Source organism: Paenibacillus rhizosphaerae, from assembly GCF_014192015.1.
GTDB lineage: Bacteria > Bacillota > Bacilli > Paenibacillales > Paenibacillaceae > Paenibacillus_AQ > Paenibacillus_AQ rhizosphaerae.
On the sequence record NZ_JACHXJ010000006.1, the window covers coordinates 448513 to 506183 of the forward strand.

Here is a 57671-nt window from a genome sequence, read left to right on the forward strand (position 1 = left end):
AATAAGAAAAACGTCTATCGACGTACCTTCAAAGAAGACAGACCGCGTTTAAAGGAAGTTTTTCTTGCAATATCAGGAAGCAATGGCTCTGGAGTTTTATACTTTCTGATATTATAAGAAAAACGTCTATCGACGTACCTTCAAAGAAGACAGACCGCGTTTAAAGGAAGTTTTTCTTGCAATATCAGGAAGCAATGGCTCTGGAGTTTATACTTTCTGATATTATAAAAAAGGAACAGCTGCCGGCCCTCGGCATTCTGCTCCCTTATTTTGAACGGGTATTTAAGATCATTGATTCATATAATGGGCATATAATTGCTCGAAGGTTGTAAAACGTTCGACTTCTCTGCCGACCTTACCATATTCGACTACATATTCATCCATCATTTCAAGGAACTTCTCTTTCATTACTGGTAAATCACTTGCATCAAAGTACTGCATGAGATCAAATTTCTTGGTTCCTTTCTCCGCAGCCATTTCATCAAGATATCGTTGTGCTCCAAAGGCCGAAAGAAAGGCATAGGAGGCATCGTTCGTTTTAACACTGTTCAAGATTTTATTGCGGCAGTTGCACCACAATTCTTCGTAAGTTCCCTTCAAATTATCAAAAGTCGGAGCAGGTTTAACAATGAAGTTATTACACATCTTGCTATGTAACTTCGTTACACTATTCAACATATTAAAAGATGCAATTCGGATATCTTCAATGGTATGAGCTTCGATGACTGACATGTATAAGGATTCGAGATCATCCGGAACATAGCGATACGAGCGTATTTCTTCCAAATACCGCTTTGCTCCTCGTTTGATGCACGTGTTATTCATGCTGACCAAGGCATTGACCAGATTGTACAGAACGCCGGCAGATGCATGTCGCACTGAACCGATATCTTCACCCAGCATCGTATCGCTGTATGCTTGCTTAGCCAGATCGATCCATTTTATTGCTCGATTAAGGCATGCTTCTCCTATCGGCTCCGCAAGCGCATCAAGAGCTTTTTGCCTGAAGTCGTTCAATTTCTCCAAATCCTCAGGCTTTGCATAATAAAGAATTTTGAGCTCAGTTAGGCTCGATACGTTGGGACTCTCCAAGGTGGATTGCTCTTGTATTCTTGTATCCCATGGCGTGCAATAGATGTCATATCCGACGTCATCTAAGATGAAGCAATCGGATATTTGCCATCCCCTTTCTGTATTATTAATGATAATTAAATCAAGATCGCTTTTCTCGTGAAAGTCCCCGGTGCTAAACGAACCAGTAAGCCCAATAATTGCGATATCGTCTAGAAAATCTCTTCTTGCGCGTTCGATCACCATGTTGATCAGCAGTTCATTTTTGTCCAGCAGCTTCTTCTTTATGATTTCGTTCATTCGTTACACCCCTTCGTATGAGCCGGTCGTCCTTTATCACAACAACCTCAACTAGAGTCTATCGATTTAGAGTTGCGGTTGCTATGTATAAGTTGATTTAATTCATCTTTGCACAAAATCCGCTAAACCGTCGATATGACGATTTAGCGGATTTTATTAGTTCTTTTTATAAATAATTTTCTTTATGCTTTCGCAGGACAAGAAATACCGATCCGCCAGCTCCCTTATGCTGACTCCATTGCGGAATAGGGATTTAATCTCGGCGTTTCGAGCAGAGACCATACTCTTGCTGCGTGTTTTCTCGCCCCATTTTAAGTGTGCCTCTTTGGGTTTTGGGATATAAACCAATTCGCCTTGAACGTATTCTTGAATGATACGAAGCAATTCTTCCGGAAAAATAAACTCGGCTTTTGAATATTTCACGTGCCTCACTCCTTATTTAATGAATCAATAAGGGCAAAGCCAGTTAGATGAATGTTACGATTCGTCGTTGGCAATGTGATTGTTCCTAAACTCTATGCAAAGCATTGCCATATCCTTCACTGGCTTTGCATAGAGCCATGCATGTAAGAATCCTACCCCGATTGTTTTCAATAGCCTCACCTCCATAGAAAATAGATTCCTGCTATCTGCTATTATATCAGAGCTTGTTTTCAAGTGTTTGTGAACCATGTCTTTTATGGCTGAAACGGCTGCACGCATATATTAGAAGTCCCAGCCGAAGCACTTTCAGTTGCTCCCTGTGTGAGAGGTGCTTGAACCGAGGTCTTGCTTCAAGAACCGCCGGATGAATCCCCCAGCTGTTTGCGGGGTCCGTTCCCAATTGATGTACGGTGCCTCATACGGCAAATTCGACTTGCGCATACTGTGGATCAACAGGAGTTCTGGCTCAGTGAGGATTCATGTATGCACTAGAAGACTGATACCTATGAAGACGGCTGGATCATTAAGAAATTATGATACAAAACGAATTTCTACTCTGGCTTTTCTCCGAAGAGTTAAACTATCCTGCCCGTTAGCTTAATGACCTGAAGCCAGTTTAGATTTGTAATTCTGTTTATGCGGGCATCAGCCACTCGGTTCTTCTTTTCGATCAGCCACGTATTTACAATACTAAAAACTACATCTGTATTGTGTAATCGTTATCAACCACGGTTAACCATATACGTTCTTGTCTCGGCAAACGATATTTGTTCTGGTCGCAGGGTTTTGACAAGAACTTCTATCGTTAAAACAAAAAAAGCCGTAGCTACGCGGCTTTTAAGCGTTTATGTTCTTGTCGTATTACAATGGTGGTTCGAGTTACTCAATAATTCATATTGCTCCACCAGCTACGTATCCGATTGTCACAAAGATAAGACACCATATAAAACCACCTACGCTTGAAACAATGAAATACTTTCTGAAATTAATCCCGCTGATTCCTGAGACATAGCATGTCAAATGACGTATGCCAGGAATGTAGTATCCAAAAATAATTGTCCATCCCACATACCGTTCGAATAACTTTTCCGCTTTCTCCAACTTTTTTGGAGTGAGAAGGAGATATTTCCCAAACCGAAGTAAGAGCGGTTTCCCAAATCTTCGACCAATCCAAAAACTCACCGTCATTCCAGTGATTGTCCCTAAAAAGCCAAAGAGCACTGAGAGCGGATAGCTTAATACATGTAGTGAAGAAAGATATCCTATGGTCACCATCATGATTTCGTCAGGGATCGGAATACCGACAATCCCTATTGCCAAGAGTAAAAAGATGGCCCCATAACCATACTGTCCAATGACCTCTGCAACCCAATCCATAAAGTGTTCCTTCTTTCTAAAATCTGATCATTTTAACCACTTCTTCAAACTCGGAAAAGGAACTCGACTAACCATAAGAATACTTAGTAAAATGACAACAATTATGGTAAGACTGGTTTTCAATTGCGGGGCTAATAGAGTGTAAATAGACAACAAACCCCCAGCAATTGTAATTGGAACTCCTAGGAAGTCATTCTTCTGACCTGCCTGTATATTAAATCGCGCCAAACGAATTGCACCACATATAATAAATATTGCTACAAGTAACACACCTATCATGTTCAGATAATGAAGTGTTTCAACGTAGATTAGTAATGCTGGAGCAACACCAAACGTCACAATATCACACAGCGAGTCAAGTTCTTGACCAAATAGACTTTCTGCATGTAGCTTACGAGCAGCAAATCCATCCAGAAAATCAAATATCATTCCTATCATGATTAGTAATACCGTAGCTTCTTTATCCCACCACAACATCAAGATTGCGAAGATCCCACAGCTCATGTTCCCAAGTGTAAGAAACGATGGTATCCATATGATGAAATTTCTTCTTCTTTTGTTAACGGATACCGATCTTTCATTATACATTGCTTGCCCTCCTTAAATTGCATGATTATATTGTTTGATCGTAATATCATCAAGTAGGTGTTAGAATTGAGATTTTGGATTTATCACGCGGTATAATGACAATGAATTCACTTCATTACCATCAATATGAGCCATAAGACCGGGTCCCTATATCATGGTCTCTAAGAGAATATCTAATAACTTAGAATCTTTCCAACCATCTTTACGAATATCAGTCAAATGACTGTATTACACATAATTTATGCAGATTGCTTTATTCCTTGATGAATCTTCAGCCCAACAAGACACAGGAGAAATGTAGTACCAGCAGCTATATAGGGCAGCGAAAGTGATATATCGTATAGTATTCCAGATGCCACGGAGCCAATAATTGTTCCAAGACTTGTGAATGTTGAATTCAATCCCGCTACATACCCTTGTCTATCTCCGGCAGCTTTTGACAGCAGGCTACTAGCTGCAGGTCTAATCAGATCAAAGAAAACAAAGATGAGAGTTGTAACAATAGTAATAGCCCAATAGGAGTGAACGAATAGTATGATAAATATCGACGCCCCACCAAGTGCAAGACTTAGATACATGACCTTCATCTCACCCAATCTCTTTACAAGCACATCTAACAGACCAACTTGAATGACTACACCCACAACGGCGCCGATTGTCAGAACTAGTGCGATATCATTAGGACCGAATTGATGCTTGGCATCCAAATACAGTCCAAAGACAGTTTCAAAATTCGAAAGACCAAACCCAAGTACAAGTAACACGATCAATGTTGCAAAGTATGGGGCTTTTCGACTCTGCCATATTTGACGAATGAGCCCTTCTCTCTCCATAGCCAAACGAGTTTCAATATGATGAGCCTTTTTCATAGATTCCGGTAAGACCATCATCGACAGCAGAGCCACAAATCCGACCAACGCTGCAGCAACATAAAAAGGAACTCTAACGCCATACTCCGCTAAAAAACCGCCTAATCCCGGGCCGATAATGAAACCGGTCGACATCGCAGCCGATATATAGCCAATCCCTTTGGCGCGTTCATTCTCGGTGGTTATATCTGCTGTAAATGCCATAATCCCAGGGAAAATGAGGGCAACCCCTGCCCCGCCCAGCAGTCTGGACAGGAATAGCATGTATACGGAAGAGGAAAATCCAAAAATAGCTTCTGAAATAGCCAGCAGGGCTAAACCAGCAACGATTATTTTTTTTCTGCCAATGGTGTCACCCAGTCTTCCACCCCATGGCGAAAATAATAATTGTGTGACTGCATAAGCCGCCGTTAGATACCCCACGCTTGCCCCAGTTAGTCCCAGGTTCCGCATTAGAGTCGGCATCACAGGAACAACTAACCCATAAGCAGCCATAGCAAGAAAAATATTAACCATAAGTAAGCCTAAGGCTCCATTGTTTCTAAACAAAAGATTCATTTATCATCTCTCCACTCAAATAGCTGAACTTATGACCCTAATATCACCACACAAAGATCAACCTATATATACTGAACGTTCGTTATAAATCATTACGGAACTTAGCCCCCTTAATGAAAACCAAACGACGAACTAAACCTCTTACTTCAATGTGTCCAGCAGCCGAACATACGCCCGGCTGCTAATTCTTGATGTGAGTTAACATCAAAGTTATTTGAACGTTCGTCCGATATATTGCAAAAAAATCTACATGTTACTCCTATGACTTTTGCTTAAATACACTTATACACTTTAATCCCAACTTACATTAAGTCCTTCTCCAAAGAACGCATAATCATCTGTGTTCTCTAAATTGAGATTATCTAATATTGAAGCACTATTAAAAACCTTTTCCGCTCTATCCTTACGATCGATTTCATAGTAATAAAATGCATCTTCATAATCATGATCTCTAAGCAGTTTAGATAAGTACAGTGCATCTTCTAATCCCAAGGTAGTACCCATTCCCGCATTTGGATCAGCCGTATGAAGTGCATCGCCAATTAATGCTACTCTTCCGTGTGAATATTGAGTCATTAAATCGATTCTAAACAACTGCTTCGGTATGAAATTATCCGTGTTCTCAATTAAATGTTTGATCGGAGCATCCCAATCTGAGAACCTGTTGGCCAAATCTGATCTGAACTGTTCAATTGATTTTTCTTCAAAATGTTTCTTAGGGATTTTTCTTTCCTCGTTAACAATCATAGACCATGAAATTTCATTATCTGTCGGATGATGTTTCGATACAAAGAAGTTGAAATTTTCGTGAAAATACATTAACGACGTCTCTGAAGCAAAGAATTCCTTGTGCTCGCCAAGCTTGTCAAGATCAACCATGCCGTATACTCCCCATTTACCCGCATACTTTAGAGGATAGTTTGGAAATGGGAACAAACTTGACCTTGTTCTAGAACGTACTCCATCCGCTCCAATTAGTAATTCACCTTTAGCTTCCGTTCCATCCTCAAAGAAAACCTGAATATGCTCTTTATCGTCAATGAATGATTTTAGAGTCTTACCAAAATTGATTTCTATTCCTTGTTCAACAGCTTTTTGATAAAGAATATCGATTAAATGAAAACGTGCAATGTTAATTAAATATGGCATTTCCTCTATTTCTCCATCTACTTCTATGTCCTCAAATAAAGGGTTCCCCTCTTTATCCATAACTTTAAAGTCAGTAATTTGATGACTATTTTTCTTTAATGCATCACCTAATCCTAATTCCTTCAGAACTTGAATTCCGCTTGGGTGAATTACAAAGTGCCCTCCTACTTTACCGTACACAGTCGTTTGTTCATAAATCACACTCTCAATATTTGCTCTTTTCAAGAATAGCGACATTGCTAATCCTGCTATTCCTCCTCCAACAATAATTACTTTCTTAGTCATTTTCGAAAACTCCTTTCGAAAAATTATTCGGACGTTCATCCGAATACTCCTAAAAAAAAAGGACCTGATTCATCCTATGCCATCATTATAATTTTATTCGGACGATCGGTCAAATTTCTTTTGTAACAAATTTGTTTTTATAATACTATAAGTGTGAAGACATATTAACTTATGACAAGGGTGAGACAATTGGCTAGACCTACTGGAGGGAAAAGTAACGAGACCAAGAAATTGATTCTGGATAAAGCAACAAAGATTTTTGAATATAAGGGATACACGGCTACATCCATGGAGGACATAAGATCAGAAACTAAACTTAGCAAAGGAACTGTATATTATCACTTTAAGAATAAGGAGGATCTCTATTTATATTGCATCAGTCAAGCATCAATTTCATTCGTTGAAAAATGGAACAAACTCTCCAATAATGAAGCGACTGCTATAGATAAATTGCATTTATGGGGCAAGTTATATGGGATTGAGATGCAGCAACCATTAACGAAAACCATCCCAGAATATGTTGCCTCTACAAAGGAATTTCCTCTTGCAAACTCAATATTAGAATTGTTCGAACCGGAATTTAACATCATCCGTTTATTACTAATAGAAGGTAAAGAAAGCGGAGAATTTGCAAGGCATATTAATATCGATAATGTCAGCGTTATTCTCTATAATCTCGTTTCCAATCTAAGTATCTCCCCTATTTTCGGCTATGATTCAGAGGACCTACAGGTTCTATTTAAAGATGCAATTAATGTTGCTTTACATGGTATCAAGGCCTAAGTAATTCGTTCCTGAAGCGGGTAAAATGGAATATACAGATTACTTATAAATAAACTATGGTGCTTAGAACTATTCTCCATTACCTCGAAATAACCCATTTCCTTATATTTCTAGTAACCGAACAACGTTTTCATTATTCAGGCAAGCACCTCTGTAGTTGGTATTCCTTATCAACCACGGTTAACCATGTATGTTCTTGTCTATTTCGTTATGACAAAAAAAGCCGCAGCTACGCAGCTATTAAGCATATATGATCTTGTCGTCTTACATTTTTGGGGTTGTGCCACAATCTACACATTTATAATAATGATTGTTTGTACTAAACTGCCCGTTAGCTTAATGAAAAAAAGCAGCCGATCTAAAAACCTGCTGCTTTCAATGTCTTCATTGAGTTATCGTTTCCTGTTAGTTGAATAAAGTAATCCACATACCCTTTCGACTAATGCACCTCTACACCTACCGTAATGATTACCACTACGGCTCCAGCAATGATATGTAAACCGTCGGATTAATATCAGGGCGAGAACAGTTTCCAATGCCCTTCGGAGACAACTTCGACTGCTCCGTCAATCACTTTGATGGCGGTCTGGTCATCCATCGCATATGCTGGCCCTTGCATCCCGGCGGCCCATCTCTCAGCAGCAGCCATGGTGTTTCCCGGCAGCATCTCGTGATCCAGATGCGGAAACATGGCAAAATCAACGAGTCCCAGCGTTTCATCACCACCGTTGGGTGGAATCCAGCCAACGAAGTCTTCCCCAATGTTTGGGGCCATCACCATGCTTCCCGCACTCATTCCCACATATACTGCGTGCAGCGAAAGCAAGAGGTCTGCCAGCCCGGATTGCCGCATCCAGTGGCTTAGGTAGAGGGCGTCGCCGCCCGACACCAGCAGTACATCTATCTCCCGGACCAGCGGCACCCAGCGGTCTTCGGCGATGCTTGGCAGCGCTGTGAGCTCCAGCACGCCTACGGACTTCCAGCCCAGGTCGACCATGGGATTCTCGGAATTCCCGCTGATGAACTGCCAGGTTTTGACGCCGGGGCCGACCCAGGGGTGTCCGTACATCGCGGTGGGAATGCAGAGGGCGCTAGACTCGGCAATGGGCTTGCCCAGCATGTCAACCAGCGCATCATGTATGCTGTTATTCGTGATGCCTGCAGATGTGAGCAGAAATTTCATAACCTCACTCCTTTGTGTAGCATCTCACCCCATGTTGCCAAAAGACGGTTTTCCCGCAAGCGTGTAGCGCGATAGAACCGTGCCTTTGGAGAACGCTCTGGATTCAAGCAATTGCAGAGCCGTCGGTATCGTTCCATCGCCGAAGAATCGTTTTCCCTCTCCGAGTATTACTGGAAACTGCCAGATGTTCATTCGATCAATCAGCTCGTGACGCAACAATGTCTGGACCAGATCGCTGCTGCCGACGACATGCACCTCCTCGTAACGCTCCTTCAACAAAGGCACACTTGTGGTCACATCCGCGTCGAGCAGTTGTGTATTATTCCAATCGACGCTGGTCAATGTCCGGGATGCGACATATTTCGGTTTCTCGTTCATCAGCTTGGTGAACGGGTTGGTGTCAGGCGCCTGCGGCCAGTACGACGCAAAGATTTCGTACGTTTTACGTCCGATCAACATAGCATCGAGGCTCGCATAATCAGCCGCGATCCGTTGTCCTGTCACCGGATCCCGAAACGGTTCCTGCCATCCGCCGTAGTCGAAACCGCCTTCACGATCTTCATTGGGCGACCCGGGAGATTGGACTATGCCATCCAAGGTCATGAACATGTGCACAACAAGATTTCCCATTTGGTTGTTCATTCCTTTCAAAATTAAATTTGTTCATAGGTATAGTTGTCTATTTTAACTACATTTTAGGGCATTTCAGTTCGGATTGTTTCTTACAGATTGCTAATTAATCTCTCATCCGCTTGATAAATAAAAAAGAGCAGCTGCCGCCGGCAGACTGCTCATTTATTTAGTTACATTAACGTTTCATTTTAGTCCGATAAACAAAAGAGAAGTCGCCATACGAAGTCCACTCCTCCATGATCATTATCTTTTGCTTACCCTTTCTTTATTAATCCAATAAAGCTTATAGCCATTCCAAGTAGAATTATAATGTAAAATAAGCTTGGATAATGACTTTGAAAATCTACGATTGTTGAAAAGATAAATCCAAGCAAAATAAATTCAAACCCAATGAACATGATTTTTTTATCTGTTAAGTTTTTTCTAAACAAGATCGCCGCCACCAAGCCCGCGACAATAACGATGAGTATTAATATAAAAATAACATTAAACCCGTGTTGAGACAGATAAAACAATCTTTCAAAAAAATCACGATTAGGCTGACCTTCAGCTACCAAGTGTCCCCACCTGCTTCCTGTATTTGTATGTTCCCAGTACAATGCATATTATTTGTGGTAAACTGCCCGTTAGATCAGTTCCATTGAAATACTCGTCTTTCCTGAACTTGAAGTTCCGTTTAAGAACACAATCAATCCTTGCTTCAAGCGAATCACCCTCACCTATAAGATTTTCGTACCATTCAGACAACGTTATATTCACTAATTTCATTAATTATCCAACTGATAAAATATTATTCGAGGAAACGATTAAACCATCCTGCCCGTTAGCGTAAAGATCGGTACAGAAGGTTTTGTCTTTGGCTTGGTTAAGTTTTTGTCCTCCGGTAATATGGTGTCACAAGAAACAATCTACTTCGATATATGTGTTTGGTGTTTGATTAGGAACTCGGGGTTCGTTACATACTCTATGTAATTTACTGCTCCGTTAAACTCAAGATAAGCCTGATAGCGAGTGCGAATAGCTGGATGTGCTGTGTTTTATTCCACTGCCTTCTTGCGCTTTACTCCCCGCTAGTTAGGGAAAAGCAGCCTGGCCGGTTTCTTTTTCTTTTCGATTGATCCATCGTTCCTCGTTAGCTTAAATTTCACTCTAAGAAGCTAAAACCCTTCTAACAATTTTTTTCGCAGCATCTTCCGCAGATTTCAAGGCACCCTTTTCTTTGGCTTCCTTAAAAAAATTCGCAACTGCTAGTCCCTCTTGGTTTCGTGCCACTTCCTGCATAGGGGTATCAACCATACCCGGATCTACCTTGTATATGGTTAACGATTTATGATCCTCCAATTGTATGCAGGACGTGAACATATTTAAAGCAGCCTTTGAAGCACAGTACAAGCTCATACCAGCTGTCGCATCTTTAGCGGAACCAGAGGATACGTTGACAATTATTCGATGGACATTCCTCTCATCCGTTTGGTTTATTAAAGCCTGGGTTAACAAGATCGGAGCTAGTAAGTTTGTTAGTATGCTTTTTGCTGCATCCTCAGGTTTGCAATTGTCTATATTCCCTAAAGGTGTTACTTGAGCCGCATTATTAATCAATGTGATCGACTCGATTTCGTCATGAACTCGTTCCATTATTCCTCTAATTAATTCTGATATGCCCTCTGTGTTTTGTAAATCATATTTCACAAAGTGTAATTTACAATCGTTTTGAGCTGCTAATTCGATCAGAGAGTCATTATGGTTTCTTGCAACTGAAAAGATAAGATGGTTACGCCGAATAAGCTGTTTACAGATCTCATAACCCAAACCACGAGACGTACCTGTAATAATAAAGGCTCTCATATATTCCCCCCTCTTTCCATTTGTTTGGCGATCATCTATTGCTTCGATTCGTTATTAGATATTCCTGCCCGTTAGCTTGATAAATAAAAGGAACAGCTGCCGCCGGCAAAACTGCTCTTTCATTCATTTTGTTGAACTAACGTTTCCCGTTAGCTTAATAAACAAAAGAGAAGTCGCCATACGAACCAATACAGCTTATAGCCATTCCAAGTAGAATTGTAATGCAAAATAAGCTTGGATAAAGACTTTGAAAATCTACAATCGTTGAAAAGATAAATCCAAGCAGAACAAATTCAAAGCCAATAAACATGATTTTTCTATCTGTTAAGTTTCTTCTAGCATCACGCTATGTTGCCGAAAGGCGGTTTTCCCTCAAGCTCGTAGTTGACTGATCAATCTTATCTCGACGGAAGATAAGTCAGAACAACGACACCTGAACCGAATGTCTTTGTTTCCGCCAGTTTCAGCACCTTCTTATCGATCCCTTCTCCAAAGAGACGTTTTCCGTTTCCAAGCACAACTGGGAAAACCATGAGCCGATATTCGTCGATGAGGTCAAGCTGCATCAGCGTTTGAACGAGTGCGCAGCTCCCAAATACCAAAATATCCTTACCAGGCTGCTGCTTCAGCTTGGATATTTCCTCCGTGATATTGCCCTTGATCAGCGATGAATTGTTCCATTCCACTTTTTCCAGCGTTGTTGAAATCACGTGCTTGGGGTAACTGTTCATCATCCGGCCATATTCCCCTTCCTGCTCGATCAAATTAGGCCAAGCCGCTGCAAAATTAACATACGTTTCGCGTCCAAGCAGAAGAGCGTCGCTTGCTTTCAGTTCATCGAACTTGAATTGCTTTGTTTCCTCACTACGGAATTGGATCGTCCACTGCGGATTCTCCATGACACCATCCAGCGATACAAACTCAGATACAACTACTTTTCTCATTTACATTCTCCTTTAGTTTTTTCAATACTATCCGTCTGTCTGATTGTACGTCAGCGCGAGAAATGCTGACATGTACCAGGTATTGTTGACGGACGCAATAAACAAGCCCAGCATCAGTCCTGCGAAGATAAGTCCCAAATTATTTTTCTTTACTTCCACTACTTGGTTATCCTTCCGCAGTTGTATTTCTCGTTGTTCACGAACTATATTTTAGCTTGAGACATGTGAACAGATTTCTCATGGATTGCTTTTCCCTGAAAAAAGTTTGGATACGATACTTAAACATTTTTCTCTTTTTGAATATCAAGTTAGCACCGCTACTAAAGCTTTGCGGTCTAGAAGTTGCAATATGTTACGCTATCCTGCCCGTTAGTTGAATAAAGCCAGCCGGTCAAAGTGATCGGCTGGCTTCTTGTTTTTATTGAGCTATCGTTCTCCGTTAGTGTAACGTGGCACCCAGTTGATTTTATCTTGAGATGAATACTTTACGTACTACATGGTTTCTGCATACGTTCGTACGATTTGGAATCTCTCTCACTCGTTTAGTCGACAATTTCACCACAGGTCACATTTGCCACAGCTCCAGTTATCGCGCTGGCTCGATCTGAGGCCATAAGGACGGCCGCATTCGCTACTTCGGCGAGCCTTGGAAGCCGCTTTAGTAGTGTTTTTTCAGCGATACCTGCCTCAAACTCTTCACGGGAAATGCCGGCATTGTCCGCATGACGTCGGAAGACCTCGTCCACCCCGGGTGCGTCAGGAGAGCCAGCCGAACGTAGACAAACGACACGGATGCTCTGTGGGCCAACCTCAACCGCTAGTTGCCGGCCAAACCTAGAATTATACACTATCCTGCCCGTTAGCGTAATGAAGCTACCGATCAGCGCCGGCAGCTTCGTCTTGGTCGTTTTTTCAACTATCGTTCTCCGTTCGTATTATGAGGTCACCAGAACTTTCTGGTCGACCTCATTTTAGTTAGGTCGTAATGTTACGGGTAGCGGGTAGGACGATCGTTCCCCTGGGACACAGATCCCGTGAGCTATACTGTCCACCCCTTCGTAGAGATCATGTTTAGGCTGGTTGGGACCTCGATCCCGAATTACGCGCGATGCTGTGAGTCTGCGAAGTTAGGGATTGCCGGCGAATACGGAGAAAAGGATGATGTTTGTGAATCCAGTCATTGGCCTGGATGTGTTTAAAGGAGAAAGTATGGCACAAGCTTTTTTGGATAAAGGCCGGCCTAGAGGTAAAGTGTTTCGTTTTAAGCATACGAATAAAGCTTTAGCTCGATTCCGAGATTATATGAAAGAGCTCGAGGATGAGGCTGGTATAGTGTAATCCTGAAGGCTAATCTCTTAGGAAAAGAACTGCCGTAACTCCAGCGCCACCAATTCCGGCTTGCCGCCTCTATTGGTATTGCTAATATCGCACGGTCCGCCATGATCAAGTCCGGGCAATTCCTTTCGTTTAGCTTGAGGCAGCATGTTCTCTAATGCGTCGAGCGCAGGCTTCAGGTACATCAAGCCTTTTTTACCGCCGAGTAACAGCGCTTCGGTGTTCAAAGCCCTAAATCGATCCAGCTTCCCGGTCATCTCAACGAGTAACCGCCCGTCATAATGCAGCGTCGGAGCCAGTATTCTCATGGTTACGTCGTCCAACTTCGCCTTCTTGTCTTCGCTATCCATCATCTTGTCTGTCATGAACTCGAGAAGCCGGCGAGGGATGGCATTAAGTACCGCTCCCCCCAATTGCAGACCTTTCAAGCATGTGACGAGAGCGGCGGACGTCTTGCCTTGGGCGATCTCCTGGTCATAACGAGCAAGCCATTCCGTCCGTGCCGAGTTCATCAACAGTGCGGGTTCATAGAGAGCTACCCTGCGAATAGCGGGCAAGGTGAGAGCAGCTTCGAGCGCAATGAGCCCCCCCGAGCTAATCCCAAAGACATGGTAAGTGCCTGTTCGAGTAAGGAGTGCCTCTAAATCTTCGACTTCCTTTCGGATACTATAATCTTCACCGAAAGGTCCGCTAAGACCGCGACCTCGGCGGTCAGGTACGTATACCGTGAACGCATCGGCTAGCCGCTGCGCGAGCTGCATGAAGTTTTGTGAAGATAAATTTGCGCCATGTACGATTACTATGCCTGGTCCTTGACCAAATTGGCGATAACCGATGACGGTTCCATCTCTGGAGATTACCGAGCCGACTTTATAGGACGGCTCCGTCCTGGTTGAACTGGATTGAATAGGGAGTGCATTCATGATTCATAATACCTCCTCAAAAGTTAGCTTTCATAACTTCATATTCATATCTCTACCATGCTATTCTTGATTATTCAGTCGCTCTGCTACTTCGCGTATCCAATTCTCGCTCCAGAAAAGTTCGCCCGTACGGAAATCCTCGATGACAGCACGTAGCCATTCAAGTTCAGCCCTCAATAAGGCACGGCTATGCTCAACCTCCAACATGAACAAACGGGGAACGTTCTCCTTGTAATTTAGAAGCTGATAATCAACGTGTTGAACGGCTTCCTGAAGAGCGACCTCCCTTTTCTCGAATTGCCGCAGAACGTCTTCTGGTGTCAGAAGGGTGAGAAAAGAGATTGCTGCAGGAAAATCCGGATACTCCTGAGATCGGGTCGAGAGCATCTCTCGAAGCCAATCTTTCGATACTTCCCTTCCTTCCTCGGTCAATTCGTAAACTGTCCGATCGGGACGCCCTCCTTCGCGTAAGGTTCCCCGAACCGAAATGAGTCCATCCCTCAGCAAGCGTTCAATGGTCTGATAAATACTGGTACGCTGACGGACGTTAATGACCTCATCCTTTCCTCTTTCTTTGATCAGCTGCTGCATTCTGTAGGGGTGCATAGGTTCCTCGGCAAGATGGGCAAGAACGGCTAACGCAAGAGGTGATCGTTGAGGTTTAGTGGTTTTGTTTTTCATAGTTATAATAATACTATTACGTTTATAACTATGTCAATGATTTCCATGCTCCCCATAAAAAATTAGGCTACCAGCTGAGCTGGTTCCTGGATTATCATGCGCTTAGGAAAATCATTTAACACACTTTTTAGTTGAACTAAGCTGCCCGTTAGCGTGGGGAAGGCAGCCGATCGATATCATTACGGCTGCCTTCGTGTTCTTATTGAACTATCGTATCCCGTTAGCGTAAGTAGAAGGATCAGGAAGGCATGGCACGTGTCATGCCAACTTACTTGTCCTTGATTTAAGTTTCGTCCCATGCAGAGGATTCTTCTTATTCTTGTCCGTCATGTTGAGAAAATCCGTGTTGACGTTTTACCAGCAACAGATTATAGTGACTATATGTTCAGTCATTAATTGAGCAGACTTTTAATGATGAATGGGAGTGAATGAAATGGTAAAGATTGCGATTGACGATTTGAACTCGCCAGAAACGTTACGCGATGTCATTGGGTTCTATAAGAAACTTGCGAAACAGCAAGAACCTCTTATTCGTCTTGATGATTATTATGGTATGGGACCGGCATGGATCGCTTGGAGGCATGACGATGCGGTTACCATACTGAAAGACCCCCGTTTTATCAAGGATATGCGGAAGCTCGTATCGTCACAAGATCAACAACAATCCTTGCAAAATCAACAACAATCCATAAATGATAGCCCATCCATGAAAGAACAGTTTGAATGGACGATGAATATGCCGAATATGCTTGAGGTCGACCCGCCTGATCATACCCGTTTACGCAGGTTGACAGCCAAAGCCTTTACCCCTCATATGATCGAGAATCTCCGTCCTCGTATTCAACAGATTGCCGACGAATTATTAGATGCAGTGATAGAGCAAGGAAAGATGGATCTTATAACGGATTTTGCCTTTCCGCTTCCCATTAGGGTCATTTCAGAGATGCTGGGAATACCCGCGATCGATCAAGACAAAATTCGCGACTGGACCCATAAACTCATGAGCGGTAATGCGGATCCGAGTCAGAATGCTGAACTTGCTAAAGCACTTCAAGAGTATATTCATTACATCAAAACATTGCTGGACGAAAAGCGCAAACATCCCGGCGAGGACGTGATGAGTGCCCTCGTGCACGCATATGAAGAAGGAGATCAGTTAAGTGAGAACGAACTTCTATCCACGATCGGGCTACTCATTGTTGCCGGACATGAGACCACGACCAATCTGATTGGAAATGGCATTCTAGCGTTGCTTCAGCATCCTCAGCAAACGCGCCTGCTAAGGGACAATCCTTCCTTGCTCCCTTCCGCCATCGAAGAGTTGCTGCGCTTTAGCGGACCAATCATGTATAGTTACCGTTTTGCCGGTGAGGATATGACCATGCATGGTAAAACGATCCGCAAAGGCGAAATGATGTTGTTCACTCTGGCCGCCGCCAATTTTGATCCACAGAAGTTCTCTAATCCCGAAGTATTGGATATTACAAGGGAAGAAAATGAGCATCTTGCCTTCGGCAAGGGAATCCATCATTGTTTGGGGGCTCCGCTTGCACGCCTGGAAGGGCAGATCGCCTTCGGCACGTTGCTTCAACGGCTGCCCGATCTACGCCTGGCAATCAGACCGGAGCAACTCATTTATAACAAAAGTGCAATACGTTCTCTTGCAAGCATTCCGATGATCTTCTAACCTTGTAATAGTGTAGTGACCGGTCGTCTTAGTCATACGGAAGAGGTGAACCGACTTTTGAGCAAACAAAGAGAACGTTTCGAAGCAATGAGAAGCGAGACAATCGAAAAAATTTTAATGTCTGCGACGAAACTATTCGCCCATAAGACTTTTTTTAAAACGACAATCCAGGACATAGCGGATGACGCTGGCATTAGTAAAGGATTGACTTATAGATATTTTTCTTCTAAAGAAGAAATAATGAATAGGTTGATCGAAATAGCGGTACCCAGTTTTAATGAAATTTCAGAGCTATTTAAACAGCCGGGAAGTGAAAAAGAAGTCTTGATTAAGGGTACAAGAGCGTTATTAGATAATCTGAAACAAGATCCCTCTACAACAGATGCATTGCTTCTCTTCAGTCAGATCGAAAGTTTTTCAGAAAATGAACTGAACCCAGATGTAAAGTCCGGTTACGAGGCATCCATGAAAAGGATGATCGATACATTATCGAGTTTAATTTCTTCTGGACAGAAAAATGGTTATTTCACTGAGGGAAACCCTCAAGAACTTGCTTTATTCTATTACAGTATTTATCAAGGTATAGCATTTACCAGTCGCAGCTTCAATAAAGAATATATATATCCATCAGTAGACATGTTCATAAATTATTTGATAAAAAATTAAGACCCGACGAATCCGCTTGAAATGCTTCAGTCGATGGTCGCGGGCCTGCACAACGCTTTCTTCGTCGGCCTGTGCCTGGCCGTATTGGCGCTCGTCATCAGCTTCTTTATCCGGCGTACCCACGCCGCGAAGATCCGGACGACCGCAGGAAACGAATGATCCGATAGGAAAGTGCGGGCAGTTCCGAATACGGAGCTGCCCGCACTTTTTATACCGACTTCTAATCCTCAGGTTCATTGCTTGCTGTTCAACTCATTTGTCGGATCCCAATGAGATATCTTTTTGGTTATAAGATCGATCGTGTTCGCGCCGCGATCGAAAAGTATTGCCACGGTGCTCAGCCCTGTTTGGCCGGCTCGGTCGCGTCAGCCGACCCGGCCAGCCCGCCGCCGAACACCTCCTCGACGAGCCTCTGCGTCGCCTTCTGGAACGCCACTGCCAGGGACATTGCGACATCGTCCACATAGTTCAAGGAGGCGGTCAGGGTCTTGCTGCCGTCGGGCGTGCTGTACATCAGTGCCGCGTAGCCCGAAATGCCGCCGTTGTGGGTGATGATGGTACCGTCGCCGTTCGGGCCGGCGTCCTGCACGAACACCCCCAAACCATAGCCGATTTTGGGATACGGCTTGCACATCTCGGCCAGCAGCGCGGCTGGGAGGAGCTTGCCGCCCATCAGCGCGGAGATGAACGTGTGAAGATCCTGGGTGGTCGAGATCATGTCACCGCCGGTTGAGATCCAGGAGGGGTTCTGGCGGGTGACGTCGACCGTCTTCTGCTCGCCGGCGTCCTCGTACCGGTAGTAGGCGTGGGCGTGCGGTTCGGGGATATCCGGCTGGGTGTCGGGTACCACGGTACCCGACAGCCCAAGCGGCCCCAGAATCAGCCGCTGCATTTCCTCGGCGAGCGAGCTGCCGGTGACCTTCTCGATCAGCAGCCTGGCCAGCACATAGTTGGTGTTGGAATAGCTCCAGTCCGTTCCCGGCTCGAATCGCACCGGTTTGGACAATGCCAGCCGTACCAACTCCTCCGGCCGGTAGGTCTTGAACCGGTTGTCTACCCACTCCCGGCCCTGCCAGGGGATCCCCGGCACGACCGTCCCGTCTTCGTAGTACTCGCCGGTGAAGTTGAACACCCCGCTGGTGTGTTGCAGCAGCATCCGCACCGTGATCCGCCGGTCCATCCCGAACTCAGGCAGGTGGTCTACCACCGGGTCGTCCAGCCCGATCCTGCCCTCGGCAACCAATTGCAGCACCACGGTCGCGGTGAAGGTCTTGGTGTTGCTGCCTATCCGGAAGTGCCCGTTTGTAGGCGGCTTCGCCTCCTCGCCCAGCCTGCTCACCCCAGCGCTGCCGACCCATTCGCCCTGCTCATCGTGCACGCGCAGCTGCACCCCGAGGAAACCGGAATCGACGATCTCCTGGATGGCCTTCTGCAGCTCCGGGCGATCCTGCGCAGCAAATCTTTTTCCCTTCATATTTTCTGACGAACTAAAATCTTCTGTTGTTCTCTTTTCCATTTCGTTTCCCTCACTTTACTTTTTTATCAGTCCTATTGTTTTAAAATATAAGTTTTCTCCCGGCTTGGCGTTTTCCTTTATCAAAGTATCCGCTTGTGTTCTTTCACTATAGAAGGCTCCGAAACGTCACCTTTCAGCACTTGGAGCTGCTTGTTGGATTTTTGCAGTCCTTTTGCTTGAATGGTCTTGGTTTGATCGGATCTCCTCCCTTAAATGACTGTGACTTTTGACAAATGAGCATCCATGCCTTTGAGAGCAGCAAATGTCAGTTTATCCATCATCGCGCCGTCAAAGCAGATCGTTTTGATCATGCGATAGTACTTCTTAGTAAAGGTAAACCCCGGGTGGAAAGAAACATTATTTAATGTAGCGCCCTTAAACGAAGCGTTGCTTAATCCCGCTCGGTCAAACTTTACGCCGATAAACGTCTGTCCGTCGAAACGCTGCCCGCTCAGATCTGAGTACTTGAAGTCAACCCCGTCAAATAAACAGCCTTCAAATAACGTTGTTTTAAGATCCGTCGTCGTTAACGTGACGTCAGTCAGCCTTACGTCCGTGAATTTGGCTCCGTTAAGATTCGCGCTGCTGAAGTTGGTTCGTACAAGAATCGACTTATTGAAGCTTGCATTTGCCAGGTCAAGTGCAGACAGGTTGCAGTCCGTCAGATTCGTGCCGTCAAAGTTAGCTTTGCGTACGTCGCTTCTCTTAAACGTACTGCCGGTCAAATCCGCGCCCGAAAAGTCGGAACCGGAGAGCGCGCTACCCTTAAACTGTCCTTTATGGGCCGTAACGCCCGCTAAGTCACTCTTCGCCAGGTTGCTTCCGCTAAAGTTGGTCACGACTTGCTGTTCCAACGAGCGGGTGTTCATTGTCAATTTCTGATTCATTACATTTACAACTCCTTATAATAAGTTTTCTAACACACGTTTGAACCTTGCTCACCTATTCATACCAACCGATGGTATGTATAGGCTTAAAAATAAGCTGCCTTTCGGCAGTTTAGTTTTCTTTGCTGACTTCTCTAGCTGACAAACGAGACAATTCCTCGAGTCGTAGAAACATTTGTTCATCGAACAGATCAAGCCCCAGGCCTTTCAATATTTCATCGAATAACCTTAACTTGCGCAACATCATCTCGGGCGAAGCTTGGATGACCGCCGGGTTTAGCCATATGTTGGTGAGAATCATCAGCACTTCGCTAAGCTCCCTAGGATAGTCGGTTCGGATCGATCCGTCTCGCATACCCTGTTCGATGATGGGCTGGATATAGATGGGTACGGCTTTATCGATGATGTTCTCGATCTGTGCCGCCAGCATCTTCGGATTGCGCAAGAGGTTCGGTGCCACCGATGCCAATTCGTCTTGGGCGGGATTGTCAAGAGCGACGAGGGAAATCTTGCGAAGCTTTTCCCGTCCGTTCAGTTCCTTGTCGTCCCGGACACCGGACAGCATATCATCAACACCTTGGAACAAATGGTCGGTGACAGCCTGCAGGATCTCCTCCTTCGACTTGAAATGATGGTAAATTGCCCCTTTTGTCAGCCCGCCCAGCTCATTAATGATATCCTGAATGGAGGTCTGCTCGTATCCTTTTTGTATGAACAGGTTAAGAGCCACGGTTAGAATTTGGTTGACTGTTTCTTCAGGATATTTATTCCTTGCCATTCGTCTTCTCCTTTCATACATTCGGTTGGTATGTAACAAATATATCCAATCATCCTTTTAATGTCAACACCAAAAAACAAAATTATTTGATTTGGGCGTTCTATGACAGGGTTTGGTCGTTGCTGACGAGGGTGTAATTAAACGATCCTGCCCATTAGCTTAATGAAAAAAGCAGCCGCTTTGGGTCGGCTGCCTTCAAACGTCTATCTTGTTTAGTCTGCTTGTTTTTATGTCGTCTGGTTCTGACAAGCACTTATATTGCTAAAAGAAAAAAACGGCTAAGGAATCATATCCTTACGAAAACCAAGCTTCAATTCCGCTCACGCAACACAACATATACCCCGGTATCGTCGGTTTCCACCGGATAACCACGCAGCTTCGCGTCGCTGCCTGGAGCCAGGTGTTGACCGCTCTTCAGGTCGAATTCCCAGCCGTGCCATGGGCACCGCAGCACTCGATCTTCCAATCCGTAACAATAATCGTACACATCGGAAGGAAGCCGGGTCCCTCGAATGGCTCCCGCGCATACCGGCGCGGCCGCATGCGGGCAAACGTTACGCCACGCATAGTATTGACCTTCGATCCGAAACAGGCCGATTTCCATCTCTTTCACTTTTACGATAAGTTTGCCGCCGTCGCTGATCGCATCTGGCTCCGCCACCTTCACTCTCATGCGGGACCCGCCCCCTTAGCCTCCGGGATCGGGAAGCCGTACAGTTCAGCCGCGGTATACCCCAGAATACGCTCTTTCAACGGGTGAGGGAGGCTTCTCAGCACGACTTTCGGGTTGTCGAAATCCCAATGCGGGTAGTCGGATGAGAACATGGCCATCTGTTCGGCATGCATCATCTGAAAGATTTGCAGCAGATGTTCCGGCTGCTTCGGTTCTTCGATCGGCTGCGTTGTTACCCGCACATGCTCCACAATATACTCGGATGGCAGACGCTTGAGCCACGGCGTGGTATCGCGCAGCGCTTTATAGTTTTTGTCCATGCGCCACATCAAATGGGGCAGCCAGGCTATACCGCCTTCGATCGCCACAAATTTAAGCTTCGGATATTTTTCGAACACCCCTTCGCATACCAGGCTATTGATATGAGTCATAAAATTCGCAGGTAGAATATTGTGCCATTCCATATACCGGGTCGGGTACCCGGCCGGTGTCGGGGCGCCGGATATCCCCTTCCCTTCCGTGCCCGGATGAATGGCGACCGGCAGTCCATTCCGTTCTGCCGCTTCGTAGATCGGATGGTAGAAGCGGTTGCCGTACGGCATACGCGCTCCGCTTCCCATAACGACCTGCACCATGCCCGGATGCGTCCCCATCCTGTCGATCTCTTTGACGGCTTCGGCCGGATCGGAATGGTTAATCTGAATGGAGCCTTTGAATTTCGGGCTGACGCTAAGCCAATGGTCCGCCAGCCAATCGTTGAAGGCGGCAGCTACGGCATTCGCATAGTCCGGATCGGCGTGAAGAGAAAGGCCCTGTTCTCCCCCACCCGTTAGGATGCCGTAATCGATTCCAAACGGTTCCATATAATGCTGCAGGACAAACCGCGGATCGCTTCCGGGCGTGGCGCCATTGTCGGGCTTTGCATCCTGACGCAATACACCTACGGGCGAATAATACTGCCCGTGCACACCGATTCCACTTTCGAGCCATTGCTGGTGCCATACTTTCGGTAAATAAGGCAACAAGTCCTGCAGTTTGTCGATCGCATTGTGGATGTCAGCATCAACGATAAACGATGCGGATCGCATTCCATGCCCCCCTTTGATTTGAATCTTACCGCTTACTTGGAACCATACGTGCGCGTATATGCCGTATTGTACATCTCCAGCAGTTCATCGGAACCGAGCTTCTTCAATTGATCCAAGAACTGCTGGTAGTTCGCGTCGGTAATCGGCGTTTTGCCTGTGACGAATTCCGTAATTTTCTGCTCCAGAAACTTGGTGAGCGGGGTCAGCTTCGATTTTTCCAGATCGAGCTCTTCCGTCGTCTTCACGAGAGCCTTAGGCGCGGGAATGATGAACGTTTCATAGCTGCTGTTGATCGCTTTGCTTTTGTCGTCGAGGCCTCTCTCCCACGTTTGACGTGCCAATGCATTGTTCAGCGAAATGTTGTCATACCATACGCCGAAGTCGCGGCGCAGCGGCACATACGGGCTAACACCGAATTCTTTCATGTAGACAGGCTTCCCGTCCTCAAGGGTATACGATTTGCCTTCAATACCGAGCGACAAATAATTGGTGCCTTCTTCACTCACCAGATAGTCAAGAAATTTGACGGCTCTTTCCTTATCCTTGACTTTCGCCGAAATGGCGCGGCCCACCGATCCTACGACCGGACGGGAAAACTGGTAGTTCTTTACGCCATCTGCGGCAAACTCGGGAAGCGCATCCAGATCGTAATCCGGCGTGCCGGCTTGCTTCGCTTTGTCGATCGTCGGGTTCACTTCCGCCTTCCAGTAGTAGGTTACGGAAGACTTCCCTTTTAAGAACCGTTCTTCCCACTGATCCGGAGTCAACAAATAAAATTCGGGGTCGAGCAGCTGTTCGGTATATAGCTTATTCATAAATACAAGTGCATCTTTATATCCGCTATTGTACGGCGCGAACTCGTACTTCTCTTCCGTCGGACTTTGATTGAAAAAGCCGGTAATACCCGTGAAAATCTTTCCGAATACGGTATACATTCCGGTATCCGCCGTAACCGGAGTATTGAAGCTGAGCGGGTAGCTGTCCGGCTCTTTAGCCTTCAGATCTTTCAGGAATTGATAAAATTCATTGACATTTGTCGGGGCCTTCAAGTTGTATTTATCCATCAAATCTTTGCGCGCCATCCAAATATAATTGAAGCCTTTTCCATCAGGGTCACCTTCGAGTACAGGAACGTCGTAGATTCCGCCATCCGCGCCAGTTGCCACGGCTTTCGCTTCGGGATAAGTATCGTAGAACTTTTTGAGATTGGGCGCGATATCCAAATAATCGTTCAAATTGAGGAACACGTTCTCCGGCCCGTTCTCCCGGGCCTCTTGATTTGTCGGCTGGCTAAAATCAGTGATCGTGTTGGTAGCGATCATAATCTGCCGCTTCTCCGTCAGGCCTTCTTGGCTGACGACCTGCCAATCCGCTTTGACGCCTGTTTTCGCTTCGATTTCCTTGAAAATCTCCCAATCATTCTTTACCTTTCCTTCCGGGCGGTCGTATACCAACCAAGAGAACGATATTGGCTTTTGCGAATCTGTCCCGCCTCCATTTGCCCCTTCTTGCTTCCCGCCTTTTCCACTGCAGCCTGCGGTCAGAACGCTCAGCATAACGGCAGAAAGGATGATGGCCATCATTCTTTTACTCACTTGTTTATACCCTCCTTATATTGACATCGGATATATAGGAATAAATTCCGGTGGAATCCACATCTACCCTTTGATTCCGCCGATCATGGTGCCTTGTACGAAATATTTTTGAATGAACGGATACACGCATAATATCGGCACCGTAGCGATTGTGATCATGGCGTATTTCAGCGTCTCTATATAGTCCGTGTTGCCTTCGCCCTGCACATTCGAGCCGGCGATAATAATGTTGCGCAGCATGATCTGCAAAGGGTACATACTCCGATCGTTCAAATAGATCAGCGCATCGAAGAACGAGTTCCATTGATTGACGGCGGTGAATAGACCGATGGATACGAGTACCGGAAGCGAAAGCGGCAGTACAATCTTGAGGAACACCTGCATCGTGCCGCAGCCATCAATGGTGGCCGCATCTTCAAGCTCTTCCGGCAACCCCTCGAAAAAGGTGCGCATGATGAACAAATACCAAGTGCTGACTAGCGACGGCAGCACGATCGCCCACATCGTATCCAGCAGTCCCAGTTTCTGCACAACAAGGAAGGTGGGGATCATCCCTCCTCCGAACATCAGCGTGAAGGCTGCCAGGAACAGGATCAGCGGACGGCCAGGGAGCCCCTTTTTGGCAAGCGGATAAGCCATGGCAGATGTAACGGCGAGTGATAAGAAAGTTTGAACGGCGGTATAGCGAATCGTGTTCCAATAGCTGATCCATAGATCCGGATTGCCGAGGAGCCGTTGATAAGCATTCAAGGTGATCGCTTTGGGCCAGAGAACGACCCGCCCGCTCATGACCATCGCGTTATCACTGATGGAAGCGGAAAACACATATACGAGTGGATATACCATGACGATAATAAGGACGGCCATGAGGAAGATGTTGACAGCGTCAAACAGCTTCGAGCCGAAGCTTTCCTTAATTTTCATTTCTCGGCCCCCTTCACCAGAGACTTGTGTCCGAAAACTTCTTGACGACACGGTTCGCTGACACGACTAGCACGAATCCGATCACCGACTGAAACAAACCGACAGCCGTAGCAAAGCTAAAGTCGGCGGAAAGGATGCCACGGCGATAAATGTAAGTATTGAGGACGTCCGCGGTTTCATAGGTCATCGGATTGTACAACAGTATAATTTTTTGAAAGCCGGTTTCCATAAAATGACTAAGCGTCAGGACGAACAGGACGATCATAACCGGAATCATGCCGATAAAGGTCACATGACGCATTTGTTGAAAACGATTGGCGCCATCGATTTTAGCAGCCTCGTACAAGGTCGGATCGACGCCGGCAATCGCCGCCAAGTACAAGATGGTACCCCAGCCGATCGTTTGCCAAATTTCCGAGCCTACGTAGATCGTACGGAACCATCCGGGCTCCCCGAGAAACAGGATTCGCCCGAAGCCGAGCCAGTCGAGTATATGATTGACGATTCCCGTCTGCTGCGACAAGAAGGTCACCATAATGCCGGCGATCACGACGGTAGATAAAAAGTGAGGCATGTAGCTGACGCTCTGCACGAACCATTTGAACTTCCGGCTTCGGATTTCATGGAACAGCAAGGCAAGAATGATTGGCGCCGGGAAACGAAATATGAGGTCGTACACATTCAGCATGACCGTATTCCGGACCAGCTTCCAGGCATCCGGCGTGTTGACGAAAAAATCAATAAAATGCTGCAGACCGACAAACTTGCTGCCCATGATCCCACGGCCGATCGAGAAATCCTGAAACGCGATGATCACCCCGTACATCGGCGCGTACTTGAAGAGGATGTAATACAGGATGCCGGGCAGCATCAACAAATATAATGCTTTGTACTTCCTCAGCTTGAATCCGAGTGAAGCGCCCCTCCCACTATGGACTCGGGCGGGTATTTGTTCATTCGCGGCATCGCTTCGATCCAATGACAACGGTTTCACCTCCTTTGGCAGGCGTTTGAACGCCAGCCGAATCTTTGCTCTGACTATAGGTTGTGACACGCCGCGGGTAAAGCACCATGTTTTCGGGATGTCTCCATTTTTACAAACCGCATGACAACGCCAATCCGCATGATAAGCAGGTGAAAAAAATGAGACTCCGAAAAAAAGAAGACTCAGGATTGATGGATCGTGCGGTATTTAGCCGGGGTGATTCCTTCGTAACGGCGAAAATTACGGATGAATGAGTTCCTTCCCCAATAACCAATTTGTTCGGCTATATCATCGATTTTCAGATCCGTTTCAAGCAAAAATTGCTTCGCTTTCGAAATCCTGTACTTGGCGATGTATTCCACATACTTCTCACCCACCTCTTCCTTGAACATGCGGCTGAAATGCCCGGCGGACATGTTCATTTGCTCAGCAAAATATTCAATGGAAAGCTCTTCGTTATAATGGGTCCGAATATAGTCCAATATTTCAGCAAACTGTTGTTTCCGATCCGGCGCTTCGGTCGTCCGGAACAATACGCCGTGTATTTCCCGGAACGTTTGTCTCATTTCTTCCCAGGTTACACAGCGGTTGATGGCAGCAAACAACTCGGAATAGACCGAGATGTCAAAATCGTTTCGATCACTTTCGATGGCCCGGGCCCAAGTATTCAGCACATCGGCGCCTAAGTTCTTCATCTGATGTGCGTTCGCATTGCTTCGCATCCCGGCGTCCAGCAATTCGAACACGGACTGAAGCAAGCCTCTCCAATCGCCAGCTTTATACCTATTGAAGATTCGGTTCACTTCTTGAGAAGACAAGAAACTGTCTCCTGATGACCGCTCTTTCCATACCCTTTGTTCGCTGCAAATTTCGGCACCCGCGTGCAAACTCTTATAATGGAGCATCGAAAGCGCATGGTTGTAAGACTGATGGAGGGCGGCTACGGAATGGACCGTTTCCCCGATTCCAATGGAAGCTTTGTAATAAGGATGCTCCAGGAGAAGCTTTATAACATTCGCTGTTTCCTTGGGGGCACAAAGCCCATTCTCTTCGTGATGCAATACGCAGGACAATTGTTCGGAACGTGTTTGACATACCCAAATCATCGCCGGGGACAGCTTGCGGATTTTCTCCTTCAGCTCGGCCATCATAAATGATTTGGACGTTTCAGACAGCTGTTCCGCGAATGGCGCATAGTATTGGATATCCATGCAGAGGACCGTTGCGGCGGATACCGGCTTGTATGGGAAGGAAATTTCTTTTGCGTAATATTCGATGGACAGGCTGTCGCGGTATTCACCAAACAACACTTTCACAATAAATTGCTCCTGGACGATCGGGAACATGCCGTTAACGGTCTGTGTCAGCTCTTTGTTCTTAGAGATGAGCAAATGCGAAAACCGTTTTATCATATCGAACTCGTTCCCGCTGTGGGAGCCGGGTGCGTCGTCCAGATGCGGATGCTGCGATTCCAGCCCCGTTTTAATTTCGCGGATCGGGTTGTACAATCTTCGGCTCAAATCATAAGAAACCAAGCCGCCTACGACGATAAACATGCCAAGCAGCACAAACGTCATCGTGCGGATCGTGCTTGCCGGCTTCATTAGGGCGGGCAGATCGATCATGCTTACATAATACCAAGTATCGTTGAACCGGGATTTGGTAAATGACAGCGCTTTCTTATTTTGGGTTAAAAATAAAGTCTGTTCCGGATTCATACGGATCATCGCTGCAAATGAATCAGGCTGTAGCTCGGACGACCCGTTTGAGATCAGAACAGAGCCGGACGAGTTGACCAGCATCGTATCCGTTACCCACTTCTCCTGAATGCCCAATCGCTCGCGAAGCTTATTTAGATCAAGATTCACGACCAAATAGACCTCGGGATTGCTATTGTTGAATGGATAGCTCATCAGCACGGCGGTGTTCGAGTGGGTTGAGACGATGTCCCGAGTGAATGGCGGCCTTTCAAATACGGTATGCGGTTTTGTAAAAACCATCGATTTCTTGCCAGTAAAATTGGCAAAGTAGGATGGTATATCCGTATCTTTAATCAGATACTGTTCCTGGAAATACTCGTCTTTGTTGTTGTATGTATTGCCGTCGATGACAAGATCTTCGCCCGCAAAGTACAGGAACGATTTGTCCACCAGATTTTCCGAATCCAGTTTATTCATTTGTTGCATGAGCGAGTGGATCCATTCGTAGTGCTGCGTGAGGTCGGCCGGATGCCCGGACGTTCCGGGAAAGTTCTTGAGGCTTGCTGTTGACAGCATGTTCACCATATCACGTTCGAGAGAGACGAAGGTGTCATCGGTTTGCTCCGAGAAATGCTGCATGATGGTATTGTTCAATCTTTCCGCATCATGCTCAATCAACCGGACAACGAAAAAATTGGTCAGTACGGCGGCTACGATGACTGGAATAAGAATCAGCGCGAAGTAGCTAGCGAATAACCGACAAAACAGCACAGTGCGATACGTTTGCCAGAAACGGTTCACCATGGCAACCCTCCTAATAAAATTTTATAAGCAGAACTAAATTGCAAAATATTATTTCACCCCTATCTTAAACTATTTTCATTACATTTGTACTTGTTTACTTTGCAAAAATGTCACTGCTTCTTCCTGAAAGGCAGCCGGATTGTGCTTTCGGGTTTCATGGCCATAAAGAGCAGCAAAATAGACTGGAACACTTGCCCCAGTCTAGGATAAATCAAGATATTTGATAACTCGCGTATATAAGAATAATGTTGCCTTATGGATTTGTATCGCTGATCGTCGTCAGAAAACCGTTCTTCCCGGCAGTTTCCATGAACTGATCAATCGATTGAACTGCTGGGTAGGTAAACAAATACCATTGCTTTTCAGTCGCATCATATAACATAACATCGGGATTGCCCTTGGAATGAGATAAAGTATAGAGATCAAATTGTTTAATGCTGTTCCCTTTTTGATCCAAAAAATCAAACTTTCCACTCATGTAATAGTCCCCCTTTGTAAGTTCTATAACACTTGAGGTGTAACTAGCAGGGGCATTACTGTCGAATTTTTGAATGCAACGCTGCAGTTAAACGTTTCTGCAATAAAGCGAAGCGGAACCATGATGCGATCATTCTTGATATATGGGGTTGCATCGAGCAGCGCGGGTTTACCATTTTTCATCGCTGTATGGCTCTTCAACTTAAAAATTACCCGTGAGCTTGATAAATAAAGGAGCAGCTGCCGCCGGCAAACTGCTTTTTGTTGAACTATCGTTTCCCGTTAGTTGAACAAAAGCAGCTGATCATAGGGATCGGCTGCTTTGCTTGTTACTAGGCTTTTGATTAGGAGAATCTTCACGTCTACCAATGCTGTTTGCATACTTAGACGATTAATGTGATGCTGTGACTTAGGAAGTAGTAAAGCGTACCGAACGATGCGGAGAAAAGAAAGGCGACGAGTGCAGCTCCGGTTAGGTTACGATTGCGGAACATGCGGAAGTTAATCAGCGGTTCCTTGGAACGTTTCTCAATGACGACAAACGCTACGAGAAGCGCTAACCCTTTGAAAACGCCCACTATTCATTTTGTACAACCTCCATTTTTGGACTATTCGATCTAAAAATACTATTTTGACTGAACGATCTGATAAGGGTGGCAGAAGGGAGATCAAAGCCCTCCCGTTAGACTTCCAGCGTCGACAGTGTTACTGTCGTAAATTCTTCGAGTACTTTAGGATCGTTCGTTAACTTAGCCACTTGCGTCAAGGCATATCGCGAATGGTACAAATACCGTGCTAAAGACTGCAGGTCCTGATCCGTGCTCAACTCCTGCTTTTCCTTAGCTCGAACCAACGCTTCATAGAAGGCGCGTTCCAATCGCTTTCGATCCTCCTCAAACAAGGCTGCTATCTCCGGCTCGTGCGGGACTTGATCGATGGCGCTGTATAGAATGAAGCACTCCTTGCGCCGGTCCTTATCTTGAAGGACGTTGACGATTTCACGAAAGATCCCGTGGATTGCTTCCTTGACGGACTCCGTCTTCTCCAGATGTACGACTACAGCGGATGATTTCTCATTTACGTAATGCCTTACGGCCTTGATGAAGAGATCCTTCTTCGTGCCATACGTATCGTATAAGCTCTGCCGGGCGATGCCCAACCCTTCGAGCAGCAGGGGTAGAGACGTTCCCTCGTACCCGTAATGACCGAATACTTCCATCGCTTTATGCAGTACCTCGTTCATGTCGAATTCTTTGCTTCTTGCCACGTTGGATCCCTCCTTCCTTCGTCCCCATACTACCCTTAACAGATCGTCCAGTCAAGAATTGGCCGAGAACTTATTCAGAGAAGCGTACAACATCGCTCACGATGCCGACAGACTCAATGGCCACAAGCGGATTCCAGAAATCGCGATAGCTTTCGATAGGTCCATCCTTCGTTCTAACGACGCTAATGTAGGTTTGGTTGTAAGGGTTACCTGTCTCGCGGTAGGGGAACTCTAACATACCGTCTTCCTGCCACAGATCGACCCAGGCTTCGATATTGCCGCCGGATAAGTGCTTCAGATGATTGCGGAACGTATCTTGCGCACTCTCGCGAATGGCTTGCTGCGCTTCTTGATTCTCAATCGTTTGTTGGTTTGACATGGATAATCCCTCCGATTGTTAGCTTAATAAAGCTGAATATCCTAACTCGCCATCTTCTGTAATTGAGAGGACGACTGGAAGTTCAGTCCCCATGAATCAATACCCTTATTCTCGAGGAGGACGGATTAGATTATCGTATCGGTATCAAAGAGGGGGAATTGACAACCCTTAGCACTTTGGAGAGCGTAGCTAGTTCGCTTGATAATCCGCACGAAGAACCAAAAAAGAGAACATCCCTGTGGATGTTCTCTTTTTCAAATTATAATCTGACCTGTTGACTCTTGCTCAATCCCCCAACCCATCCCGTGAAAAAGGAACAGCTGCTCCAAGTGTTGCAGTTCGTTCAGGCACTCTATTTCATCGCGCCACATGTACGCGAAAATTATTCTCCTATTACCGGTGCTAAACTAGCAGCAACGACCACCAAAACTTCTCGCGCTGTGTCTTCCGCCGATCTATATTCCGGATGTCTGCTCCACTCGAGGGCTGATCCAAATATGCCCCAGCTTGCAATCCGGGCGGCAGTCTCCACCGTCTCCCGTGAAACGGATGGTTCCGATTGTTCACTTAACCAGGTAAATAATAGGTCATATAGTTCCTTTTGCATCGCGACCTCAAATAACGGTTCATACTGACGGTCAGCTAAAGTCATATACGGACGCGTACAGAAAAGAAAATCGAAAACGATTAGAATAAGCGTTCGCAGGCTCCCTATATCGGATAAAGCAGCATTAGGCAGCTCATCCTTCAGCTTCTCCAGAAACTTTTCCCTCATCCAGCTCTCAAGAAATGCGAATTTGTCTTCAAAATGCGCATAGAACGTGGAGCGATTTACGGTCGCGTAAGCCGTAATATCTTGTACGGTAATCGAAGTGACATTCTTCTTCTGCTCAAGCAATTCCATAAAAGCTTGCATCAATAGTTGACGCGTCCGTTTCACACGGGGATCGTTTGTGTTAATCAGCATGCTATGCTCCTCCCTCTCTCTTTTGAAAATATGGGTTAGCGTACGTTTTAGGAAAGCTACAGGACAACAGATTAATACGTGTGTTGGATAAGCCACGAAAACGGTTTTTTACTGGTTGTATAACCCAAACCGCTTAGATAAGATTAGCACAGACAGTGTTGCTTTTACTACACTGTTGGGTCAATCGTTGGTTGAAAGTAAAGGCTTTTTATCCAACATTTGACCGTTAGTTTAGCAGGATAAACCAAGGGAGGACGATGGAGATGGAGAACAATACAGGAAGTAAATACGCAGGTAAGAATGTAGTGATCACTGGAGGCAGCAGCGGGATCGGCCTCGTAACAGCACAGCTGCTGGCGGATGAAGGAGCGCGCGTTCTGATCACCGGTCGTACCCAGGCTAAGCTTGATTCAGCTCGTGAAAAAATAGGCACCAACGCAGTCGCCGTGCTGAGCGACGCAGCGTCGTTAACGGATGTCGACGAGTTGGCCGACCGGGTACAGGCCGAGTTCGGAACGATCGATGCCCTGTTCATAAACGCCGGCATCACGCACTTTATCCCCTTCGAGTCGATGACCGAGGAAGTGTACGACGAGTTATTCACAATTAACACCAAGGGTCCGTACTTCACCGTGCAGAGACTGACCCCGTTGCTGAACGCAGGAAGCAGCGTGGTCTTCACCACCTCAATCGCGAACGCAGTGGGTATCCCGATGCTTAATGCGTATGGGGCCAGCAAAGCAGCGCTGCGCTCCATGACGCGCAGTCTCGCCCGTGAGCTGCTGCCAAAGCAGATTCGCGTCAACGCGGTCAGCCCCGGCCCCATCGACACTGGCATCATGGAGAAGTCGATGCCAAAGGAAGCTGCAGAACAGACCAAGGCACAGATGAGTCAGCAGATCCCCATGCTGCGTTTCGGTGACCCCCTCGAGGTTGCCAAAGCAGCGGCATTCCTTGCGTTCGACGCGACTTACACAACCGGAGCCGAAATCCCCGTGGACGGAGGCGGCTCTCAGATCTAAGTTCGTGTCCAAGCTCGCAGTTGGCTAAACATTCTGTACCTGATCAACGAGGGTAAGATAGAAAGTATGAAATCGTTAGCTAACCCAAGCAGCAAGGAGAATAAGCACTTACCGAACTAGTCTTTTACTTGGAAGTTGAAATGAACACTCACTCTAGTTTTTCGGATTGAACAGAGGAAGGACGAAACCGCATGACAACACCATGGACAGAAGACCACATGCCAGATCAGACCGGACGAGTGGCCATTGTAACCGGATCAAACAGCGGGATTGGTTGGGAAGTGGCGCGGGTGCTAGCCACCAAAGGGGCGACGGTCATTATGGCCTGCCGCAGTATCGCTAACGCCAACACTGCCGCTGACCAGATCAAAGCACTTAAGCCGGCGGGCAAGGTCGTAGTCATGAAGCTCGATCTGGGTGATTTGGCGACCGTTCACGCTTTTGCGGCAGCCTTTCGCCGGGACTACCAACAGCTTGATCTCCTGATCAACAACGCCGGCGTGGCGAAGCCGCCTTACAGGAAGACAGCGCAGGGCTTCGAGCAGCAGTTTGGGATTAATCACCTGGGGCACTTTGCGCTGACCGGTTTGCTGCTGGATAGGCTTGACGCGACGCCGGGCGCACGCATTGTGACAGTAAGCAGCTTGTCGCATCGGTCGGGAATGATTCAATTTGATGACCTGAACTGGGAGCGGAATTACCATCCAGCGCGTGCCTATGCTCAGAGCAAGCTGGCGAATCTACTGTTCACCTATGAGCTGCAGCGCCGGTTTGTTACAGCAGGCCAATCAACGCTGGCGGTAGCTGCGCATCCGGGCTGGTCAGCGACCAATGCGCTGCGGCATTCCAGCATGATGCGACGCCTGAATCCGATATTCGCGCAGACCCCGAAAATGGGTGCTTTGCCGACCCTTTATGCAGCCACTGCGCCAGACGTCCGAGGTGGAGATTACTTTGGGCCAACGAGTCTGGAATTGCGCGGATCCCCCAAGAAGGTCGTTTCGAGTGCCCGCTCGCATGACAAAGCAGCCGCGCGGCGGTTGTGGGCGGTTTCCGAGGAGCTGACACAAGTAAAATATGCGCTCGCGCCAGCCACGGTATTATGATGATTTACCGCGATGGGCGTTCCATACCGCTTGGCGTCATCGAAGGATGAACCTTAAACATAAATCAGCAATTCTTTATATAGTGAGCTGTCCCGCTCCTCAATAAAACGAATGGCTTCGTCCCAACAAAGGGCGAAGCCATTCGTTCAGTTAGGTATGAGCGTAAATCAGACTTGCCAGTCGGGCCGTTTCCGCATCAAGCGATCTCTGGGTATGATCGGATACCCGTATAATCTCGTGATTATCCAGCATTTTTTTCGAAAGCACCTCCTTCTTAATTTTTCACATCGAGCGATGTTGGCTGACTTCTCTGAATTCCTCATTATTCATTCTCCATTCCTTTCTTGCCGGTAATCATGGTTGATGTATGAATCAAATATTCAACTTTAATGACCCTCAAACTTCAACACTGGCTGATACATTCGGTCAATCGTAGACTTAGATATGAAAGGATTCGTGCAATAACTCCAGTTGGAGCTGGCTGGGATAAAGAATCTTTATTTATAAAAGCTTGCAACAAGACTGTTTAGTTCATCTGTGGTTTCTATATCGGTTGGATCTAGATTTAAATTTATGAAGATATTTCTTATCTCTTCAGCTCTATCTATTACTATTTCTTTCTTGTCTCCATTTATCATTGCTTTGTATAAACCATCAAGTCCTACATCTATCAAATCATTGGTGGCTTCATAAGACGAGAGTTTAGATACAGCTGAAGCTGCAGCTACTGAACCTACACATCCTTCATAATTACTGTTGTTTCCATCGTTAAAATCCCTACTAAAACACGTAGCTGATTCACCTAACTGATATTTAAATTCCATATCAATCATGTTTTGTTTGTATTTTGATTTCTCTTTACTGTTCATTTGTAAATTCATAGAATATGTTAGAAAAACTGCTAGAATAATAACTACAACTGCTAATATAGTTATGATATTTTTAGATTTATTCATTTCATGCTCCTCTACTTTATTCCACCAGCCGCTTGTGCAAATCATATACTTCTTTCGATTCAACACTAAGGAATGTTATTTGTATTCGTCGGGAGGAACAATACCTATGAAATACTGCACACCACACCTCACATCCTGTAGCTTGAAGCCATGTCGTTTAGTACACTGTAACCTCATAATTCCTCAAGTAATTTCCATTATCTATCCATTAGCTTAATGAAAAAAGCAGCCGATCAATGCCTGCTGCCTTCATATGTCTTCATTAAAGTTAACGTTTCCCGTTAGTGTAATTGCTAACGAAATACATGGGATTCCATCCATTATTTAATCGACCAGGGAATGGGTGTAACCTGATTGTTCTCCCAGTCTACCTTAATCACCGCGTAACCCACGGAGTCGAACAATTGCCCGGCTTGCCTCCAAGATTTACGATGATACGCTTCCAACACGAACAACGATTGAGCAAACAGAGCCCGCATAGCCGTGTTATCCACTCGGGTATGTCCTTCAATGCGGATCGCTTCCGGGTATTCAGAGAACACGTGCGAAACGATCCAATTCAGAGCTGACTTTCCGATACCCTTGCCCCGAAACTCGCCTTTGATTCTCAAATCGAACATAACAATTGGATCAGAGACGTCAAACAATCGGATCAACCCGATTTTCTGGTGGCCGCCTTTATCAATGATCCAGAACGTTCGAGTATTCTCATTGTGATAGGCGCTATTTTCATAAGCTTTTCTGATATCGGATTCGGTAGGGTTTTCAACTCCATGATAAGGCCAGCTATCTGATGTGAGGAACTGTACAAGCTCCTCAACTTCCTGTTTAACAGACTCAAAAGCGATATTCACGGTAGTAACCCCTTTCTTTGGCTATATGAATTTTCAACAATTCTAAAAAAGATTCCTCTTATGTTTCGATTTATCCTAAGCCATGTTCTTAAAGGAAACAATAGCAAGTCCGTTTTTCACTTGAAACCTTATTCAACTATCCTGCCCTTTAATTGAGAAACAGGCCGCCACCAAAAAGGTCATCTGCCTTCAAATGATTTCATTGAGGTATTCGTTTCTCTCGTTGCTTGTACTTTCAACCGCTCTATTTCATCTTGAAAACCTAAGATAGCACTTTGGATATGTAGGTTGAACACTTGATCAAGCCTATTGAAAACAAAACAATTGTGAGAATCCCCCGCATTTTCATGAACCAAATTCCTTTTTTTATCATTTTGGGATTACCTATATTAGAACGATAATGTGTGGATATTGTTGCGTTATCCTACCCGTTAGCTTAACAAAAAAAGCAGCCGATTAAACTGCCTTCAAAAGTCTTCATTGATCTATTGTTTCCCGTTAGCATAAATCACGTGTGGTAACCGTTCAAGGAGCATAACGATACCATAGGCGCTGCATATTATTGCTAGGCTGTGGAATAAGCGGACGACAGGTCCGCTTATTCTGCGTTTACGCACCGCCGCAGCCGGTTGACCGAATACTCGTGACGGATTTTGGGAAAATAACCATATCTGCTTAGTACTGGGGTGATGGATGTGAAAACGGGCAAGGATCGTGGGAAGGTTCCGTTTGAAGAGGAAGACCATGGCGAGCTCGTACCCGATCTCGCCTATAACGAAACGGCATTAAAATCGATATTTCGGGGCTGCTCCGACGTGATCTTCCGCAGCATCCGGCTCGGCGGTGAGACCCGGTGGATCGTCGTTTATATTTCTTCGCTGGTGGACAAAAAGATGCTGGACGAGCATATCCTGAGCCCGCTCATTAAACGCCGTACCAACCCGAACGAAAACGTAAGCGGCAGTATTGAGGCGCTCGACGACCTGTTCGTCTCCATCGGCGAAATTATGCTCGCATCCAAAATCTCCGATCTCGTGCGGTATGTGCTGAATGGCTATGCCGTCGTTCTGGCGGCGGGAAACAGGCGGGCGATGGCCGTTTCGGTCAGCGGCAAGGCGCAGCGAAGTCTTGAAGAGCCTACCTCCGAACCGGTCATCCGCGGGCCGAAGGACGGATTTATCGAAAATAATTCAACCAATATCGGGCTGATCCGCAGTAGGTTGAAAACGTCCCGCCTGAAAATCGAAACCTTTACGGTCGGTGATCTGACTCAAACCGAGGTTGCACTGACTTATATTGAGGGCGTTGCCGACGCTTCTCTTGTGGAAGAAGTCCGGAAGCGGATTAGCGAAATTCGCATCGATGGTGTGCTCGATTCGAACAATATCGAGGAATTCATCGAGGATACCGCCTTCTCCCCTTTCCCGCAGGTGCAAAGCACGGAGCGGCCGGACGTCGTCGCCGCGGGGCTGCTCGGGGGGAATATCGCCATTCTGGTCGATTCCACGCCCTTCGCGCTCCTGCTTCCGATGACATTCTGGGCCGGCATGCAGGCAAGCGAAGATTATTATATCCGCTGGCCGATCGCAACCTTCGTCCGGTGGATCCGATTAATCTTTCTGGTGATCGCGATCTTTGCTCCTGCCTTATATGTGGCCGGGACGACCTTTCACCAGGAGATGATTCCTACCAGCCTGCTGCTGAGCATTGCTGGCTCCAGGGAGCCGGTTCCATTTCCCGCACTGATCGAAGCGTTATTGATGGAAATCATCTTTGAGGCACTGCGCGAAGCCGGGATTCGGCTGCCCAAACAGATCGGACAGGCGATCAGCATCGTTGGGGCCCTCGTCATCGGTCAAGCGGCCGTGCAAGCCGGCATCATTTCGGCCCCAGTCGTCATTATCGTATCGATCACGGGCATCGCGTCGTTTACGATCCCACGGTACAGTTTTGCCAACGGGATCCGGCTGCTTCGGTTTCCGATGCTGTTCTTGGCGGGGACCTTGGGGTTATATGGGATTGCGCTTGGATTTTTGGGCATTTTGCTGCATGTCTGCACACTGCGGTCGTTCGGCGTTCCTTATTTCGCTCCGGTGGCTCCGCTTTCGCTGCGCCATATCAAGGACGTAGTGTTACGCGTACCTGTCTGGAACAAAACAAGCAGGCCACCGGCAGCGGAATCCGAGGAACAAGGAACAAGGTAAAACGGCAGAGGAAGAAAGGAAGAAAGCGTCATGATAAGACCGATCCTGTGCATCGTCCTACTAGCCGCCGTGCTGCTGACAACCGGCTGCTGGGACCGTACGGAAATCAATGACCTTGCCTTCGATATGGGAACCGCGTTTGACCTGACCGAGAAGGGGGAACTCCAAGCGTCTATCCAGATCGCGCTTCCCCAACAAGCAGGAATGACTGGAGGAAACAACCAGAAAGATAAATTTTTTGTTCTGACGGCTTCCGGAAAAAACCACATTGAACTTCAAAAGCAGCTGCAGAAAAAATTGTCCCGGCAGCTGTTCACTTCCCATCGCGGCGTGATTTTTATAAGCGAACGGCTGGCCAGACGGGGCCTTGACGATGTGCTCGATGTTTTCACGCACGATCCCCACAACCGGTTAAGGACTTATATTATGGTCGTGAAGGATCAGGACGCGAAAAACATTGTGCAGGTCCGCTATCCATTCGAAGAGGGGCCGTCCGAAGCGGTAAGGGCAGCGGAGTCTATGGGGGGCCAGCTGTCGGTTACGCTGCGGGACTTCTTTATTGCCGCATCGAGCGAAGGAGCGAGCCCGGTAACGGCGGTCATTCAGCCCGAAATACCCGACGGGAATATCGAAAGGGAAATGTTTCGTTTCACAGGCGCGGCCGTATTCAAGGGGCTTAAATTAGCCGGTTTTTTAAACGAAAAGGAAACAGACGGTCTGCTGTGGCTTACCGGACGGATGGGACATAGCCGAATTACCGCCGCTCTTCCGGAAGGGTACGGCAATGTCGGGATGGTCCTGATCGGCGCCCAGCGAAAGATAACCTTCATCGGAGGCGGCAGCAAAGTCAAATTCAACGTCCGGTTGACAGGTGAAGGGGACCTGTTCGAAAATAACACGTCGCTTGATGTCAGCAAAATGCAGAATCTCCGGATTGCGCAGAAAGCTTTGGAGAGGGAGGTAGAAAAACAAGTGCGAGATTGTTTGTTCAAAATCCAGAAGCAATATCAATCGGATGTCGCCGGATTCGGCGGCGTCCTGTACAGGAGCCAACCCCGTAAATGGAAACAGATTAAGAATAAATGGGACAAAGTGTTTCCCGAAGCGGAGATTACAGTTACGGTCAAGCTTAATTTGCGTGATACCGGGGTGGCGGGACCGCCTCTGCAGTTGAAAAAAAGGGAGATCGTCAATTGATGCTGCAAATCGTCGGATATCTCGCACTGCTCGCAGTCTGGACGTATGTGCGGGTTCATTCCCTCTTGCTCAAGCGGGAGCCTTCGGCGGCCTTCCTGTACGGCATGATCATGTTGATCTGCATCGTGATCGGCTCGCTGTTAATGGCAAGGGTCACAGTGCCGAGCTTTAATGTGCCGGCTGAGGCCGCTTTCAGATGGATTGGCAGGTCGCTGCTAAAGCAGTGAACTAGCCTTTCTTTTGACGGCGTCGATGGCAAGGAGCAGTGCCGGCACCAGATTTTGCGTGAGAATCGCCCATATGGGATAAGTGAACGTTTCGAACTGCTGAAACTGCGCCTTGGTTTTGAACGCCCACACCGCGCCGATGATTGACAGCAGCGAAAGTGGGGCGACTAGAATCCGGTAATTGCGGATCCCGAACACCTTGGTCAGGCAGAGGGCCAGCAAAAACAGGCATACGGCCACCTTTACGAAAACGCCCGATACCCAGATCGCGAAGACAATGGCTTCCAGCCGTTCGAAGGAGCCTTGAATGCCGATATACTGAATCAGGGACAGAAACGAATAAGTCAGCTTACCGGTAATCGGACCAAAAATCATGACTGTCAGCAAATCGACCATGACGATCACCCCAACGATACCGAGAAGCGCAAGCATTCCGGCCTTGCGCGCCTTGCGGCGTTGCTTCAGAAACGGAATCAGCCATCCGATCAGAAAAACTTGGTTGATGTTGGCCGATAGGGGAAGGGAGCCCTGCAGCACCGGCACGAAACCTTCCCCCATCACCGGCATCAGATGCGTCACGTCCGTGTCCTGCAGTGCGAGCGTAAAGAGCGGCACCAGAACCATGAAGATGAGCAGCGAGAGAAAGATGTTGCATCTGCCGATCACTTCGATTCCCGCATAGACGGCGAGTGCGCTAAGCGCCACGATCGTCACCCCTCCGACGACGGACGGCGTTCTCGGCAACAGAAACGTATTGATAAACCGCGAATGCTCATTGATGGAAACAGCGACTAACGAAAACCAGTAATAGAAAAAAAAGAGCCCCAGCGCTTTTCCGAGCCATTTGCCCACGATCTTCTCGCCGTATTCCAGGATCGTAAGACCTGGATAACGATTTCCGAGCGCCGTCATAACCAAAATATTGGTGACCCCGAGCAAGGCGCCCGGAAATACCGCCAGCCAGGCGTTTTGCCCGGCAAATGCGGCCGTAATTCCGGGTGCGGGAATGACAAGCGCGGGAAACACAAATGTAAACAGCAGCAGGCCAAGCTGGGTTCCGGTGATTTGTTCGGTAACTTTCATTCGGCTCTCCTCGTCTAGGACAGTGGACTTTGTTTCTAGTTTCACCTTTATTCTGGGAGCCCATACCACTTGCGAAGAGGCCGCGCCGCCGGGTAGCCGGTCTTTTCATCGGCACCGCTCTATGGACGACTTAACCTTTTATTTTCACTGCATCCGGTATTTCCCCTCCGGTCAGGTGGATGCCACGACGCGCCGCATACGCCTCCAAGCTGTTCGAGGATATAGTGTTTGATTTTTCCAATCATCCTCGCCTTATTGCTCAGGATGCCGGTAGAGATAGCCATGGCCCCATTACTAAATGCTGAATTAAACTATCCTGCCCGTTAGCTTAATGAACAAGAGCAGTGAAAGTAGTTGTGAAATTTGGTATATAGATGATTTGTTATAGAAAGCTTTGCTTACTGATACCCTCCTAGGGCTTCGAATGATTGATGGCGGTCTCGATGTAGGCTCTCAAAGTCTTGATGAACGTGCGCATGGCGTATCCGACATATCTGTCGTTGCGGTAGATCAGACAAAAGTCCTGAGATGGCGTAGGATTCCTCAAGGGCAAGACTTTGATGTCTGAATGATGAAGATTGTCCAGTAGCATTTTCGGCAGAACACAGGAGCCAACTCCGCTCTGCACCATCTGGAGAAGGGAGGATAACGTTGTCGTCACCATATGCGGCTGCAAAGTAAATCCTTGGTCCATGCAAAAGCGGTCAATCAACATGCGGTATTGATGATCGGGCGGGAACATGACCATCTTCAAGGTATGCAGTTTGTCTAAGGGGATGAAGCACTCCGTGGCGAGAGGATCATTCTTGCTTACCGCCAATGAAAACTCCTCGTGATACAGGGGAATAGACGTGATACGTGTATCGATAACAGCGCCAACGGTAACGCCGAAATCAATGCTTCGGTCCAGAACTTGTTCTGTTATTTTTATGGTTTCCAGAAGGGACAGTGAGATAGTGGGATAGGTCTGATGGAAGTTCAGTATAAAGGCTTTAAACATGAATTCCGCGTCACCGGGCAAGACGCCGATGGATAACGATCCGCCTTGCATATGCTTCAAATCAACAATAGCGTCGGTCGCTTGTTGTAGATGCCCGAACATGGCAGCACCATGTTTTTGAAGAATCGCTCCGGCTTCAGTTAGTACAACTTTTTTCCCCACGCGATCGAATAATAGCACCCCTAACTCTTCTTCCAATCTCCTGATCTGCTGGCTGATGTTGGGTGGGCTGACTCCCATCTTTTCAGCTGCTCTCGTGAAATGAAGCTCTTTACAAATCGCCATAAAATACTGTAGTTGTTTTAACTCCATGACTAACACCTGCTCTCAAATTGCATGGCTGAATGAATCTTCAATGATTATTGTTATGCCATCTTATTTGTCTGTCAATGAATAATGTTAACTCATACTTAACGTTTCGGTAATGCCCACTACATTGATGGTAAGCTCCATGAGACCTACACTAGGAACATATCAAGCGTTCTCATTACAAAGGAGGGAATCAACGTGTCTGAAATGATTATCAACACGGCAAAAACCGGACGTCAATTGGTGCTACAGCAGGTAAACGCTATCCCTGAGGAATTGTTCGACATTCAAGCGGCAGGTTTCAACAATACAATCCGTTGGAATCTCGGCCATATGATTTATTGGGGGGATAAGTATTCTCCTTTAATTTTTGGCTCCCCGTCGGCCATACCGGACTCGTATGAAACGCTGTTTAACACAGGAACGAAACCCTTGGACTGGACGTTTGATCCTCCATCGAAGGAAGAGTTGATCGAAATGTTAACAGCGCAGCTGTCCCGCATATCTGATCTGGTGCCTGAAATGCTGGGCGAGAAGCTATCTAATCCGTTTTCCTTGGGGCCGTTTCAATTCAGCACCCCAGGCGAGCTGTTAAACTTCACTCTGATTCATGAAGCTTTTCACCTTGGAACGATATCCAGCCAATTAAAGGTCCTGCCGCGCTAACCATTCCGTCATTGTTATCCCGACTTTTGGAATCCCACACCTCTAGCTAACCTATAGGTTGTTGAATAAAAAAATGTAAGGAGCACTTCACCGTCGCAAAATGCTCCTTACAGATTGAACTATCGTTTCCCGTTATTTTAGTCACAATAGCTAAAGGTGTTTGGTGCAGTTATATATTTGGCATGCCCATTTGCTGTTAGTGTGTGTAAGAATGGTTACAGAAGTATTATCTATATACGTTTTTTGGAAACGTTCGGGCAAAAGATGTTGTAATGACAGCCCAATCAATGCTCCATGACTTATAACTAATATTCTTTTATCAACATATTCTTTAATGAGTTTATCGAGAAAAGTTAGACCTCGCTTTGCGAACATCTTGAAATCTTCCATACCAAGATTTTGCTCACGCCAATTTGCTCCCCAACGAGTGATACGCTCTTCCTCGGTGGTGCCCTCAATTAGCCCGCAATTAATCTCTCTAATACATTCATCAGTGAATAAGGGTACTCCCAAACATGGCTGAATGATTTCGGCAGTTTGCCTAGCTCTCGTTAGATTACTGGAGAATATAACATCCCATTCTTCGCTTGAAAGTCTTTTTGCCAGTGCAGATGCTTGCTCTAATCCTTCTTCGTTTAGAGGTATGTCAGATATTCCTTGAGCCTTGCTAAGTTTATTCCATTCAGTAACCCCATGTCTAATAAGGCCTATTGTGGTCGCCATACCTGCCCCCTTAATGACTACAATTTCCCCATCATTACTCAAACAAATGGTACCATATATTGGAACAAGTACTATCCGTTAGCTTAACAAAAAAAGCAGACGATTAAAAAAACTGCTGCCTTCAAAAGTCTTCATTGAGCTATTGTTTCCCGTTTGTTTAATGACAAGGTTCGTCTAACGAACCCTGTGAGAGTCGGGATGATCATACTTTAATCCAACCCGCGCATGCCGTGGTACCTAGCAGCCAAGCTCCAAGTACCACGGGCATCACGAAAGTGAGTACGAGACACGGTGGCGAATGCTCTCTCAGGGTACTTTCAGGATAATGTCCTTTAGTTCAATCAGAGTCTTGATTCGATAGCTGGCCTGTGAGAAGTCATGTGTTTTGGTGAAGTCGTTATGGACAATCGCACAGTCGATACCAGCCGCCACGGCTGAGTTCAACCCTCTGTTTGAATCCTCTACAACCAGAGTCTCTTCTTTGGTAGCTCCGAAGCGCTTTAGGCCGGTCAAGTATGGTTCCGGGTGCGGCTTGGTGCGCTCGTAGTCTTCGCGAACAAGGACGAATTCCATGAATTGTCTAATCTGGCGCTTTTCATGAATAAGTTGAAAATCCGCACGTTTTGCAGTTGTCACGATAGCCATGCGGACGTACTTTGACAGTTCGGCCAGAGTTTCAGCTACGCCTTCAATCTCTATGGCCTCTGTTCTTAGATATTCCTGATAATAGACGTTGCGAACCTCGCGCTGCTTGCTAATGGTCTGTTCATCAATACCTGCCGCCCTAGCTTGGGACCAAGTGCCCAATGACTGGGTCATGTCGCGGAGGTATTGATCTTTATCCAAGGTAAATCCAATGTCAGCCAGAGCGCGTTCTCCCGCTTTGTAATACCAGAATTCAGTATCAACCAGAACACCATCATGATCGAAAAGTATGTACTTTATCATTGTTTCGTTCTCCTTTGTCAGCACGGCAACCCTGCGTGCCATCAAGCGCCGTTGGTCGCCCTAAGTAGACAGGCCACTGATGTGTAACTGAAGAAAATAAGTTATTAAATAAATTTCGATTCTACAATTATACTAACCTGCCCGTTAGCTTAACTCATTCGAGTCATCCAAAGTTCATTTCCATAGATGAAGTATGCTCGATCATGTAGCGAAAATCCTCCTCAGAATCGGTCCAAAAAACAACCGGTACTTGTTTTATTTTCATTTGCCGAAATGCCTCATTGCGGTGACGCCCATCAGCAATTTCATATTTGCCAGCCGAATAAAAGACGATTAGTGGCGGAAAATCCCAATCACCATATGCGTTCTTCATTTTATCAACGACATGGAAAAACCATGCTATATCGTTCTCTTTAGTCAGATACGATGGAGCTCTTCTTCAATTCCAAACTCCGATATATCCGCAACGACAGGACCGATATAGTACCTCTTCTTCTCCAATAACCCGTCTGCCAATGCAACATTGTCTCCGTCATTTCTAAGAAATAACTGAATCCACTCATCAATGGCATCACGTTGGGCATATTCAATCGCACATTGTGTACTGCCGTATATCATGGGGTTCACACTCTCCTCGATTGGGTTAGTACAACCTATTGTATACTACTTCCAAATGGGACAAAATGGTACTTAACAGGTATAACTAAACTGTCCGTTAGCTTAATAAAATGAGCAGGCTACTGCAGCCTGTTCCACATTAAGTTTTATTCAACTATCGTATCCCCTTAGTTAAATAAAGCCAGCCGGTCAAAGTAATCGGCTGGCTTCTTGTTCATTATTGAGCTATCGTTTCCCGTTAGCTTAATACTTCAGTTCATGACTAAACACCAAACTGATTTAGGTGATGATCTAGGTGCTTATATAATCCTTTTCCCCATTGCTCAGGAGTCAGTTTTCCAAAAAAGGGATGTGGGTGAGACGTACATTTTTCCGGGCCATTGTTCTGGAATGTCATAATTTTTTGTTTTAGTTTTACTTTTTCTTTTTGAAAGTCTTTTTCTTCTACAATCAAAATTGTAGGTATAGTGGACATGTTGCGGGCAGGTGGCTTGTCATTAAAAAAAAGGGGTTTCACGAACGTTCCAATTAATATGCCTAACCAACCTCTTGGGGGAAAGGTTCTTCCCATTGCAATGTCATGGAACGATGAGCAATGAGCTAGCATTTGGGCAACATCCATCTTACCCCATTGAGGGCGTGAATTTGGACTCAATTTGTCTATACGATTCAAGATCTCCACTGTGTCCGTTTGATTAAAGATGTTTTTCATAACAGACTCCTTTAATTTAATGACTGATAAACGTTATAGCTAGACAGTTACATTATACCTTTATTCGCATACTCGATTTCTTCGGGATTGCTATTCCATTGATGATGAAATTCTCTCCTAGCCTACTCGTCAGCTTAATTAACCTGATAATGTAGTAATGTTATTGGCGACGTCAAGAAACACACCGTCCGCTGCTAAGTACTCTTTTCATGCCACTCAATAATTTACTTTTTTTCCCACGGGCTAATCTTTAGCCTTCCAGTAATTCACTTCATTTTCCAGCTGGTCTCCCCAAGCCTCATACACTGGATTGAAACCAGAAGATCTTAGTAATTTTTCGGTAGCTCTATACAATATGATTTGATCCTTGGGGTTAGCGGATTGGGATATCGCTGCAAAACGTTCACTTAAAGCTGCCTTCTCCATTGGAAGATGCTCCAAACGATCAAGTAAGATATCGACTCTATCCAAATAAGGGGAAATAAGCTTATTAAGACTAAACAAGCAATTGATTAAGCACATGATAGACGATGAAGCCTGCAGCAAAGATCCAAGCTCATTATTTCTTCTTACCGCCTTCATAGATCGATAAAAAGCATTCAGATAGGCATCCAACCAACTCGCGACTTGTCTTTCCGATTCTTGATCAGAGAGTGTACAGATTTCATGAATAACCGATGGCAGCCATGTGGTATGGTCAACGATGATTTGAGCTGTTAAAAAAGCGTTCGCTCGCCAATCCGATAGTTTTTGAAGCCCTTTTATCTCTTTTTCGCTTATGTAGGATACATCCCATTTCCAAGCCGCGTTAGGAAGACGCAACACGGGCTCAGACTGTTGATAGACGACAAGCAAATCGACATCCGAGAGCTGATCATGAGCGTCAGCCGAAACCGAACCCATTAAAAGTACACCTAATACATTGGGCTGATTACAATTTTCATATACTAACTGTTTGATTTCATCAATCATACGAACAACTCCCACGATTGTATATTTTTGTTGGCATAATCGGTGAATCTCAAGGTCCTCACTCCATATGGATCATGCTTATCGTACAATTATCATATTCTGCCCTTCAGTACAACACAACCGCAGCCAATAAGGCCAAAATACCTCTATCGTAGAACGCAAAAAACTCCATCCCCTAAGGGACGGAGTTACTCCGCATACCTTATTTAATTGTCTCCGCCCTCATCCATACGCTGTGCAAACTCGTCCAGAAGCGCACGCACTTCATCGGTAGACGTCGTGCTCATCAATTGATTTCTGAGTTCGCTGGCCCCTCTGAACCCTTTGACATAAATCTTGAAAAAGCGATGAAGAGCTTTGAACGGCCGTGTCTCTAATTGCTGGGAATACTGATCATGAAGATCCAGCTGCAATCTTAAAAGATCAAGGTATTCGCTACTGCTATGTTCCCTCGGCTCTTTTTCAAAAGCAAATGGATTTTTAAAAATACCACGCCCGATCATGATCCCATCCACACCATATTGTTCAGCCAGCTTCAAGCCCTTTTGACGGTCAGGAATATCTCCATTAATCGTGAGCAGCGTATGTGGCGCCACACGATCCCGAAGCTCCTTAATTTCAGGAATCAGTTCCCAATGGGCATCGACTTGGCTCATTTCGTCTCTTGTACGCAAATGGATCGAAAGATTAGCGATGTCCTGCTTCAAAATATGGGTCAGCCAGTCCTGCCATTCATCCACCCTGGTGAAACCAAGTCTGGTCTTCACACTTACAGGCAATCCTCCTGCCTTGGCGGCTTGGATGATTTCAGCGGCAACCTCTGGGCGGAGAATTAAGCCGCTTCCCTTCCCATTGGATGCCACATTAGGAACAGGACAACCCATATTGATATCGATCCCTTTAAATCCTGCCTTCGCCATACCGATACTCATCTTTTCAAAATACTCCGGCTTATCGCCCCATATATGTGCAACCATCGGTTGTTCATCCTCGGTAAATAGCAAACGGCCGCGCACGCTATGATTTCCTTCGGGATGACAATAGCTCTCCGTATTCGCAAACTCGGTAAAAAACACATCCGGTCTTCCTGCTTTACTCACGACATGACGAAAAACAACATGCGTCACATCCTCCATTGGTGCAAGTATAAAAAAAGGCCGGGGTAAATCAAGCCAAAAATTATGGTTCACTTCAAACTCAATCCTCTCGTAAAAATAAAGCTTCACACGTTGTCCAAAATATAACGCCTAATGTTCGACGACTCGTCCACTTATATCATGCTTCACAGCTTATGATTAAACCAAAGTACACTTGGACTTCCAACCCCTCTAACCATATTATATATCAAATTACTCCGAATTTTTATCTTGTCAGATATAAGAAAAAGAACGAATTCCCCGATCAGAAATTCGTTCTTTTTACCAATCAATTCATCATGCCATTCCTATGAAACATAGACAATCCATCATTACAGCTTTCTCAATTTATGCAAAATATTCGCCGGATCCAACCGCTGCATAAAGTCCGGATTCACGTAGGCAGAACGGATAATGCCGGATTCGTCGATCATAAAGGTGGAAGGAATCGGCAGGATCCAGCGGTTCGTCGCATTGTATTCCGCCAGGTCCATGCCCATTGTTTTCATCATGTTCTGAATATAATCCGGAACGTCGTAAAGGATGTTATAGAAAGCAGCCACGAGACCGTTGGTGTCGCTCAGTACTTGGAAGGTCAGCTCTTCTTTCTCCTGCTGGGAGAGCGTATTGTCCGGGCTTTGCGGGCTGACTGCGATCAACTTGCCCCCAAGGGCTTCGATGTCCGGCAGTAACTTCTGATAAGCCTTCAGCTGACTGTTGCAGAACGGGCACCATCCGCCCCGGTAGAATGTCAGGACAACAGGTCCTCTGGAGAGTTCCTCATAAAGGTTCACCGTTTCTCCCAAAGCATTCTTGAGTGTAAAATCTTTCGCCTTCTCCCCCTCCTGCCGGCCGTAAGGAATACCGGATTCCTGCTGCTCCCGGATCTGACGGAACATCTCTGTTTGAATCTCCAAAGGGGTATGCGCGATAAATTGCTGTTTGGCTTCCGCTAAAGCTTGAGTTAATGACATGTTTTGCTCTCCTTTTTTATTAAAACCTTCTCAATAGAAGCGGCTATAAGCTAGATAGACTTGCTGGTTATTTGTCGGGCTAAATTTCAGTTCATGATGCTTCATTTGGCAGAAATCTCGGCTGGTGAGGCGAATGCCGCGAGCCTGCTTTGCCTGCGCAAATGGATGATTTGGGCTGTCAAGCCAACGATAAGAATGACGAAGAGACTGGCTTGAGCGCCGAGAAGAATGGGCGAACTCAGATCGGTGACGAAGGGATGACCGTTTGGAACACGGGTCAGGGTTTCGGTAATGGTCGGCAACATGAGCAGAAACGCCGTCAGGCTCAGGAAGATGGTTTCGAGGTACTTCCCCGCACGACCAAAGCTCGAAATACGCCCGATGCCGTATCCGGCGAGCAGCAACAGGATCGTTGCCGTACCAATGACATAGCTGACCGACTGATGTGCGATGGGGAATACGGTGATCGCGCCAATCAGCATCGAAATGAAGTAGACGACACCGGGCTTTGACCGAGGCACTATCCGTCCGTAACGAGCAAACATATAGATAGCCAGCGGAATGGCGGGCAAGCTGCTGAGTGTATGCACCCAGCCGAGTGATGAAATTCCAAACATAAATGTCTCCTTCCAGTCCTTTAGGACAAGGTTGATTTGTTCTGTCTTGGCGCGAGCCGATACTAGCGGCTAACAGCACTCTGATCAAAAATTCATTTGGTCGTTACCCACTACCTACTAATAGGTAGATTAAAAAGACAAAGCTCCACCAGCTACTAAACGTCCCCCCGTGCCAATCGTGAAAAACAAAACATCACACTCGGACCACTCGATGGGGCCGGCCACAACCGATATCCCATACTCAGTTGATCTTAATGTATATCTGATCCATCGACGGACAACAGGGGCCGTTTGGCGATCATTCAGCGACAATCAAACACGCCGTTCTCACTGTAGGCTGACGATATGTAGTCGGCATGCCTCGTATGTGCACTTGGCGAATGAGATGCGATTCGTTCGTAAAAAGCGGGCTTATCCTCATTAGTACGTAGCCTGCTCTCTGGATGGGTTAAGCTAAAGGGTCACCTCTTTTCTTCTAGATCTTGACTACAAACCATCGCCATCGCGGCTTTCATCGCGAAGAGAATCGCTCCAAGAGCGAGCTTGTCACGACGCCGAAAATCTTCGGATCGCCATAGGCCCGCGCCGAGAGCATCGCGCCGTGAACCGTCGCCATGAACGCTTCGGCCTCATCATGAGGGGTACCCATCAGTTGAAGCTGACCTTGCCGTGCACCGCGCTCCAGCACGGATGTCAACCAAGCCGACAGGGAGCGGAAATGCGCCCGGACCTCTAGGCAAACTTCCTCGGGCAGGACGGGGAGCTGGCTTGCCAACAGCGCGCAGACACAAAACGGAGCGCTGTCGTCCATGATGCAGGCTTCCCAATAACCAGCATAGAACCGAAGCAGTTCGAGCGGATCGGATCCCTGATGCTCAAGATTCGCCATCCCCGCTTCGGCTTCTTTCCGATACCGCGCAACCAGCGTTTGGACCAGATCGACCTTGCTTGGGAAATGGTGATGGATGCTCGCCTTACGAATCCCAACCACCTCAGCGATATCGGCATAACTGAAGCCGTTGTAGCCGCCAGCGATGATCAGAGAACGCGCACAATCCAAAATTTCGTCATAGGTGCTAGATAAATTTGTCATATCGTCATTCTACCTTCTGGTAGGTAGTTTGTCAATTAGCATCGTCGTGTTGTACGGGAGCCGGTATTTCAGAACTAAAGTACAAGTGGCCAATCCTTGTTCACGATCACAAAACCAGGACCGTGATTATTACCAACGTAAACCTAACTTTCGCGGTGTGGCTACTCCCTAAGAAACGGTTTGTTTACCGTTATAGTAAACGTGATTGGAGAAACCTGAAGCGAAAAAGATAAACAGTCAATCACAGCGGCGGTCAAGGAAAGAACTGCTGACTTGCTTGATTTGTTCTTGGAGTATATCGAGGGAGACATTTCAGGTTTTATGCTTGATGGTCTTACTGCTCCCTCGAGCGAACGATAACTCAAATCTTTATGAGCGGCTAGGTTTATCAGCTTTCAGTCTATACAAGAAGGTTATTGCTGTTAAGAAGTGGAACTAGTCTTACAGAAAAATAATATCTTCGGTTCAATATGAAAGGAGATAGTTATGAATAGAGAGGAACTAGGTAAGTTATATCCAATAATAATTGAACGATATGACAAAAACTGGGTTTCCATGTTTGAAAGGGAAAAACAAAACATCATTAATATTCTTGGTTCAAACATCGCATTAAGGGTGGAGCATATGGGAAGCACTGCGGTTCCAAACTTATCATCAAAACCTATCGTTGATATTTTAGTGGAGATTCCACAGATAAGTGAATACCGAGATATCATAATTGACTTAATGAGTAAGAAAGAGTATACCCTCATGCAGGAACAAAGAAACCATATTATGTTTGTTAAAGGGTATTCCCCTACTGGACTAGAAAAGGAATCCTTCCACATTCATATGGGGACAAAAGAACAGGATTTCCTATGGGATAGATTGTATTTTAGAAATTATTTAAGGATGAATCCTTCTGTAGCAATGGAGTACGAGGAACTAAAAATTAAATTAGCCGAAACTTTTAGGCATGACAGGGAAGCCTACACTGAGAGCAAGACGGAGTTTATCAGTAAAATAACAAGATTGGCAAAAGAGAGTTTAACTGTAGAATAGGAATGAAAAAAGAGGGGCTCTGCGCCCCTCTTTACTAATTCCGCCAATACATCTCCGAGTTATGTCCCGCTCCAAACTAACAGTGAGCAACACTCCACATGCACCGTGTGCGGAAACATATCCACCGGCGTCACTTCCACCGTGCGGTACCCGCCATCCTCCAGCACCCGCAAATCCCGCGCCAGTGTGGAAGGATTACAGCTCACATACACCACCCGCTCCGGCTTCATCTCCAAAATCGTCTCCAGCAGCTTCGGATCGCAGCCCTTGCGCGGCGGGTCAACAACGATGACGTCCGCTTCGATGCCCTGCTCCTTCCAGGCAGGAATCACATCCTCAGACGCCCCTACCTCAAACGTTACATTACTCATCCCATTCAGCTCCGCATTGCGGCGTGCATCCTCAATCGCCTCCGGAACGATTTCGACGCCGTACACCTTGCCCGCATGCTGCGCCAGGAACAGTGAAATCGTCCCGATGCCGCAGTACGCGTCGATAACCGTTTCTTTCCCGGTCAGCTGCGCATACTCGACGGTCTTCCCGTACAGCACTTCCGTCTGCGCCGGGTTCACCTGATAGAACGACCGCGCAGAGATGGCGAACTTCACGTCGCCGATATAGTCATAGATAACCTCGCTGCCCCACAGGACGCGAGTCACGTCTCCGAAAATAACATTCGTCTGCTTTGTGTTCACGTTCTGGCAGATGCTAACCGCCGACGGCAGCTGTTTGCGGATCTCCGAGATCCACTCATCCGCATGCGGTATCTTATCCCCGTTCGTTACCAGAACGATCATCATCTCGCTGGTACGGAAAGCGACCTTCACGACAACGTGGCGCAGCAGGCCTTGGCCGCTCTCCTCGTCGTAGGCGGAGACGCCGAGCTTCCGCCCGATGGCCTTCACGCGGGCAACGACCTCGTCGTTGTGCTCGTGCTGGATGAGGCAGGCCTCCATGTCGATGATGCGGTGGCTGCCGCGGGCGTAGAAGCCGCCCACCAGGCCGCCTTCGGTGACGCCGATCGGCACCTGGGCCTTGTTGCGGTAGCGCCACGGCTCGTTCATGCCCAGCGTGGCATGAACCTGGATGCCCTGCTGCGCTGCGCCGCCCGCTGCGGCAGCGGAAGCAGCCGCAGCAGCGTCCGCGCCTGCCGCCCCACCTATGGCCTGCACCCCGCGCAGCTCGGGCTCGCCGAGCACCTGCAGTTTGCCGATGCGCGTCAGGTTGTCCACGACCAGCTGGCGCTTCCACGCGAGCTGGGCGGCATAGTCCATGTGCTGCAGCTGGCAGCCGCCGCACTGGTCATAGATCGGGCAGGGCGCCGCGATCCGGTCGGGGCTCGCCTGCACGATGTCGAGCAGCTTGGCGTAGCCGTACTGCTTCTTGGTCTTGAGCACCTTCACGCGGACTTTCTCGCCGGGAAGGGCGCCCGCGACGAACAGGGTATAGCCTTCGGCGCGGCCGACCCCTTCTCCGTCATGGTTCATGCCGATGATGTCGATGACGGCTTCATCGTTTTTCGCTACCGGCAGGCCGGCAATCGGTGCAGGCGTGCTGCGGCTGCCGGGATTCCGGCGGCTGTGTCGCTTGTTCATGCTGCTTGAGTCACTTCTTTCGAGTATATTTTGAAAGGGAAAGCCCCGATTCACGGCGGCCTGTCCACTTGTATTCGTTAATGTCTTTTAGTTTGATTATGCTGTATCCCGCAGGTCATAAGCCCCACAACCCTCCGGCTTCATTTCTTCCCCGCATCCTTCCCATTATAACAGAAAAGCGCACAAAAAAAGTCAAGATGCCCTGCCCTCATCCTAACGGATGAGCTGCATGCCGACACCTTAACTCTCCTACGATGATCCACCGCCTGCTCAGCTTCCCTGCGCCTGGACGAACCATCCTATTCCTATCCATGTTGTCTATATCGAAGTATGTCAAAAACAAGCCTTAAGCAAAAATCCGCAAGTGCTGCGGCAGCACCGAAAACTGCCCCGGCAGCGTTCCGCCAAGCTCCCCGTCCAGGTTCAGCAGCACCTTGCCCGGGGACGTCACTTCCATCGATCTCGTGCGGAAATAGACGACCTTCTTGTCGTTGAAATGCTCGCCGCGCAGCGCGAGGCTGACCAGCCGCACGAATTCGGCCAGATTGCATTTCTTGAGGGCGATCACGTCGAGCAGGCCATCGTCGATCCGCGCGCCCGGCGCGAGCTTCTCGAAGCCGCCGACGGAGTTCGTGTTCGTGATCAGGAAGATCATGAACTCGTCATGGATCGTCTCCTGGCCCTCGGCATGGATGATCAGCTCCTGCGGAGACAGGCTGACCATTTTCTCCACGCCTTTAATATAATAAGCGAGCTGGCCGATCATCGTCTTCAGCCGGCTGGGCACGTCATACGTCAGCTCTGTGAGTGTGCCTCCCCCAGCAATGTTGATGAAATAGCGGTCATTCGCCTTGCCCACGTCGATGGGGCGGGTCTGCTGGCGGATGACCAGGTCGCAGTAGTCTTCCCAGTTCCTTGGAATGCCCAGTCCCCGCGCAAAATCGTTTGTCGTTCCGACCGGGAACACGCCGAGCGGCGGCAGGTTATCCCGCTCCGCCATGCCGTTGACGACCTCGTACAGCGTGCCGTCCCCGCCGGCGGCGATGATCATGTCGTACCCCCGCTCCACGGCGTCGATGGCCGCCTTCGTGGCGTCCCCTTCGCCCATCGTGGCATGGCAGGAAGCCTCGATGCCGCCCTGATCGAGCCGGTGCAGAATGTCCGGCAGACGCCGGCGCATCTCCTCCCGGCCTGAGGTGGGATTATAAATCAAACGTGCTCTTTTCATACATACGCCACCTAATAAGTTGATAATTTCCGAATAAGCGCCTGTTCCTTATCATGACGCGTCAGCATCACGCGCAAGCCAGCTCCGGATCTGCCGCTCCATCCAATGGGTCAGCAGCGGGTGCGGCAGCAGCGCTTCACCTGAATACCGGTAATTTAACCCGTCCAGCCGCTGCGGAATCACCGTCCGGGTGAAATACCCGTCACTCAAAAACAGCGGAGCTGCAATCACCTGCATCCCGCGTTCCTGCTGCCAGTATTCCACCTTCGCCCGCACGCTGTCAGGCCGTAGCAGGGCATAGTCCGCCGCGGCCAGGCCGCCGATCGCCCGGGCGCTCTCCGCGAGACGTGAGAGGCCCTCCTCCCAGCGCTCGCGGAAGCCGTCATGGCTGCTGCCGTGACCAACAAGAATAAGAACCTCCTCGCCGGGGTTCTCCGATTCCGTCTTCACTTTATCCCACACCATGCGGGCCACGTCCGGATCGTTGTCGATCGGCTCTCCATACAGAATATTCGCCCGGATGCGAAATGGCTCCAGGTCCGTGTCGATGGCCGGGGCGTCAATGACGCCGAGCGCATATGCGATTTCATTCACATGGGTGCTGCCCGAAGAGACAAACAGCGGAATCACCAATATATCCGTAACGCCCTGGCTCTCCAGTTCATCAATCCCGTCCTGAATCAAGCGGCCTTCCACGATCTCCAAGAACGAAGCCGCCACAGGGAGTTCTCCCCGCAGCGGCAGCTGTTGGACGGCATCGTCGACCAGCTGGACCCAGGAGGATTCCCTGGAGCCGTGACTGATAACAAGTACCCCCGGTTTGCGCATATTAACGCCCGAGACGCTCTAACGTCATTTTATACCCTTCGTTGCCATAATTCAAACAGCGCTTCACCCGCGAAATGGTGGCCGTGCTCGCTCCCGTCTCCGCTTCGATCTGATTGTACGTGCTGCCCTTGCCGAGCATACGCGCCACTTCCAGACGCTGGGAGAGGGATTGAATCTCGTTAACGGTACATAGATCGTCGAAAAATACGTAGCATTCCTCTACATCTTTAAGAGTTAAAATGGCTTCAAATAGTTGGTCGATGCTTTTATCATTAAGTTTCTTCAGTTGCACTGAAATATCATCCCCTATTGTAACTATTGCCTATTCAGGATTTTGCTCCCGTCACAGGGTCTTTCCACATTTAATATCGGTCAATCCGTGTTCAAATGATAGTCCTCTATGTACTCCCATTGTACCGAGCCGGTATGAACTTTTCAAGCGTTAACGGATTCACGCACTGAAGAGTTGCATGGCAGCAGGCCAAATAAAGCGGCATGGATCCGCCGCCCGGTCCCCGATGCCCTTCCACGGTTAAAATGCATAGAACACCACCTTCCACTTGAAAGCGCTTAAATTATACATCATCCGGGCGGGCTTGTACATGTTTTGGTGGATCATTTCCAATTCTCGGCATCAGATTCAGGTCGTGATCACAGACTGGCGATATTCCTGCCTCCACACCTGCACCAACCGGGCCCCCGCTGAATCTTGTAGGATAAGGGCCGTGTGATCCTTGAATGTCGATTTTTGTGCAAAAGAAAAACCGCCCTATATGGCGGCGTGGCTCGTTGCTGTGATGTCCTGTCGTGTCCAGTTCATTCCGGACTCGAAGGTCCTTCCTTGGCTCGGGAATTCTTCTCCTGATGGTAATCTTCCCAGAGCGGAGCGATGTAGTGTTCCAACGTGTTCACGAGCTCATTTCTCCGGCCTTCTTCGATATTGACCGTGTCATTTAAAATATCGTTTCGAATCCGGATGAGCACAAATAGTGGGGGTAATGCCACCTCGCGCAGTGCCTGAATCATGTGTTCTTCTTGGGACGAAATATCCATCACGGCATCTTCCTTTTCTATTCGGGATGACCTCATTATAAACCGTGACATTAATGTCAGGGTCAAGCGAAAATAAAGCCGCAGTCCAACGATGCCACCCGTTCCCTTCGCTGCTTCCGCGCCCCCTGGGCATCCGCCCGTTTCCGCTCCTATCCCTGTCTACCGGGCTAACGTCCATACATTATGTTTGCCCAGCACATACAGTATAGTAAATCATTCCAAAAAGGAAAGTGATATCATGCCTGAGCATTACTATCATAAGTCAAAGGCAAAGCCCAAAGCTGATCACCGCTCGCTGAACGAATTTGCCTCCCCATATCCGCAGTCCCCGTATCCCGGTATTCAAGGCTATCCCGATTTTGGAGCACCCGGCGGATTACCCGGCGGCGCTCCCGGGTTTGTGCCTTATTACGGGCCGGAAGGGCTGGCTGGTACAGCCGAGGTCATCCCGCCGGTATCTGCAGCCGCCTCCGCTGCTCCCGCGGCCGCCGCAGCCGCAGCCGCCGCACCGGTCGCCGCCGCAGCCGAAACCGCCAAGACCGGCTTCTCCCTCGCCCAGCTCGGCGACCTCAAGGGACTGATCGACCGGGTGGGCGGCATCGACGGCATCGTGAACTCCGTCGGTAAGTTCCAGAAGGTGATGACCGGTATGCAGCAGATCGCCCCAATGTTTAAGCTGTTCGCGGGTCTCGGTAAAGGCAAGACCAACAGCAGCAATGATGGAGAGTACAGACCCCGCCGGAAGAAGAAGTCCAAAAAGTCGACTTCCAAGAAAAAATCGTCGTCGAAGAAGAGCTCGTCGAAAAAAACTTCCAAGAAGAAGCGCAGCTGACGTTAAAAAAGCCACCACCATTGCCGTTTAAGCCGAACGAAGCCTTCATGGTGTTGATCCATCATCCACTGTACCGATACCCTCATGACGTCCGATTTTACCGAAAGAATGACGATGTTCCCTCTTCGCCACCATATCATTGCCCAAAGAACATACAAGCGCCAGGTCCCAAGCGCAGAAGTCTCTCCACTTCCGTGCCTGGCCTGGCGCATTCCGTTCTACTATACGTGATCTTATCCTGTCGGTCCGTTCTAATTTACCCTGCCCTGGCCGATTGCCCTGTTCTACCTTGCCATACTCTTGGCCTGACGCAACCCTTTATGGCCCCTAAACCTATTTGAACCAACCGCGCTTCGTGAACCATAGCACCATGCCCGCCCCCAGCACGAACATGAGCAGCATGACGGCGGGGTAGCCGTACTTCCAGTGCAGCTCGGGCATATCGACGAAATTCATGCCGTAGATGCCGGCGATGAGCGTCAGCGGCATGAAGATGACGGTAATGACCGTCAGCGTCTTCATGATCGCGTTCGCCCGGTTGGAATTGAGCGAGATGTAGCTGTCGCGCAGGTCGGCGGTCATTTCGCGGTCGGCCTCGATCATGTCGGTCAGCTTAAGCAGGTGGTCGTAGATATCGGCAAAATACACCTTATGCTCGTTGTTGTTCTGGACATGCTGGGAGTTGACGACCCGGTACAGCAGATCGCGCATCGGCACGATCGTCCGCCGCAGCTTCAGCAGCCGGCCGCGCAGGTCGAACACCTGGTTCATCAGCTCCTCGACCGACTCTTTGCCGCCGCGGTTCTCCAGGTCGGCCAGCTCATCCTCGATTTTGTATAAGCTCGGAAAATAGCGGTCCACCAGGTGGTCCATAACGGTATAGGCGCAGGAAACCGGGCCGCGCGCCCAGATTTTGCGGTCATGCGCGTGCTGGAGGATCTGATTCCAGGCATCGTCGACGACCGGCAGCTCTTTGAGATGAAAAGACACGAGCAGGTCATGCCCGAGGAAGAGGTCTACCTCATCAACCCCGAGGGTATCGGGATCAAGCGCATGCAGAACGAAGAACTGCAGATCCTCGTACATATCCAGCTTCGGCCGCTGCAGCACATGCATGCAGTCCTCGACCGCCAGCGGGTGAAAATGAAAATACGTATGTAAAAGGGCGGACTCCTCTTCGTTCGGACCGTTGAAATCCACCCACATCCAAGCATAGTCCTCCATCCGGGCTTCCTCCAGCGAAATTCCCGTCAGCACCTCATGGGAATGGGTAATGGCAAGCGTGCGTATCATCGGCGTTCAGCTAAGCTCCCCTCTAGCGGCTTGTGTTCCGGCTC

Annotated in this window: 61 protein-coding genes and 1 pseudogene; 13 read left to right on the top strand and 49 right to left on the bottom strand. The window is 47.5% G+C overall.

The genetic code is table 11. From position 1 onward, the window contains the following. Window positions 1-288: 288 nt before the first annotated feature. The 6 genes from FHS19_RS29660 to FHS19_RS29685 form a co-directional block, all read right to left on the bottom strand. On the bottom strand, window positions 289-1371 hold the full coding sequence (locus FHS19_RS29660; RefSeq protein WP_183586069.1) for a nucleotidyltransferase domain-containing protein: 1083 nt from the start codon (window positions 1369-1371) through the stop codon (window positions 289-291). A gap of 156 nt (window positions 1372-1527) precedes the next feature. After that, on the bottom strand, window positions 1528-1794 hold the full coding sequence (locus FHS19_RS29665; RefSeq protein ID WP_169091327.1) for a CD3324 family protein: 267 nt from the start codon (window positions 1792-1794) through the stop codon (window positions 1528-1530). An 891-nt stretch (window positions 1795-2685) separates the two neighbouring features. Beyond that, window positions 2686-3171 (bottom strand): DedA family protein, encoded by a 486-nt coding sequence (locus FHS19_RS29670; RefSeq protein ID WP_183586071.1) that lies wholly within the window; start codon window positions 3169-3171, stop codon window positions 2686-2688. A 27-nt stretch (window positions 3172-3198) separates the two neighbouring features. Next, window positions 3199-3759, bottom strand: a complete 561-nt coding sequence (pssA, locus tag FHS19_RS29675; protein ID WP_183586073.1) for a CDP-diacylglycerol--serine O-phosphatidyltransferase — start codon at window positions 3757-3759, stop codon at window positions 3199-3201. Between the two features lie 239 nt (window positions 3760-3998). Beyond that, the gene (locus tag FHS19_RS29680) at window positions 3999-5186 is read right to left on the bottom strand and encodes an MFS transporter (protein ID WP_183586075.1); all 1188 of its coding nucleotides are present in this window, start codon (window positions 5184-5186) and stop codon (window positions 3999-4001) included. A 291-nt stretch (window positions 5187-5477) separates the two neighbouring features. Further along, window positions 5478-6620, bottom strand: coding sequence for an FAD-dependent oxidoreductase (locus FHS19_RS29685; RefSeq protein ID WP_183586077.1), 1143 nt, complete (start codon window positions 6618-6620; stop codon window positions 5478-5480). Window positions 6621-6800: 180 nt separating this feature from the next. On the opposite strand from FHS19_RS29685, the gene FHS19_RS29690 reads away from it, so the two are divergent. Further along, window positions 6801-7403, top strand: coding sequence for a TetR/AcrR family transcriptional regulator (locus FHS19_RS29690; protein WP_312887376.1), 603 nt, complete (start codon window positions 6801-6803; stop codon window positions 7401-7403). A gap of 514 nt (window positions 7404-7917) precedes the next feature. Here FHS19_RS29690 and FHS19_RS29695 read toward each other — a convergent pair. The 8 genes and pseudogenes from FHS19_RS29695 to FHS19_RS35815 form a co-directional block, all read right to left on the bottom strand. Further along, entirely contained in the window at window positions 7918-8586 is a 669-nt protein-coding gene (locus FHS19_RS29695) for a Type 1 glutamine amidotransferase-like domain-containing protein (RefSeq protein ID WP_183586081.1), read from the bottom strand. Between the two features lie 24 nt (window positions 8587-8610). Further along, a complete protein-coding gene (locus tag FHS19_RS29700; protein WP_183586083.1) occupies window positions 8611-9216 on the bottom strand; it encodes a dihydrofolate reductase family protein in 606 nt (201 codons plus the stop codon). A gap of 257 nt (window positions 9217-9473) precedes the next feature. Continuing rightward, window positions 9474-9776, bottom strand: a complete 303-nt coding sequence (locus FHS19_RS29705; protein ID WP_183586085.1) for a hypothetical protein — start codon at window positions 9774-9776, stop codon at window positions 9474-9476. Between the two features lie 72 nt (window positions 9777-9848). Beyond that, window positions 9849-9923 (bottom strand): annotated as a pseudogene (locus FHS19_RS29710) (phosphotransferase-like protein); the annotation flags it as partial. 445 nt (window positions 9924-10368) lie between these two features. Beyond that, a complete protein-coding gene (locus tag FHS19_RS29715) occupies window positions 10369-11064 on the bottom strand; it encodes an SDR family NAD(P)-dependent oxidoreductase (protein WP_183586087.1) in 696 nt (231 codons plus the stop codon). Between the two features lie 398 nt (window positions 11065-11462). Next, window positions 11463-12008, bottom strand: a complete 546-nt coding sequence (locus tag FHS19_RS29720; RefSeq protein ID WP_183586089.1) for a dihydrofolate reductase family protein — start codon at window positions 12006-12008, stop codon at window positions 11463-11465. A gap of 27 nt (window positions 12009-12035) precedes the next feature. Further along, window positions 12036-12167, bottom strand: a complete 132-nt coding sequence (locus FHS19_RS35410) for a hypothetical protein (protein ID WP_281382605.1) — start codon at window positions 12165-12167, stop codon at window positions 12036-12038. Between the two features lie 383 nt (window positions 12168-12550). Beyond that, a complete protein-coding gene (locus tag FHS19_RS35815; protein WP_204797588.1) occupies window positions 12551-12856 on the bottom strand; it encodes an SDR family oxidoreductase in 306 nt (101 codons plus the stop codon). Between the two features lie 319 nt (window positions 12857-13175). On the opposite strand from FHS19_RS35815, the gene FHS19_RS29730 reads away from it, so the two are divergent. Continuing rightward, complete coding sequence (locus FHS19_RS29730; protein WP_183586350.1) at window positions 13176-13346, top strand: hypothetical protein; 171 nt, start codon at window positions 13176-13178, stop codon at window positions 13344-13346. Between the two features lie 17 nt (window positions 13347-13363). On the opposite strand, the gene FHS19_RS29735 is transcribed toward FHS19_RS29730, so the two are convergent. Next, window positions 13364-14266, bottom strand: coding sequence for an alpha/beta fold hydrolase (locus FHS19_RS29735; protein ID WP_183586091.1), 903 nt, complete (start codon window positions 14264-14266; stop codon window positions 13364-13366). Between the two features lie 60 nt (window positions 14267-14326). Further along, window positions 14327-14947 carry a PadR family transcriptional regulator gene (locus tag FHS19_RS29740; RefSeq protein WP_183586093.1) on the bottom strand — a complete coding sequence of 207 codons (621 nt, stop codon included), beginning with the start codon at window positions 14945-14947 and terminating at the stop codon, window positions 14327-14329. Window positions 14948-15380: 433 nt separating this feature from the next. Between FHS19_RS29740 and FHS19_RS29745 the strand changes: the two genes are divergently transcribed. From FHS19_RS29745 to FHS19_RS29755, 3 genes are read left to right on the top strand one after another with little or no spacing between them, the layout of a single operon-like run. Beyond that, complete coding sequence (locus FHS19_RS29745) at window positions 15381-16634, top strand: cytochrome P450 family protein (protein ID WP_183586095.1); 1254 nt, start codon at window positions 15381-15383, stop codon at window positions 16632-16634. A 57-nt stretch (window positions 16635-16691) separates the two neighbouring features. Next, window positions 16692-17300, top strand: a complete 609-nt coding sequence (locus FHS19_RS29750; RefSeq protein ID WP_183586097.1) for a TetR/AcrR family transcriptional regulator — start codon at window positions 16692-16694, stop codon at window positions 17298-17300. Between the two features lie 21 nt (window positions 17301-17321). Then, window positions 17322-17459, top strand: coding sequence for a hypothetical protein (locus tag FHS19_RS29755; RefSeq protein WP_183586099.1), 138 nt, complete (start codon window positions 17322-17324; stop codon window positions 17457-17459). A 178-nt stretch (window positions 17460-17637) separates the two neighbouring features. Here FHS19_RS29755 and FHS19_RS29760 read toward each other — a convergent pair whose 3' ends face one another. From FHS19_RS29760 to FHS19_RS29825, 14 genes are all read right to left on the bottom strand, one after another. Beyond that, window positions 17638-18816 carry a serine hydrolase domain-containing protein gene (locus FHS19_RS29760; protein WP_204797587.1) on the bottom strand — a complete coding sequence of 393 codons (1179 nt, stop codon included), beginning with the start codon at window positions 18814-18816 and terminating at the stop codon, window positions 17638-17640. A gap of 209 nt (window positions 18817-19025) precedes the next feature. Continuing rightward, on the bottom strand, window positions 19026-19703 hold the full coding sequence (locus tag FHS19_RS29765) for a pentapeptide repeat-containing protein (protein ID WP_246426889.1): 678 nt from the start codon (window positions 19701-19703) through the stop codon (window positions 19026-19028). A 112-nt stretch (window positions 19704-19815) separates the two neighbouring features. Further along, complete coding sequence (locus FHS19_RS29770) at window positions 19816-20481, bottom strand: TetR/AcrR family transcriptional regulator (RefSeq protein ID WP_183586101.1); 666 nt, start codon at window positions 20479-20481, stop codon at window positions 19816-19818. A 310-nt stretch (window positions 20482-20791) separates the two neighbouring features. After that, window positions 20792-21154 (bottom strand): Rieske (2Fe-2S) protein, encoded by a 363-nt coding sequence (locus FHS19_RS29775; RefSeq protein ID WP_183586103.1) that lies wholly within the window; start codon window positions 21152-21154, stop codon window positions 20792-20794. Continuing rightward, a complete protein-coding gene (locus tag FHS19_RS29780; RefSeq protein ID WP_183586105.1) occupies window positions 21151-22242 on the bottom strand; it encodes an amidohydrolase family protein in 1092 nt (363 codons plus the stop codon). Before FHS19_RS29780 ends, FHS19_RS29775 begins: the two co-directional genes overlap by 4 nt. Window positions 22243-22274: 32 nt before the next feature. Then, a complete protein-coding gene (locus tag FHS19_RS29785) occupies window positions 22275-23837 on the bottom strand; it encodes a type 2 periplasmic-binding domain-containing protein (RefSeq protein WP_312887366.1) in 1563 nt (520 codons plus the stop codon). 63 nt (window positions 23838-23900) lie between these two features. After that, window positions 23901-24761, bottom strand: coding sequence for a carbohydrate ABC transporter permease (locus tag FHS19_RS29790; RefSeq protein WP_183586108.1), 861 nt, complete (start codon window positions 24759-24761; stop codon window positions 23901-23903). Between the two features lie 13 nt (window positions 24762-24774). Next, window positions 24775-25632: an ABC transporter permease gene (locus FHS19_RS29795; RefSeq protein WP_183586340.1), complete on the bottom strand. Its 858-nt coding sequence runs from the start codon at window positions 25630-25632 to the stop codon at window positions 24775-24777. A gap of 296 nt (window positions 25633-25928) precedes the next feature. Then, on the bottom strand, window positions 25929-28250 hold the full coding sequence (locus FHS19_RS29800; RefSeq protein ID WP_183586110.1) for a helix-turn-helix domain-containing protein: 2322 nt from the start codon (window positions 28248-28250) through the stop codon (window positions 25929-25931). Between the two features lie 253 nt (window positions 28251-28503). After that, window positions 28504-28728 carry a hypothetical protein gene (locus tag FHS19_RS29805; RefSeq protein ID WP_183586112.1) on the bottom strand — a complete coding sequence of 75 codons (225 nt, stop codon included), beginning with the start codon at window positions 28726-28728 and terminating at the stop codon, window positions 28504-28506. Window positions 28729-28751: 23 nt separating this feature from the next. Next, a complete protein-coding gene (locus FHS19_RS35820) occupies window positions 28752-28910 on the bottom strand; it encodes a stalk domain-containing protein (protein WP_376771996.1) in 159 nt (52 codons plus the stop codon). A gap of 499 nt (window positions 28911-29409) precedes the next feature. After that, on the bottom strand, window positions 29410-29994 hold the full coding sequence (locus FHS19_RS29815) for a TetR/AcrR family transcriptional regulator (protein WP_183586116.1): 585 nt from the start codon (window positions 29992-29994) through the stop codon (window positions 29410-29412). 70 nt (window positions 29995-30064) lie between these two features. After that, a complete protein-coding gene (locus FHS19_RS29820; protein WP_183586118.1) occupies window positions 30065-30373 on the bottom strand; it encodes a nuclear transport factor 2 family protein in 309 nt (102 codons plus the stop codon). Window positions 30374-30755: 382 nt separating this feature from the next. Then, complete coding sequence (locus FHS19_RS29825; protein WP_183586120.1) at window positions 30756-31340, bottom strand: TetR/AcrR family transcriptional regulator; 585 nt, start codon at window positions 31338-31340, stop codon at window positions 30756-30758. Between the two features lie 263 nt (window positions 31341-31603). Between FHS19_RS29825 and FHS19_RS29830 the strand changes: the two genes are divergently transcribed. Both FHS19_RS29830 and FHS19_RS29835 read left to right on the top strand, forming a co-directional pair. Further along, entirely contained in the window at window positions 31604-32362 is a 759-nt protein-coding gene (locus FHS19_RS29830) for a glucose 1-dehydrogenase (protein ID WP_183586122.1), read from the top strand. Between the two features lie 191 nt (window positions 32363-32553). After that, on the top strand, window positions 32554-33468 hold the full coding sequence (locus tag FHS19_RS29835; protein ID WP_183586124.1) for an oxidoreductase: 915 nt from the start codon (window positions 32554-32556) through the stop codon (window positions 33466-33468). Between the two features lie 497 nt (window positions 33469-33965). On the opposite strand, the gene FHS19_RS29840 is transcribed toward FHS19_RS29835, so the two are convergent. After that, window positions 33966-34424 (bottom strand): hypothetical protein, encoded by a 459-nt coding sequence (locus FHS19_RS29840; RefSeq protein ID WP_183586126.1) that lies wholly within the window; start codon window positions 34422-34424, stop codon window positions 33966-33968. A 320-nt stretch (window positions 34425-34744) separates the two neighbouring features. Next, entirely contained in the window at window positions 34745-35278 is a 534-nt protein-coding gene (locus FHS19_RS29845; RefSeq protein ID WP_183586128.1) for a GNAT family N-acetyltransferase, read from the bottom strand. A 695-nt stretch (window positions 35279-35973) separates the two neighbouring features. Between FHS19_RS29845 and FHS19_RS29850 the strand changes: the two genes are divergently transcribed. Genes FHS19_RS29850 through FHS19_RS29860 form a run of 3 tightly spaced genes read left to right on the top strand, consistent with a single transcriptional unit; the run spans window position 35974 to window position 38906 of the window. Beyond that, a complete protein-coding gene (locus FHS19_RS29850; RefSeq protein WP_312887368.1) occupies window positions 35974-37482 on the top strand; it encodes a spore germination protein in 1509 nt (502 codons plus the stop codon). Window positions 37483-37512: 30 nt separating this feature from the next. Beyond that, complete coding sequence (locus FHS19_RS29855; RefSeq protein WP_183586132.1) at window positions 37513-38679, top strand: Ger(x)C family spore germination protein; 1167 nt, start codon at window positions 37513-37515, stop codon at window positions 38677-38679. After that, window positions 38676-38906 (top strand): hypothetical protein, encoded by a 231-nt coding sequence (locus tag FHS19_RS29860; protein WP_183586134.1) that lies wholly within the window; start codon window positions 38676-38678, stop codon window positions 38904-38906. The genes FHS19_RS29855 and FHS19_RS29860 overlap by 4 nt, the downstream gene beginning before the upstream one ends. Here the strand turns inward: FHS19_RS29860 and FHS19_RS29865 are convergent. Together FHS19_RS29865 and FHS19_RS29870 are read right to left on the bottom strand one after the other, a co-directional pair. After that, window positions 38895-39989 carry a GerAB/ArcD/ProY family transporter gene (locus tag FHS19_RS29865; protein WP_183586136.1) on the bottom strand — a complete coding sequence of 365 codons (1095 nt, stop codon included), beginning with the start codon at window positions 39987-39989 and terminating at the stop codon, window positions 38895-38897. The genes FHS19_RS29860 and FHS19_RS29865 overlap by 12 nt on opposite strands. A gap of 412 nt (window positions 39990-40401) precedes the next feature. Then, window positions 40402-41301: a LysR family transcriptional regulator gene (locus tag FHS19_RS29870; RefSeq protein ID WP_183586138.1), complete on the bottom strand. Its 900-nt coding sequence runs from the start codon at window positions 41299-41301 to the stop codon at window positions 40402-40404. 195 nt (window positions 41302-41496) lie between these two features. Here FHS19_RS29870 and FHS19_RS29875 point away from each other — a divergent pair, with 195 nt between their 5' ends. After that, window positions 41497-41964 carry a DinB family protein gene (locus tag FHS19_RS29875; RefSeq protein ID WP_183586140.1) on the top strand — a complete coding sequence of 156 codons (468 nt, stop codon included), beginning with the start codon at window positions 41497-41499 and terminating at the stop codon, window positions 41962-41964. Between the two features lie 150 nt (window positions 41965-42114). Here the strand turns inward: FHS19_RS29875 and FHS19_RS29880 are convergent, their stop codons facing one another. The 9 genes from FHS19_RS29880 to FHS19_RS29925 form a co-directional block, all read right to left on the bottom strand. After that, window positions 42115-42687, bottom strand: a complete 573-nt coding sequence (locus FHS19_RS29880; protein ID WP_183586142.1) for a histidine phosphatase family protein — start codon at window positions 42685-42687, stop codon at window positions 42115-42117. 306 nt (window positions 42688-42993) lie between these two features. Further along, the gene (locus FHS19_RS29885; protein WP_183586144.1) at window positions 42994-43635 is read right to left on the bottom strand and encodes an HAD family hydrolase; all 642 of its coding nucleotides are present in this window, start codon (window positions 43633-43635) and stop codon (window positions 42994-42996) included. A gap of 417 nt (window positions 43636-44052) precedes the next feature. After that, a complete protein-coding gene (locus tag FHS19_RS29895; RefSeq protein WP_183586148.1) occupies window positions 44053-44253 on the bottom strand; it encodes a hypothetical protein in 201 nt (66 codons plus the stop codon). Window positions 44254-44515: 262 nt separating this feature from the next. Continuing rightward, complete coding sequence (locus tag FHS19_RS29900) at window positions 44516-44965, bottom strand: DUF1569 domain-containing protein (RefSeq protein ID WP_183586150.1); 450 nt, start codon at window positions 44963-44965, stop codon at window positions 44516-44518. Window positions 44966-45208: 243 nt separating this feature from the next. Continuing rightward, complete coding sequence (locus FHS19_RS29905; RefSeq protein WP_183586152.1) at window positions 45209-45937, bottom strand: nucleotidyltransferase domain-containing protein; 729 nt, start codon at window positions 45935-45937, stop codon at window positions 45209-45211. A gap of 206 nt (window positions 45938-46143) precedes the next feature. Further along, window positions 46144-47073, bottom strand: coding sequence for a tRNA dihydrouridine synthase (locus FHS19_RS29910; RefSeq protein WP_221224162.1), 930 nt, complete (start codon window positions 47071-47073; stop codon window positions 46144-46146). 332 nt (window positions 47074-47405) lie between these two features. After that, window positions 47406-48047 (bottom strand): peroxiredoxin-like family protein, encoded by a 642-nt coding sequence (locus FHS19_RS29915; RefSeq protein WP_183586156.1) that lies wholly within the window; start codon window positions 48045-48047, stop codon window positions 47406-47408. A 101-nt stretch (window positions 48048-48148) separates the two neighbouring features. Then, entirely contained in the window at window positions 48149-48664 is a 516-nt protein-coding gene (locus FHS19_RS29920) for a hypothetical protein (RefSeq protein ID WP_183586158.1), read from the bottom strand. A 511-nt stretch (window positions 48665-49175) separates the two neighbouring features. Next, on the bottom strand, window positions 49176-49757 hold the full coding sequence (locus tag FHS19_RS29925) for a TetR/AcrR family transcriptional regulator (protein WP_183586160.1): 582 nt from the start codon (window positions 49755-49757) through the stop codon (window positions 49176-49178). A 486-nt stretch (window positions 49758-50243) separates the two neighbouring features. Between FHS19_RS29925 and FHS19_RS29930 the strand changes: the two genes are divergently transcribed. Continuing rightward, window positions 50244-50798: a GrpB family protein gene (locus tag FHS19_RS29930; protein ID WP_183586162.1), complete on the top strand. Its 555-nt coding sequence runs from the start codon at window positions 50244-50246 to the stop codon at window positions 50796-50798. A gap of 59 nt (window positions 50799-50857) precedes the next feature. Here the strand turns inward: FHS19_RS29930 and rlmD are convergent, their stop codons facing one another. The 5 genes from rlmD to FHS19_RS29955 all read right to left on the bottom strand — a co-directional run bounded on the left by rlmD (window position 50858) and on the right by FHS19_RS29955 (window position 55502). Then, window positions 50858-52393 carry a 23S rRNA (uracil(1939)-C(5))-methyltransferase RlmD gene (gene rlmD / locus FHS19_RS29935; RefSeq protein WP_183586164.1) on the bottom strand — a complete coding sequence of 512 codons (1536 nt, stop codon included), beginning with the start codon at window positions 52391-52393 and terminating at the stop codon, window positions 50858-50860. Between the two features lie 346 nt (window positions 52394-52739). Then, window positions 52740-53621, bottom strand: a complete 882-nt coding sequence (locus FHS19_RS29940) for a diacylglycerol kinase (protein ID WP_183586166.1) — start codon at window positions 53619-53621, stop codon at window positions 52740-52742. A gap of 51 nt (window positions 53622-53672) precedes the next feature. Continuing rightward, the gene (locus tag FHS19_RS29945; RefSeq protein ID WP_183586168.1) at window positions 53673-54449 is read right to left on the bottom strand and encodes a sirohydrochlorin chelatase; all 777 of its coding nucleotides are present in this window, start codon (window positions 54447-54449) and stop codon (window positions 53673-53675) included. A 1-nt stretch (window position 54450) separates the two neighbouring features. Next, window positions 54451-54741, bottom strand: coding sequence for a YerC/YecD family TrpR-related protein (locus tag FHS19_RS29950; RefSeq protein ID WP_076176780.1), 291 nt, complete (start codon window positions 54739-54741; stop codon window positions 54451-54453). 524 nt (window positions 54742-55265) lie between these two features. Further along, window positions 55266-55502, bottom strand: a complete 237-nt coding sequence (locus tag FHS19_RS29955; RefSeq protein ID WP_183586170.1) for a hypothetical protein — start codon at window positions 55500-55502, stop codon at window positions 55266-55268. Window positions 55503-55740: 238 nt separating this feature from the next. Here FHS19_RS29955 and FHS19_RS29960 point away from each other — a divergent pair, with 238 nt between their 5' ends. Beyond that, a complete protein-coding gene (locus FHS19_RS29960) occupies window positions 55741-56334 on the top strand; it encodes a hypothetical protein (protein ID WP_183586172.1) in 594 nt (197 codons plus the stop codon). Between the two features lie 333 nt (window positions 56335-56667). Here FHS19_RS29960 and corA read toward each other — a convergent pair whose 3' ends face one another. Further along, window positions 56668-57627, bottom strand: coding sequence for a magnesium/cobalt transporter CorA (corA, locus tag FHS19_RS29965; RefSeq protein WP_183586174.1), 960 nt, complete (start codon window positions 57625-57627; stop codon window positions 56668-56670). Window positions 57628-57671 lie beyond the last annotated feature (44 nt).

What these genes read in the sequence shown, in the direction of transcription:
- FHS19_RS29790 (WP_183586108.1), bottom strand. Translation starts at nt 24,761, where the DNA reads ATGAAAATTAAGGAAAGCTTCGGCTCGAAGCTGTTTGACGCTGTCAAC.
- FHS19_RS29915 (WP_183586156.1), bottom strand. Translation starts at nt 48,047, where the DNA reads ATGTCATTAACTCAAGCTTTAGCGGAAGCCAAACAGCAATTTATCGCG.
- FHS19_RS29940 (WP_183586166.1), bottom strand. Translation starts at nt 53,621, where the DNA reads ATGAAAAGAGCACGTTTGATTTATAATCCCACCTCAGGCCGGGAGGAG.
- FHS19_RS29760 (WP_204797587.1), bottom strand. Translation starts at nt 18,816, where the DNA reads ATGGAAAAGAGAACAACAGAAGATTTTAGTTCGTCAGAAAATATGAAG.
- FHS19_RS29775 (WP_183586103.1), bottom strand. Translation starts at nt 21,154, where the DNA reads ATGAGAGTGAAGGTGGCGGAGCCAGATGCGATCAGCGACGGCGGCAAA.
- FHS19_RS29955 (WP_183586170.1), bottom strand. Translation starts at nt 55,502, where the DNA reads ATGGATATTTCGTCCCAAGAAGAACACATGATTCAGGCACTGCGCGAG.
- FHS19_RS29855 (WP_183586132.1), top strand. Translation starts at nt 37,513, where the DNA reads ATGATAAGACCGATCCTGTGCATCGTCCTACTAGCCGCCGTGCTGCTG.
- pssA (WP_183586073.1), bottom strand. Translation starts at nt 3,759, where the DNA reads ATGTATAATGAAAGATCGGTATCCGTTAACAAAAGAAGAAGAAATTTC.
- FHS19_RS29780 (WP_183586105.1), bottom strand. Translation starts at nt 22,242, where the DNA reads ATGCGATCCGCATCGTTTATCGTTGATGCTGACATCCACAATGCGATC.
- FHS19_RS29910 (WP_221224162.1), bottom strand. Translation starts at nt 47,073, where the DNA reads ATGGAGGATGTGACGCATGTTGTTTTTCGTCATGTCGTGAGTAAAGCA.
- FHS19_RS29805 (WP_183586112.1), bottom strand. Translation starts at nt 28,728, where the DNA reads ATGAGTGGAAAGTTTGATTTTTTGGATCAAAAAGGGAACAGCATTAAA.
- FHS19_RS29870 (WP_183586138.1), bottom strand. Translation starts at nt 41,301, where the DNA reads ATGGAGTTAAAACAACTACAGTATTTTATGGCGATTTGTAAAGAGCTT.
- FHS19_RS29895 (WP_183586148.1), bottom strand. Translation starts at nt 44,253, where the DNA reads ATGATATACGGCAGTACACAATGTGCGATTGAATATGCCCAACGTGAT.
- FHS19_RS29795 (WP_183586340.1), bottom strand. Translation starts at nt 25,632, where the DNA reads ATGCTGCCCGGCATCCTGTATTACATCCTCTTCAAGTACGCGCCGATG.
- FHS19_RS29885 (WP_183586144.1), bottom strand. Translation starts at nt 43,635, where the DNA reads ATGATAAAGTACATACTTTTCGATCATGATGGTGTTCTGGTTGATACT.
- FHS19_RS29880 (WP_183586142.1), bottom strand. Translation starts at nt 42,687, where the DNA reads ATGGCGACCACAATAGGCCTTATTAGACATGGGGTTACTGAATGGAAT.
- FHS19_RS29960 (WP_183586172.1), top strand. Translation starts at nt 55,741, where the DNA reads ATGCCTGAGCATTACTATCATAAGTCAAAGGCAAAGCCCAAAGCTGAT.
- FHS19_RS29905 (WP_183586152.1), bottom strand. Translation starts at nt 45,937, where the DNA reads ATGATTGATGAAATCAAACAGTTAGTATATGAAAATTGTAATCAGCCC.
- FHS19_RS29715 (WP_183586087.1), bottom strand. Translation starts at nt 11,064, where the DNA reads ATGAGAGCCTTTATTATTACAGGTACGTCTCGTGGTTTGGGTTATGAG.
- FHS19_RS29765 (WP_246426889.1), bottom strand. Translation starts at nt 19,703, where the DNA reads ATGAATCAGAAATTGACAATGAACACCCGCTCGTTGGAACAGCAAGTC.
- FHS19_RS29835 (WP_183586124.1), top strand. Translation starts at nt 32,554, where the DNA reads ATGACAACACCATGGACAGAAGACCACATGCCAGATCAGACCGGACGA.
- FHS19_RS29745 (WP_183586095.1), top strand. Translation starts at nt 15,381, where the DNA reads ATGGTAAAGATTGCGATTGACGATTTGAACTCGCCAGAAACGTTACGC.
- FHS19_RS29660 (WP_183586069.1), bottom strand. Translation starts at nt 1,371, where the DNA reads ATGAACGAAATCATAAAGAAGAAGCTGCTGGACAAAAATGAACTGCTG.
- FHS19_RS29740 (WP_183586093.1), bottom strand. Translation starts at nt 14,947, where the DNA reads ATGAAAAACAAAACCACTAAACCTCAACGATCACCTCTTGCGTTAGCC.
- FHS19_RS29735 (WP_183586091.1), bottom strand. Translation starts at nt 14,266, where the DNA reads ATGAATGCACTCCCTATTCAATCCAGTTCAACCAGGACGGAGCCGTCC.
- FHS19_RS29900 (WP_183586150.1), bottom strand. Translation starts at nt 44,965, where the DNA reads ATGAAAAACATCTTTAATCAAACGGACACAGTGGAGATCTTGAATCGT.
- corA (WP_183586174.1), bottom strand. Translation starts at nt 57,627, where the DNA reads ATGATACGCACGCTTGCCATTACCCATTCCCATGAGGTGCTGACGGGA.
- FHS19_RS29925 (WP_183586160.1), bottom strand. Translation starts at nt 49,757, where the DNA reads ATGACAAATTTATCTAGCACCTATGACGAAATTTTGGATTGTGCGCGT.
- FHS19_RS35820 (WP_376771996.1), bottom strand. Translation starts at nt 28,910, where the DNA reads ATGAAAAATGGTAAACCCGCGCTGCTCGATGCAACCCCATATATCAAG.
- FHS19_RS29720 (WP_183586089.1), bottom strand. Translation starts at nt 12,008, where the DNA reads ATGAGAAAAGTAGTTGTATCTGAGTTTGTATCGCTGGATGGTGTCATG.
- FHS19_RS29695 (WP_183586081.1), bottom strand. Translation starts at nt 8,586, where the DNA reads ATGAAATTTCTGCTCACATCTGCAGGCATCACGAATAACAGCATACAT.
- FHS19_RS29685 (WP_183586077.1), bottom strand. Translation starts at nt 6,620, where the DNA reads ATGACTAAGAAAGTAATTATTGTTGGAGGAGGAATAGCAGGATTAGCA.
- FHS19_RS29830 (WP_183586122.1), top strand. Translation starts at nt 31,604, where the DNA reads ATGGAGAACAATACAGGAAGTAAATACGCAGGTAAGAATGTAGTGATC.
- FHS19_RS29840 (WP_183586126.1), bottom strand. Translation starts at nt 34,424, where the DNA reads ATGAATAAATCTAAAAATATCATAACTATATTAGCAGTTGTAGTTATT.
- rlmD (WP_183586164.1), bottom strand. Translation starts at nt 52,393, where the DNA reads ATGAACAAGCGACACAGCCGCCGGAATCCCGGCAGCCGCAGCACGCCT.
- FHS19_RS29755 (WP_183586099.1), top strand. Translation starts at nt 17,322, where the DNA reads ATGCTTCAGTCGATGGTCGCGGGCCTGCACAACGCTTTCTTCGTCGGC.
- FHS19_RS29680 (WP_183586075.1), bottom strand. Translation starts at nt 5,186, where the DNA reads ATGAATCTTTTGTTTAGAAACAATGGAGCCTTAGGCTTACTTATGGTT.
- FHS19_RS29920 (WP_183586158.1), bottom strand. Translation starts at nt 48,664, where the DNA reads ATGTTTGGAATTTCATCACTCGGCTGGGTGCATACACTCAGCAGCTTG.
- FHS19_RS29700 (WP_183586083.1), bottom strand. Translation starts at nt 9,216, where the DNA reads ATGGGAAATCTTGTTGTGCACATGTTCATGACCTTGGATGGCATAGTC.
- FHS19_RS29670 (WP_183586071.1), bottom strand. Translation starts at nt 3,171, where the DNA reads ATGGATTGGGTTGCAGAGGTCATTGGACAGTATGGTTATGGGGCCATC.
- FHS19_RS29930 (WP_183586162.1), top strand. Translation starts at nt 50,244, where the DNA reads ATGAATAGAGAGGAACTAGGTAAGTTATATCCAATAATAATTGAACGA.
- FHS19_RS29825 (WP_183586120.1), bottom strand. Translation starts at nt 31,340, where the DNA reads ATGCTGATTAACACAAACGATCCCCGTGTGAAACGGACGCGTCAACTA.
- FHS19_RS29820 (WP_183586118.1), bottom strand. Translation starts at nt 30,373, where the DNA reads ATGTCAAACCAACAAACGATTGAGAATCAAGAAGCGCAGCAAGCCATT.
- FHS19_RS29945 (WP_183586168.1), bottom strand. Translation starts at nt 54,449, where the DNA reads ATGCGCAAACCGGGGGTACTTGTTATCAGTCACGGCTCCAGGGAATCC.
- FHS19_RS29770 (WP_183586101.1), bottom strand. Translation starts at nt 20,481, where the DNA reads ATGGCAAGGAATAAATATCCTGAAGAAACAGTCAACCAAATTCTAACC.
- FHS19_RS29865 (WP_183586136.1), bottom strand. Translation starts at nt 39,989, where the DNA reads ATGAAAGTTACCGAACAAATCACCGGAACCCAGCTTGGCCTGCTGCTG.
- FHS19_RS29800 (WP_183586110.1), bottom strand. Translation starts at nt 28,250, where the DNA reads ATGGTGAACCGTTTCTGGCAAACGTATCGCACTGTGCTGTTTTGTCGG.